The organism is Flavobacterium panacis, from assembly GCF_024649945.1.
Classification (GTDB): domain Bacteria; phylum Bacteroidota; class Bacteroidia; order Flavobacteriales; family Flavobacteriaceae; genus Flavobacterium; species Flavobacterium panacis.
Map to the genome: position 1 here is coordinate 173,015 of NZ_JANKMS010000002.1, position 57,671 is coordinate 230,685.

54 protein-coding genes (2 of these 54 running past the window's edge) are annotated in these 57,671 nt (G+C 33.2%); 25 read left to right on the forward strand and 29 right to left on the reverse strand.

Features of this window, described 5'->3' with window-relative positions:
- The 3 genes in view from NQQ59_RS05680 to NQQ59_RS05690 are tightly spaced (at most 15 nt apart) and all read right to left on the reverse strand, a layout consistent with a single transcriptional unit that may run on beyond the window.
- Nucleotides 1-295, reverse strand: partial view of an aminoacyl-histidine dipeptidase gene (locus NQQ59_RS05680; RefSeq protein WP_144214686.1) — the 5' end (the start) only. 1,166 nt of this gene lie to the left of the window's left edge; only the first 295 of its 1,461 coding nucleotides appear in the window; it begins with the start codon at nt 293-295; its stop codon lies beyond the left edge, outside the window.
- A gap of 15 nt (nt 296-310) precedes the next feature.
- Nucleotides 311-604: a type II toxin-antitoxin system RelE/ParE family toxin gene (locus NQQ59_RS05685; protein WP_144214687.1), complete on the reverse strand. Its 294-nt coding sequence runs from the start codon at nt 602-604 to the stop codon at nt 311-313.
- Nucleotides 601-828, reverse strand: a complete 228-nt coding sequence (locus tag NQQ59_RS05690) for a hypothetical protein (RefSeq protein WP_144214688.1) — start codon at nt 826-828, stop codon at nt 601-603. The genes NQQ59_RS05685 and NQQ59_RS05690 overlap by 4 nt, the downstream gene beginning before the upstream one ends.
- A gap of 70 nt (nt 829-898) precedes the next feature.
- Here NQQ59_RS05690 and NQQ59_RS05695 point away from each other — a divergent pair, with 70 nt between their 5' ends.
- The 3 genes from NQQ59_RS05695 to NQQ59_RS05705 are packed head-to-tail and all read left to right on the forward strand — an operon-like array spanning nt 899 to nt 3,138.
- Nucleotides 899-1,960: a DUF3810 domain-containing protein gene (locus NQQ59_RS05695; protein WP_144214689.1), complete on the forward strand. Its 1,062-nt coding sequence runs from the start codon at nt 899-901 to the stop codon at nt 1,958-1,960.
- A 42-nt stretch (nt 1,961-2,002) separates the two neighbouring features.
- Nucleotides 2,003-2,497 (forward strand): RNA polymerase sigma factor, encoded by a 495-nt coding sequence (locus tag NQQ59_RS05700; RefSeq protein WP_091491379.1) that lies wholly within the window; start codon nt 2,003-2,005, stop codon nt 2,495-2,497.
- Between the two features lie 8 nt (nt 2,498-2,505).
- Complete coding sequence (locus NQQ59_RS05705) at nt 2,506-3,138, forward strand: hypothetical protein (RefSeq protein WP_144214690.1); 633 nt, start codon at nt 2,506-2,508, stop codon at nt 3,136-3,138.
- A 37-nt stretch (nt 3,139-3,175) separates the two neighbouring features.
- On the opposite strand, the gene NQQ59_RS05710 is transcribed toward NQQ59_RS05705, so the two are convergent.
- On the reverse strand, nt 3,176-3,985 hold the full coding sequence (locus tag NQQ59_RS05710) for a lysophospholipid acyltransferase family protein (RefSeq protein WP_144214691.1): 810 nt from the start codon (nt 3,983-3,985) through the stop codon (nt 3,176-3,178).
- A 126-nt stretch (nt 3,986-4,111) separates the two neighbouring features.
- Nucleotides 4,112-4,762 carry an NUDIX hydrolase gene (locus NQQ59_RS05715; RefSeq protein ID WP_144214692.1) on the reverse strand — a complete coding sequence of 217 codons (651 nt, stop codon included), beginning with the start codon at nt 4,760-4,762 and terminating at the stop codon, nt 4,112-4,114.
- A 92-nt stretch (nt 4,763-4,854) separates the two neighbouring features.
- Between NQQ59_RS05715 and NQQ59_RS05720 the strand changes: the two genes are divergently transcribed.
- Nucleotides 4,855-5,295 (forward strand): DUF4268 domain-containing protein, encoded by a 441-nt coding sequence (locus tag NQQ59_RS05720; protein WP_144214693.1) that lies wholly within the window; start codon nt 4,855-4,857, stop codon nt 5,293-5,295.
- A 157-nt stretch (nt 5,296-5,452) separates the two neighbouring features.
- Here NQQ59_RS05720 and NQQ59_RS05725 read toward each other — a convergent pair whose 3' ends face one another.
- The 4 genes from NQQ59_RS05725 to mnmA are packed head-to-tail and all read right to left on the reverse strand — an operon-like array spanning nt 5,453 to nt 9,672.
- On the reverse strand, nt 5,453-5,863 hold the full coding sequence (locus tag NQQ59_RS05725; protein WP_144214694.1) for a hypothetical protein: 411 nt from the start codon (nt 5,861-5,863) through the stop codon (nt 5,453-5,455).
- A 19-nt stretch (nt 5,864-5,882) separates the two neighbouring features.
- Nucleotides 5,883-6,827: an NAD(P)H-dependent flavin oxidoreductase gene (locus NQQ59_RS05730; RefSeq protein ID WP_144214695.1), complete on the reverse strand. Its 945-nt coding sequence runs from the start codon at nt 6,825-6,827 to the stop codon at nt 5,883-5,885.
- 9 nt (nt 6,828-6,836) lie between these two features.
- The gene (locus tag NQQ59_RS05735) at nt 6,837-8,444 is read right to left on the reverse strand and encodes a S8 family serine peptidase (protein WP_144221493.1); all 1,608 of its coding nucleotides are present in this window, start codon (nt 8,442-8,444) and stop codon (nt 6,837-6,839) included.
- Between the two features lie 40 nt (nt 8,445-8,484).
- Nucleotides 8,485-9,672, reverse strand: coding sequence for a tRNA 2-thiouridine(34) synthase MnmA (mnmA, locus tag NQQ59_RS05740; RefSeq protein WP_144214696.1), 1,188 nt, complete (start codon nt 9,670-9,672; stop codon nt 8,485-8,487).
- Between the two features lie 142 nt (nt 9,673-9,814).
- On the opposite strand from mnmA, the gene NQQ59_RS05745 reads away from it, so the two are divergent.
- The gene (locus tag NQQ59_RS05745) at nt 9,815-11,692 is read left to right on the forward strand and encodes a PEP/pyruvate-binding domain-containing protein (RefSeq protein WP_144214697.1); all 1,878 of its coding nucleotides are present in this window, start codon (nt 9,815-9,817) and stop codon (nt 11,690-11,692) included.
- Here the strand turns inward: NQQ59_RS05745 and NQQ59_RS05750 are convergent.
- The 10 genes from NQQ59_RS05750 to NQQ59_RS05795 form a co-directional block, all read right to left on the reverse strand.
- On the reverse strand, nt 11,689-12,246 hold the full coding sequence (locus tag NQQ59_RS05750) for a DUF4956 domain-containing protein (RefSeq protein ID WP_144214698.1): 558 nt from the start codon (nt 12,244-12,246) through the stop codon (nt 11,689-11,691). The genes NQQ59_RS05745 and NQQ59_RS05750 overlap by 4 nt on opposite strands.
- A 36-nt stretch (nt 12,247-12,282) precedes the next feature.
- Nucleotides 12,283-13,332: a tetratricopeptide repeat protein gene (locus NQQ59_RS05755; protein ID WP_186296574.1), complete on the reverse strand. Its 1,050-nt coding sequence runs from the start codon at nt 13,330-13,332 to the stop codon at nt 12,283-12,285.
- A 139-nt stretch (nt 13,333-13,471) separates the two neighbouring features.
- On the reverse strand, nt 13,472-14,197 hold the full coding sequence (locus NQQ59_RS05760; protein WP_144214700.1) for a toxin-antitoxin system YwqK family antitoxin: 726 nt from the start codon (nt 14,195-14,197) through the stop codon (nt 13,472-13,474).
- A 95-nt stretch (nt 14,198-14,292) separates the two neighbouring features.
- Entirely contained in the window at nt 14,293-16,206 is a 1,914-nt protein-coding gene (gene yidC, locus NQQ59_RS05765) for a membrane protein insertase YidC (protein WP_144214701.1), read from the reverse strand.
- Between the two features lie 76 nt (nt 16,207-16,282).
- Nucleotides 16,283-17,896 carry a CTP synthase gene (locus tag NQQ59_RS05770; protein ID WP_144214702.1) on the reverse strand — a complete coding sequence of 538 codons (1,614 nt, stop codon included), beginning with the start codon at nt 17,894-17,896 and terminating at the stop codon, nt 16,283-16,285.
- A gap of 216 nt (nt 17,897-18,112) precedes the next feature.
- Nucleotides 18,113-18,343: a DUF3820 family protein gene (locus tag NQQ59_RS05775; protein ID WP_144214703.1), complete on the reverse strand. Its 231-nt coding sequence runs from the start codon at nt 18,341-18,343 to the stop codon at nt 18,113-18,115.
- A gap of 167 nt (nt 18,344-18,510) precedes the next feature.
- Entirely contained in the window at nt 18,511-20,439 is a 1,929-nt protein-coding gene (gene nagB, locus NQQ59_RS05780) for a glucosamine-6-phosphate deaminase (protein ID WP_144214704.1), read from the reverse strand.
- Between the two features lie 23 nt (nt 20,440-20,462).
- Entirely contained in the window at nt 20,463-21,842 is a 1,380-nt protein-coding gene (locus tag NQQ59_RS05785) for a sugar MFS transporter (RefSeq protein ID WP_144214705.1), read from the reverse strand.
- Between the two features lie 164 nt (nt 21,843-22,006).
- Nucleotides 22,007-22,888, reverse strand: a complete 882-nt coding sequence (locus NQQ59_RS05790; RefSeq protein WP_144214706.1) for a sugar phosphate nucleotidyltransferase — start codon at nt 22,886-22,888, stop codon at nt 22,007-22,009.
- Between the two features lie 12 nt (nt 22,889-22,900).
- A complete protein-coding gene (locus NQQ59_RS05795) occupies nt 22,901-23,986 on the reverse strand; it encodes a mevalonate kinase family protein (RefSeq protein ID WP_144214707.1) in 1,086 nt (361 codons plus the stop codon).
- 231 nt (nt 23,987-24,217) lie between these two features.
- Between NQQ59_RS05795 and NQQ59_RS05800 the strand changes: the two genes are divergently transcribed.
- Nucleotides 24,218-25,258, forward strand: a complete 1,041-nt coding sequence (locus NQQ59_RS05800; RefSeq protein WP_144214708.1) for a LacI family DNA-binding transcriptional regulator — start codon at nt 24,218-24,220, stop codon at nt 25,256-25,258.
- A 15-nt stretch (nt 25,259-25,273) separates the two neighbouring features.
- Here the strand turns inward: NQQ59_RS05800 and NQQ59_RS05805 are convergent, their stop codons facing one another.
- A complete protein-coding gene (locus NQQ59_RS05805; protein ID WP_144214709.1) occupies nt 25,274-25,924 on the reverse strand; it encodes a sugar-binding protein in 651 nt (216 codons plus the stop codon).
- A gap of 643 nt (nt 25,925-26,567) precedes the next feature.
- Between NQQ59_RS05805 and NQQ59_RS05810 the strand changes: the two genes are divergently transcribed.
- The 4 genes from NQQ59_RS05810 (at nt 26,568) to NQQ59_RS05825 (ending at nt 34,206) form a co-directional block, all read left to right on the forward strand.
- On the forward strand, nt 26,568-29,630 hold the full coding sequence (locus tag NQQ59_RS05810; RefSeq protein WP_144214710.1) for a SusC/RagA family TonB-linked outer membrane protein: 3,063 nt from the start codon (nt 26,568-26,570) through the stop codon (nt 29,628-29,630).
- 10 nt (nt 29,631-29,640) lie between these two features.
- Entirely contained in the window at nt 29,641-31,338 is a 1,698-nt protein-coding gene (locus NQQ59_RS05815; protein WP_144214711.1) for a RagB/SusD family nutrient uptake outer membrane protein, read from the forward strand.
- A gap of 88 nt (nt 31,339-31,426) precedes the next feature.
- Nucleotides 31,427-32,746, forward strand: coding sequence for a DUF3472 domain-containing protein (locus tag NQQ59_RS05820; protein WP_144214712.1), 1,320 nt, complete (start codon nt 31,427-31,429; stop codon nt 32,744-32,746).
- 122 nt (nt 32,747-32,868) lie between these two features.
- Entirely contained in the window at nt 32,869-34,206 is a 1,338-nt protein-coding gene (locus NQQ59_RS05825) for a Gfo/Idh/MocA family protein (RefSeq protein ID WP_257698170.1), read from the forward strand.
- A 339-nt stretch (nt 34,207-34,545) separates the two neighbouring features.
- Here the strand turns inward: NQQ59_RS05825 and NQQ59_RS05830 are convergent, their stop codons facing one another.
- The 4 genes from NQQ59_RS05830 to guaA all read right to left on the reverse strand — a co-directional run bounded on the left by NQQ59_RS05830 (nt 34,546) and on the right by guaA (nt 40,604).
- Entirely contained in the window at nt 34,546-34,947 is a 402-nt protein-coding gene (locus NQQ59_RS05830; RefSeq protein ID WP_144214714.1) for an OsmC family protein, read from the reverse strand.
- Nucleotides 34,947-37,007, reverse strand: coding sequence for a PBP1 and LysM peptidoglycan-binding domain-containing protein (locus NQQ59_RS05835; protein WP_144214715.1), 2,061 nt, complete (start codon nt 37,005-37,007; stop codon nt 34,947-34,949). Before NQQ59_RS05835 ends, NQQ59_RS05830 begins: the two co-directional genes overlap by 1 nt.
- A gap of 93 nt (nt 37,008-37,100) precedes the next feature.
- Nucleotides 37,101-39,011 (reverse strand): lytic transglycosylase, encoded by a 1,911-nt coding sequence (locus tag NQQ59_RS05840; protein WP_144214716.1) that lies wholly within the window; start codon nt 39,009-39,011, stop codon nt 37,101-37,103.
- A gap of 63 nt (nt 39,012-39,074) precedes the next feature.
- A complete protein-coding gene (gene guaA, locus NQQ59_RS05845) occupies nt 39,075-40,604 on the reverse strand; it encodes a glutamine-hydrolyzing GMP synthase (RefSeq protein ID WP_144214717.1) in 1,530 nt (509 codons plus the stop codon).
- A 230-nt stretch (nt 40,605-40,834) separates the two neighbouring features.
- Here guaA and NQQ59_RS05850 point away from each other — a divergent pair, with 230 nt between their 5' ends.
- Nucleotides 40,835-41,362 carry a hypothetical protein gene (locus NQQ59_RS05850; protein WP_144214718.1) on the forward strand — a complete coding sequence of 176 codons (528 nt, stop codon included), beginning with the start codon at nt 40,835-40,837 and terminating at the stop codon, nt 41,360-41,362.
- 102 nt (nt 41,363-41,464) lie between these two features.
- Here NQQ59_RS05850 and NQQ59_RS05855 read toward each other — a convergent pair whose 3' ends face one another.
- Nucleotides 41,465-42,178: a hypothetical protein gene (locus NQQ59_RS05855; RefSeq protein WP_144214719.1), complete on the reverse strand. Its 714-nt coding sequence runs from the start codon at nt 42,176-42,178 to the stop codon at nt 41,465-41,467.
- Nucleotides 42,179-42,496: 318 nt separating this feature from the next.
- Between NQQ59_RS05855 and NQQ59_RS05860 the strand changes: the two genes are divergently transcribed.
- From NQQ59_RS05860 to NQQ59_RS05925, 14 genes are all read left to right on the forward strand, one after another.
- Nucleotides 42,497-43,423, forward strand: coding sequence for a DnaJ C-terminal domain-containing protein (locus NQQ59_RS05860; protein ID WP_144214720.1), 927 nt, complete (start codon nt 42,497-42,499; stop codon nt 43,421-43,423).
- On the forward strand, nt 43,413-43,718 hold the full coding sequence (locus tag NQQ59_RS05865) for a chaperone modulator CbpM (RefSeq protein ID WP_144214721.1): 306 nt from the start codon (nt 43,413-43,415) through the stop codon (nt 43,716-43,718). The genes NQQ59_RS05860 and NQQ59_RS05865 overlap by 11 nt, the downstream gene beginning before the upstream one ends.
- A 148-nt stretch (nt 43,719-43,866) precedes the next feature.
- Nucleotides 43,867-44,250, forward strand: a complete 384-nt coding sequence (locus NQQ59_RS05870) for a RidA family protein (RefSeq protein ID WP_144214722.1) — start codon at nt 43,867-43,869, stop codon at nt 44,248-44,250.
- 132 nt (nt 44,251-44,382) lie between these two features.
- Complete coding sequence (locus tag NQQ59_RS05875) at nt 44,383-45,639, forward strand: voltage-gated chloride channel family protein (protein ID WP_144214723.1); 1,257 nt, start codon at nt 44,383-44,385, stop codon at nt 45,637-45,639.
- Between the two features lie 165 nt (nt 45,640-45,804).
- A complete protein-coding gene (locus tag NQQ59_RS05880; RefSeq protein WP_144214724.1) occupies nt 45,805-46,812 on the forward strand; it encodes a DHH family phosphoesterase in 1,008 nt (335 codons plus the stop codon).
- A gap of 7 nt (nt 46,813-46,819) precedes the next feature.
- Complete coding sequence (gene gldI / locus NQQ59_RS05885) at nt 46,820-47,476, forward strand: gliding motility-associated peptidyl-prolyl isomerase GldI (RefSeq protein WP_144214725.1); 657 nt, start codon at nt 46,820-46,822, stop codon at nt 47,474-47,476.
- Between the two features lie 15 nt (nt 47,477-47,491).
- On the forward strand, nt 47,492-48,568 hold the full coding sequence (locus NQQ59_RS05890; RefSeq protein ID WP_144214726.1) for a peptidylprolyl isomerase: 1,077 nt from the start codon (nt 47,492-47,494) through the stop codon (nt 48,566-48,568).
- Nucleotides 48,569-48,604: 36 nt separating this feature from the next.
- Nucleotides 48,605-49,753, forward strand: a complete 1,149-nt coding sequence (locus tag NQQ59_RS05895) for a peptidylprolyl isomerase (RefSeq protein WP_144214727.1) — start codon at nt 48,605-48,607, stop codon at nt 49,751-49,753.
- 224 nt (nt 49,754-49,977) lie between these two features.
- Nucleotides 49,978-50,877: an EamA family transporter gene (locus NQQ59_RS05900; protein ID WP_144214728.1), complete on the forward strand. Its 900-nt coding sequence runs from the start codon at nt 49,978-49,980 to the stop codon at nt 50,875-50,877.
- A gap of 87 nt (nt 50,878-50,964) precedes the next feature.
- Complete coding sequence (locus tag NQQ59_RS05905; RefSeq protein ID WP_144214729.1) at nt 50,965-51,321, forward strand: DoxX family protein; 357 nt, start codon at nt 50,965-50,967, stop codon at nt 51,319-51,321.
- 25 nt (nt 51,322-51,346) lie between these two features.
- Nucleotides 51,347-52,054 carry an aquaporin Z gene (aqpZ, locus tag NQQ59_RS05910; RefSeq protein WP_144214730.1) on the forward strand — a complete coding sequence of 236 codons (708 nt, stop codon included), beginning with the start codon at nt 51,347-51,349 and terminating at the stop codon, nt 52,052-52,054.
- Nucleotides 52,055-52,222: 168 nt separating this feature from the next.
- Nucleotides 52,223-53,050, forward strand: a complete 828-nt coding sequence (locus tag NQQ59_RS05915; RefSeq protein ID WP_144214731.1) for a sterol desaturase family protein — start codon at nt 52,223-52,225, stop codon at nt 53,048-53,050.
- 121 nt (nt 53,051-53,171) lie between these two features.
- Complete coding sequence (locus NQQ59_RS05920; protein WP_144214732.1) at nt 53,172-53,450, forward strand: DUF2805 domain-containing protein; 279 nt, start codon at nt 53,172-53,174, stop codon at nt 53,448-53,450.
- Nucleotides 53,451-53,561: 111 nt separating this feature from the next.
- Nucleotides 53,562-55,415, forward strand: a complete 1,854-nt coding sequence (locus tag NQQ59_RS05925) for a M61 family metallopeptidase (RefSeq protein ID WP_144214733.1) — start codon at nt 53,562-53,564, stop codon at nt 55,413-55,415.
- Between the two features lie 64 nt (nt 55,416-55,479).
- Here the strand turns inward: NQQ59_RS05925 and NQQ59_RS05930 are convergent, their stop codons facing one another.
- The 4 genes from NQQ59_RS05930 to NQQ59_RS05945 form a co-directional block, all read right to left on the reverse strand.
- The gene (locus NQQ59_RS05930) at nt 55,480-55,923 is read right to left on the reverse strand and encodes a hypothetical protein (protein WP_144214734.1); all 444 of its coding nucleotides are present in this window, start codon (nt 55,921-55,923) and stop codon (nt 55,480-55,482) included.
- A gap of 70 nt (nt 55,924-55,993) precedes the next feature.
- Nucleotides 55,994-56,530, reverse strand: coding sequence for a hypothetical protein (locus tag NQQ59_RS05935; RefSeq protein ID WP_144214735.1), 537 nt, complete (start codon nt 56,528-56,530; stop codon nt 55,994-55,996).
- A gap of 23 nt (nt 56,531-56,553) precedes the next feature.
- Nucleotides 56,554-56,910 carry a hypothetical protein gene (locus NQQ59_RS05940; protein WP_144214736.1) on the reverse strand — a complete coding sequence of 119 codons (357 nt, stop codon included), beginning with the start codon at nt 56,908-56,910 and terminating at the stop codon, nt 56,554-56,556.
- 100 nt (nt 56,911-57,010) lie between these two features.
- Nucleotides 57,011-57,671, reverse strand: the 3' portion of a protein-coding gene (locus NQQ59_RS05945) for an AIR synthase related protein (protein WP_144214737.1). Its footprint extends 518 nt past the window's final position; 661 of the gene's 1,179 nt are visible here — the last part of the coding sequence; its start codon lies beyond the right edge, outside the window — the gene reads right to left on this strand; it ends in the stop codon at nt 57,011-57,013.

The following is a 57,671-nucleotide window of genomic DNA, read 5'->3' on the forward strand; positions in this document are numbered from 1 at the left end:
TATCGATTCCCTGCGTATCAAAATCAAAAACAGTATCTGCATTTTTTTGGTGCACCATATCCAAGTGACCTTGCATTACAATTGGTTTGCGATTTTCCATTCCTGGAGCGGCAGGTTTTCTGATGATTACATTTCTGATTTCATCTTCAAAAGTTTCTAAACCTAAGCTATTTCCAAAGTTTTTCATAAACTCAATTACACGCTCTTCTTTCTTAGATGGACGTGGCACTTCGTTTAAATCTGCGAATTTATTCCAAAGTGCTTTTGGCTCGAGATTTCTTATTTCTTGACTCATTATATTTTGTTTGAATTATTTCGGATATTTTGAAGGATTTAATGATGTATTGAAAACAGATAATATGTAAATTGTTTTCAAGTTTTCATCAATAAAATAAAAAATGATAAAAGGAAATTTTTTTATAGGTAAGCCGTGATAATCCTTATATCTAATTTGGAAGAAAGGATTTTTAGTTAATCTTTCTATATTTTCATCGATTGTCTGATAAAAATATTCACCTAATCCTGTTTGCTTAGATTCATAATAATCAATAGCATCCTGAATATCATGAATTGCTCTCGGCTCAATAACAAGATCAAAAATCATTTTTCAGCTTTAAAAGAAAACTGTTTTTTTGCCTCATTCCAAGGAACAAAATTTTCTACTTTTGAAGTCAATCTTCTTTCGTCTAATAAATTTTTCATTTCATCAGACACAGAAAAATCATTAATTACCGTTTCGTAATTAAATTTCTCTATAAGCTTCATAAAGAATGTTAATTCTTCATCTGGAATATTTAAAGTAATTTGTGTCATTTTCTCCCTATTCATGAACAACAAATTTACAAAAAATAACACAAAATAGTATTTAATTATTATTTTTATAAAAAACAGATCATCAGTGAAAAAAAAATATATTTTACCTTTATTTCTTATAGTTCAGATTATCTTTTACAAAACCCTACCCTACTTTCCAGATTTTGTAGAAGGTTTTTACAGCAAAAATTTGTTCGTTCGGATTTCTAATTTTTCAAGAACGGTTTTGGGTAAAATTCCGTTTTCTATTGGGGACATTATTTATGCACTTTTACTGATTTCTATAATCAGCTGGTTTTGGAAAATCAGAAAAACATGGAAAACAGAATGGAAAGATCATGTCTTGACCATCTTAGGAAAAATCTCTGTTTTCTACTTTTTCTTCCATCTGCTTTGGGCTTTCAATTATTACCGAAAACCTCTTTTTGAGAAAATGGAAATCAAAAGAGAATATACAGATGCCGATCTTCTGGCTTTCACTAAAAGGTTAATCACAAAAACAAATCAAGTTCAGTTTCAAATTACAAAAAATGATAGTGCTAAAGTTGTTTTTCCTTATTCACAAAAAGAATCGTTTCAAATGATTTTAAATGGTTATGATAATTTAGCCAAAGAACATCCTTATTTCAAATACAAAACGTTAAGCGTAAAAAATTCACTATTCAGCCTCCCTCTTACTTATATGGGCTTTGGAGGTTATTTGAATCCATTTACAAATGAAGCTCAACTTAACGATTTATTACCAATGTATAATTTCCCTCTGACTACATCGCATGAAATGGCACATCAGATTGGCTTTGCAAGTGAAAGTGAATGCAATTTTATTGGCGTATTGGCTTCTGTTAAAAACGAAAACCTTTATTATCAATATTCCGGATATAGTTTTACTTTACGCTATTGTTTAGGAATCTGGAAATTTAAAAACGAAAAGATATTTGACCAGTTAAATAAAACTGTTCATGTTGGTATTCTGAAAAACTATCAGGAAAGTGAGGATTTCCGGAAAAAATATGACACTTTTATAGATGAAGGGTTTCATTTTCTTTGGGACAATTTTTTAAAAACAAACAATCAAAAAGACGGAATGGAAAGTTACAGTAAGTTCATCGATTTGACGATTAATTATTATAAAACGAGAAAATTTTGATCCAACTGTAACAAAAATGATTTCATAACTACTAACACTTATATGAGCGAAAATCTAGAACAGTCATTTGTTGCGCAATTGCAAGCAAATCAGAATATAATCCACAAAATTTGTAGATTATATACTGATAACGAAGACGCTCATAAAGATTTATTCCAAGAAATCACTATTCAGCTTTGGAAAGCTTATCCAAAATTTAGAGGTGACAGCAAATTTTCTACCTGGACGTATCGTGTCGCTTTAAACACTGCGATTACGTTGTACCGTAAAACCAAAAGAACAATATCTACCGTAGATTATGAAAGCCACCAACATTTTGTTAGAGATGTTGATTACAACTACGAAGAAGAAGAACAGATAAAATTGATGTATAAAGCGGTTTACCAGCTTAACGACATCGAAAAAGCATTAGTTTTTATGTATTTAGAAGACAAAGATTATCAAGAAATAGCTGAAACCCTAGGAATCAGCGAAGTGAATGCGCGCGTGAAAATGAACAGAATTAAGGGGAAACTTAAAAAAATACTAAATCCTTAAAAATTATTATGAAAGAACTGGATTTACTAAAAAAAGACTGGCAAAAGAACTCAGGTTCTTTTCAACAAATTTCTGAAACTGAAATCTATAAGATGATTCACAGAAAATCATCTTCTATTGTAAAATGGATTTTAATTATCAGTATTTTGGAGATTTCTTTTTGGACTTTTTCGAACTTATTTATCAATACAGATGAAGTATTACGAAAAATGAATCATCCTGAAATCGTAATGGCTTTAGAGTTTTTGACTTACTTTAATTATATTGTAGTTTTAATATTTGTCTTCATTTTTTATAAAAATTACAAAACAATTTCGACTACAATTGCCACGAAATCATTGATGAGTTCTATTTTAAAGACTCGCAAAACTGTTCAGTACTATGTTTGGTATAATCTAGGAATGATTGTAATTACATCCATTTTAAGCTTCTTTGTCGCTTTCGTCTACAATCCAGATATGGAATTTCTTAGAGAAAAATTAGCCATGAACGGAAGAACTATGTTTGTTACAATAGGTATTTTATTTCTTGTAATTTTAGGTTTCTTCGGCTTATTCTGGTGTTTCTATAGAATAATTTACGGAACTCTTTTAAGAAGATTGTATGCAAATTATAAAGAGTTGAAAAAGATTGATTTTTAATCAAAGAGGCAAAGGTTTTCAACTTGAAACAAAAAGCTTAATACTCCCACTGTCTCAATCTGTTCAATTCTTCTTGCGCTTTAATTTCTTCGGCTGGAATGACTTTTAGAAATGATGGGTGCTGTTCAATAGCGTATTCTACTTTTTCTACAATTTCGTCAATTGTATCATTTTCATAATCGATATCAAGTGGTTCTTTGATAATAAAGGACTGAAGAATTCCTTTCTTTTTCATTCGAAGTCCTTTCTTATCGAATGATCTTCTAAAACCGTCAATTACAATCGGAATTACAATTGGTTTATGCTGCTTAATGATATGAGCGGTTCCTTTACGAACAGGTTTAAAAGATTTTGTAGTTCCTTGCGGAAAAGTAATTACCCAGCCGTCTGCAAGAGCAATTTTGATATTTTCAGTATCGTTTGGGTTTACTTCGCGTTTTTCGGTAACGTCTACTCCTTTAGCACGCCACGTTCTTTCAACAGTAATTGCTCCCACATAAGCTAAAATTCTTGGCAGTAATCCGGCCTGCATGGTTTCTTTTGCAGCAACATAATAAATATTCATTTTAGGTTGCCACAAATATCCGATGTTCTTAATAGTATCCTGACGTCCGCTTAAACTTGCGTTAAACACATGAAACATTGCCACAACATCTGCAAAATAAGTTTGGTGATTCGAAATAAACAAAACATTAGTATCAGGAAGTGTTTTTATAATTTCAGATCCTTCAATCTGCAATTCGTTAAAACCTCTATATCTTCTGTGCGTCATAGCACCCAAGATTCGGATTAACCATTTCTTGATGAATAATATATGCCCAAAAGGATTTCGCTTAAACAATCCCATAACTAATTTATCTTACTTTTTTGTTAGGTCGCAAACATACAAAAATTATTCTTTCAGCAATAGTTTTAAACATTTTCCAGAAATTAAACTTATCCAAATGAATATCAAATTGTTAAATAAAAATCTTTATATATCTTTTTCAAATGTACTTTTCAATACATCTCTCAATTCGCTCAAAATCATAGCTGTTGCTCCCCAAACTACATGATTTTGTATATTAAATGCAGGAACTAAAATATTAGCTCCATAAGAAGTTGATAATCTGGCTTCGATAATAATTTCATCATTTAAAAAAACCGATAACGGAAGCTCTATAATTCCTGCAACTTCTCTAATGTCAGGATAAAACGAAAGTTCTTCTCTTGCAATCCCTAAAAAAGGATGCACTAGAAAATTACTTGGCGGAATGTACATGGGAGAAAATTTTTTAACGATTTCTATTTCCTCTTGTTCAATTCCTACTTCTTCGTGAGTTTCTCTAAGAGCCGTATTTTCAAAATTAAAATCATCCTTCTCAAACTTACCTCCCGGAAAAGCAATTTGGGCTGAGTGAACTCCTTCGTAGGTATTTCGAACAATCAAAACCAAATGTGTTTTTTCTTGTTTAGGATAAAACAACATCATAACTCCCGCCATTCTAGGATTTAATGCATCTATATCAAGATTTTTTAAACCTTCAATACGTTCTTTTGGAGCCATTTTCAAATGTGATTCTACCGCTGGCAGTTTAACTGGAATTATATTGGGAACATATTTCAAAAAATCTTGAAAATTCATAATCAAACCTTATTTTTGTACTTTCAAATAAAACATAAATATACTCCAGAAAACGCAGTACCACAAGTTTTCCGGAATTAAAGCCTTAAAAAATGTACAGTAGAGAAGAATCACAAAGAATTAAAAGAGAATTTTGGGTAGCTTTTGCCGAAAAGTATCCAAGAAAATGGGTTCTTTATGATACTAAAATCAAAGACTTCTCTTTTAAATTTTTTGTTGATAATAAAAAAGCACAAGTTTTAATTGATATTGAGCAGAGAAGCGACGAAAAACGCATTGCTTATTTTGAAAAACTAGAAGCCTTAAAAAATATTCTGGAAGAAGAATTTATCAAAGATTTGGTTTTTGAAAAAAACTATACTCTTGAAAGCGGCAAAACCATAAGCAGAATCTGGGTTGAAAAGCTTGGAGTTGGTTTTAGCAACCGAAACAACTGGGATACAATTTTCGATTTCTTCAATGAAAAAATGCATGCACTGGAAATGTTCTATTTAGAATATGATGAGTTCATTAAGGATATAGATGTTTTGTAGAAGATACTGAGCATTCTAAGGTTCTGAGGCAGTAAGTTCCTAAGCTTTTTATATAGCAAACCCGACAGATTTTAAAAACCTGTCGGGTTTATTATTTTATTTAAATCTAGCCTATAGCTCTCAGCATCTTAGCACCTGAGAACCTTAGCCCCTTAATTTACACTGTAAAAATATTGTAAACTATAATATGATCGTCGTAATTGATATAAAGTTGTTTACGGAAATCCTGTTTTTTACGTGTTATAATAGAAAGTTTACATTCTCGACCGTCATTATCTTTACACATGAAAGAATAAACAATATCAGTATCATTTTCTTCGCGTTCGATATAGTTTAAAATATTAAAAAGCTGAATTTCCTGAGAATACACCACAATCCTATGTTTATTGGTATCTAAAACAACGGAAAGATTTACCAAATCTAAATTGGACCATTCGCCCCATTTCCCTCTCTGATTTTTTTCTAAAACACTAAATCCAGATGTTTTAAAGTGATAAGTCTGACTCTGAACTTGTTGCAATCCAAAAGTTAAAAACAATAGTAGTATGTAGGTGCGTAGGGAATTCATAAATTTTTCTTGCAGATAATTAAAACTCAAATGTAGCCTTTTCTTTGATTGCGGCTTCAAATTCGGAGATCATTTGTTCGACAATTTTTTCGACTGGTAAAATTTCATGAATCAATCCAGCAATTTGCCCGATTTCCAATTCACCTTCTTCTAAATCTCCTTCAAACATTCCTTTTTTGGCTCTTGCTCGTCCTAAAAGCTGTATTAAATCTTCTTTAGAAGGACATTTTTCATATAAAGCCTGAACGTCATTAAAAAATTTGTTTTTCACTAATCGAACTGGAGCTAACTCTTTTAGAGTCAACTGAGTTCCTCCTTCTTTAGTATTAACTATCGTTTCTTTAAAATTATTGTGTGCAGAAGATTCTAGAGAAGCTGCAAAACGACTTCCAACCTGAACTCCATCAGCTCCAAGAATCATTGCAGCCAGCATTCCTCTTCCGGTTGCAATTCCACCAGCGGCGATTAACGGAATCTGAATTTTTTCTTTGACCATTGGAATTAAAGTCAGCGTAGTGGTTTCTTCGCGTCCGTTATGTCCACCAGCCTCAAAACCTTCGGCTACAACAGCGTCAACGCCTGCTTCCTGTGCTTTTAAAGCAAAAACAGAACTGCTTACAACATGTACAACCGTAATTCCTTTTTCTTTTAAAAATGAAGTCCATGTTTTAGGATTTCCTGCAGAAGTAAAAACGATTTTTACTCCTTCTTCGACAACAATATTCATAATCTCCTCAATATTCGGATACAACATCGGAATATTAACCCCAAATGGTTTATCCGTCGCTTTTTTACATTTTTGAATGTGCTCTCTTAAAACTTCAGGATACATAGATCCAGCTCCAATAAGTCCTAACCCTCCAGCATTACTAACTGCCGAAGCCAATTTATAACCGCTATTCCAAATCATTCCACCTTGAACAATCGGATATTTTATATTAAAAAGTTGAGTGATTTTATTCATTAAAGAAGATTATTGCTTGATTATCTTTCCCGTTTTGTGCAAATTATCAGCATCAAAACTATAAAAATACAATCCGCTTTGAAGTGATTGTAAAGAAAGAACGGGATTTGAATTATTAATTTTTTCTTCGATTACCTTTTGCCCTAATACTGAAAAAATCGTTACTGAAGCAGTATTACTTTGATTTAGAAAAGAAAAAGTAATGGTATTTTTTACCGGATTTGGATAAACTGAAAAAGCGGTTTCTGCTATAAAATCATCAACGCTCAATGTCTTTCCGAAATTCGGAATTCCGTAGCCATAATTATTATCTGGATTTGAATATCGATCTGCAGAAGCGATAATCATTTGTCTGATTTCTTTATTTGTTTTCGTTGGAAAAGCCTGCCATAAAGAAGCTGCCATTCCTGCCATAATCGGACACGAAAAAGAAGTGCCGCTTGCAGTTACAATATTTCCATTCGGATCAGAAACTATCGCCGCAGCTCCTTGCGCCATAACTTCTGGTTTTATTCTGCCATCATAAGTCGGCCCAATTGAACTGGAGCTCGCTTTGACTTTAGATGCGGTAACCGATCCAACTGACAAAACTGAAACAGCATCGGCAGGAGAACCAATATGTTTTTCTACTTGAGTCCCTTCATTTCCTGCTGAAGCTAAAACCAAAATCCCTTTATTAAAAGCAGTTTCAGCTCCACGCGAAATAAAAGTAGTAATTCCGTTCATATCGCTGTAAGTATGATTATACCTCACTTCATCGCGATAAAGGAAATATCCAAGCGAAGTCGTGATAATATCCACTCCCAAAGCATCAGCTTTCTCCGCGGCTTCTACCCAAAGCGATTCTTCAAGCGGATTTTCTTCTGCATCAATTTCAGTAATAAAAAGATAATAGGAAGCATTTGGAGCCGTTCCTATCAAAGCATTTTCTTTGTAACCGCCCATTGTAGAAAGCACTTCCGTTCCATGGTTGTCTCCAGTATAGAAATTAGCATTTCGAGTAGTGTAATCGTAACCACCTAAAATTTTATTATTATTTCTTAGATTTTCAAAAGGCTGAGCTGTATTTACACCAGGAAATCCGGCATCTAAAACAGCAATAATTTTACCTTCTCCAGTATAATTCTGCTGATGCAAAACCTGCCCATTCAACATTTGAATTTGATTGGCAGAGCTACCGTAAGCATAATCAATAGCAGTTTGTGATTGCTTTTTCGTCGGACTGACTGCAGTTTCAGAAACCTTTTTTCCAGTAGCATTTAAAGTTCTATCTGCAAATTCTACTTTTTGAACAAAAGCTAAGGTTTTTAAGGCATTAATATTGGCTTGAGTTCCACGAATATGAAGCGCATTAAGCCATTTAGACTGCGCCATAACTGAAATTCCCGTACTCGATTTGATTTGATTCACAAATGAAGTTTCCAAAGGAGCATCTGTAATATCCAAAGCGATCTTTTGATTGGTTCTTCGATCCAAAGCTCTTTGAGAAAGCTCTACTAGTGGATTATCAAAAAAAGTTTGTGCATTAGGTTTAGCATTAAAATAAACCCAAGCCTCTTGTTGCCCAAAAACCGTAAACGAAAGAAGTAATAAAAGAAAAGTAAAGTTATATCTCATAGTATACTTTTATGGAATTTCTTCCAAATAAAGTATAAAGCTAAGAAATTACTCCCGAACCAACTAATTCATTTCCTAAATACCAAGCAACAAATTGTCCTTCTGTAATAGCAGACTGTGGTTCTTCAAACTCTACATACATTCCGCCTTCAAATTGATGCAACGTAGCTTTTTGTAAGGGCTGGCGGTAACGAATTCTCGCCATCACTTCCATTGTTTCTCCAGCTTGTAACGTTAGATCTTCTCTAATCCAATGTACTTCAGATTCTCCAACAAAAAGTGCTTTTTTGAATAATCCTGGGTGCTGGCTTGATAATCCAGTATAAATGGTATTCGTTTCAACATCTGTAGCAATTACAAACAAAGGATCTGTTGTTCCTCCTACATTCAATCCTTTTCTTTGTCCAACTGTAAAATAATGAGCACCTTGATGTTTTCCAACCACTTTCCCCATTGTTGGAATATATTCTAATTTTTGAGATTCTAATTTTAATGCTGCTTCTACAGAAATTCCAGCAGATTTTTCGGCAACATAAATCGGATCGTTTTTGTCAACCTGAACAATTTTCCCTTCTTTTGGCTGTAATTTTTGTTGTAAAAATTCTGGAAGACGAACTTTTCCAATAAAACACAAACCTTGAGAATCTTTCTTTTCTGCAGTTACCAGTTCCATTTCAGCAGCGATTTCGCGTACTTCTGGTTTGGTCAAAGCTCCAATAGGAAACAAAGCTTTTGACAATTGCTCTTGAGACAATTGACATAAAAAGTAAGATTGATCTTTGTTAACATCATTTCCAGCAATCAATTGATAAACTGTTTTTCCGTCAACTTCAATTTCGCTTTTTTGACAATAATGCCCTGTTGCTACGTAATCTGCACCAAGACTTAAAGCGATTTTCATAAAAACATCAAATTTGATTTCGCGATTACAAAGTACGTCAGGATTTGGAGTTCTTCCTTTTTCGTATTCGTTAAACATATAGTCCACGATTTTTTCTTTGTATTCTTCGCTTAAATCTACGGTTTGAAACGGGATTCCAAGTTTTTCAGCAACAAGCAAAGCGTCGTTACTGTCTTCCAGCCACGGACATTCGTTAGAAATAGTAACCGAATCATCGTGCCAATTCTTCATAAAAAGGCCAATTACTTCGTATCCTTGCTGCTGCAATAAATAAGCTGCAACACTAGAATCTACTCCACCTGAAAGTCCAACAACTACTCGTTTCATTTTAAAAAGATTAAATTTTTAAGGTTGCAAAGGTACATCAAATAATAGAAAATTTCACAATGGTTTTCATTAGTTTAAGTAATCCTGCAGTAGATAAAACTTATTGCTTTTTTAAGTACATTTAATCCTCTATTTTTTAAATATGAAAAAATACATTTACAGTTTACTTTTCCTTTTCGTCTTAACGAGTTTAAGCGCGCAGCGTTTTTCGGCTTCACTTGCAAATTATGAAGCTTACAAAGCTTTTAAAGGAAAACCTTTGTCTGATAAATTTTCGAATATCGAATCGGTTAAAGTGATTTACGATTTGCGAAAACAAAAAATGTATTACTTCAACAGCAGTCTCATTTTATTACATTATGATTTTGCTACAAATTATTTAGGATATACTCCCGATTTAGAATTTTTCAATCTAAGAAACTACAGCAACACCGAAAAAGACAGAGATTTTCTACTTGGAAATTTAAATCACATTAAAGGAACAGACAAATGGATTTTTGAACTTGCTGCGTCAGACCATATGCCGATTGTATTAATTGAACGTTTTTTCAATCTAGTCAGAAATTCAACATTTATTGGACAAAAACTAAAATTTTATTTGAACAATCCAGAAATGATGGACTGGTATCAACAACAGAAATTCAAAATTCCTTGTGTGAAATCAGATTATATTTTTGGTGAAATTAAATATCAGGAAGTCGTTCGTGGCAGCAACATTGGAATTTTAAAAAAATACAAAATCAAGGATTTAGAAACAATAAAACCTGGTTCTGATGAAATTATTATTTTAGACGGAACGCCTGATATTCTGCCCAATGTGAGAGGAATTATCGTGAATGAACTCCAAACACCTTTAAGTCATTTGGTTCTTTTAGGAAAAAACAGAAAGATTCCGATTATGGCTTACACAGAAATCGAAAAAGATAACAATGTCAAAAAGCTCCTTTCTAAAAAAGTGGAACTTAAAATACAAGTTGATACTTTTTTCATCAAAGAAACCACTAAAAAAATCCCACCAAAAACAATTGGCAAAAAGAAAAAACTAACGATCGACAACAGTGTAACCGAATTAGTCAACCTATCTCAAATTCCTAAAAAAGGAGTTAACTATATTGGTTCAAAAGCACAAAACATGGCGTATTTAATTGCAATTTCAAAAGAAATCCCTTTTAAAACCCCAGAAAATGCGCATGCGATTCCGTTTTATTTTTACACCATTCACATTCAAAAGGAATCTATTTCTCCGTTAATTACAGAACTTTTAGCTTTTCCAAAGAAAGATTCAACAGTTTGGATTAATAAGCAGTTGAAAAAAATCAGAGACGCTATTAAAAAAGAACCAATTGATCCGGAATTAATTTCAAAATTAAATCTGGCTTTTAAAGATACTAAATTCAAGAATTTCAGATTTAGATCTTCTACCAATGCTGAAGATTTAGATGATTTTAACGGCGCTGGATTGTACGATTCCAAAACAGGAATTTTAGGAGATTCTATCAAAACTTTTGAAAAAGCGATCAAACAAGTTTGGGCAAGCGTTTGGAACGAAGCTTCGTATAACGAAAGAGAACTCTTCGGAATCGATCAGCAAAATATTGCAATGGGCGTTTTAGTGCATCGTTCTTTTCCTGATGAATTAGCAAATGGGGTCATTATTACCAAAAATCTTTTTAGATTTAATTTTCCTGGTATAACAGTGAATGTTCAAAAAGGAGAAAACTCAGTTGTAAAACCAGAAAAAGGAGAAATCTGCGAGCAATTTGTCGCCTATCATTTTAACGACAGAAAAGACGAAACCGATTTTGACATTGATTATACTTCCAATTCTAATCTGAATAATAACGAACCTTTATTGAGCAGAAAAGAAATGAGTAACATATTTAATGTCAGCAGAAAAATTGAAGAAAAAATGTATCGTTATTGGCGTAAAAACCAATTTCATCCTGTTGATATTGAGTTTAAAATCGTTGGCAAAAAAAGAGATTTATACATCAAACAAGTTCGACCGTTTAACGATTAATAAAAAACCAACAAATCGATTTCGTTTGCAGCAGTATTGATTAAAACAATCCTGAAATCAAATTCTTCAATTTTAATTTTCTCTTTAATTGAGCTTCTAATCACTTCTTGATTCAAAGAAAAATTATCGTCAAGCGGAATTTTAACCTCTACAGAATTCAGATATTTCGAAGCTTTTTTGTTGACGATGATTGAAGCTGCAATGTAAAATCCGATAATAATGATTTGAAAAAATAGTAATAATTCAATCTTTTCAAACGGATACATAATATCTAAAATAGACAATGTAATGGTCGCAAAAAGAAAGATGATAGCATTTACCGTAAAAGATTGTGTTCTAAATCGAAGTATGGAAAAAATAGCAAATAATCCAAAACCAATTCCAACTCCTATTTCTATTTTGGTAAAAAGATAACAGAGCGAAAAAGTACAAAGCCCAACAATAACCATTAATGGATTTATAGTAGCGTTATCTTTTCTATTAGAGAAAAAATACAGCACCAAAATCGAGAAAAACAAAAGTAGAAATCTTCCAAAAAGCTCGTTTAAATCCATTTCATGAAAAATATTAGCAAATAGTTCTTGATTTAACTATTTAAAATTCCATTTATAATTTTTAGACCATTCATAAAAATCATCTAGCTTATTTTGATTCTTTTTATGCCATTTCACAACATCATCTGTACCTGCATCAACATACGCGATATAGGCAAATGGTTCTATTAATTTCTTATTCTTCATTTCAATGAAATAAGGTGCTAAATAACTCCAATAAAAACCACTATTATCTGATTTTACTTCTTCTAATGAAGAACAAATAACCTCAAATTTTCTAATAAAATTCTCTGCCTCTGTTTTTTTGACATTCTTCTTATCGTAATCCAAACCTGAACTCATAGAAAGTATCAAATCGGTCACAGAAAAATCATTTTCTTTTTTTACTCCCGTCGAATCTGGAAGCATTCCTGCATCAATATTAATCGTTACGTTTTTATCATCTTTTTGTGTAACTCCTTTCATCAATAAATTTTGCAAATTCTCAAAGTTTTTCTTCGATCTACTTGTTTGCGGCTCTACAATTAAAAATCTTGAGAAAGCCAAAATAGCAGGAATTCTATTAGAATTTGATTCTAATATTCCTATAGCATTTAATGAACCTGGATGTTTTGGATTTATAGCTAAAGATCTTTGAAAACACAAAACAGCTTCAGCGCTATTATTGAAATTAGCATAACAAATCCCTTTATTAAAATATAACTGATAATAATCTGGAAATCTCTGAATACCTTGTTCATAAATTTTTAATGCTTCTTCAGTTTTCTTTAAATGATCCAATGCATTACCATAAGTAACATAAATATTTTCAAGTCCTTTATTTGGGTGAGTTGCAATGGCATGTTTTGAGATAGCTACAACTTCTTCAAATTTATTTAAAGAACTTAATGTTAACGATTTCTCAATTAATGCAAACAAATTATCTTTATCCAGACTTAATGCGTTATCATAATTCTTGATTGCACCTTCAAAATCTCCTTTATCATGAAGAACAATACCAGCTTCAACCATCTTATCTGCATCGGCTTGATTTTGTGCATAAACACCTGTAAACAACAATAGGAATAGTAAAGTTTTCAATTTCATAAACATTAAAATTTAAGTTATAAACTTACTATATTTTACTTAGAAAAAAATAAATTTTACAAGAAAACAATTGCAAAAAAAATGGATTTAAAAATTCATTTAAATCCATTTATCAATTTATTCCTTTTGCTTTCTAACATTATTTCTTTTGTGTCCCTCCTTTTTCAGAAGCTTTATTCGTGTTTTTAGGATCACTCATATTGACTTCTTTTACCAATTTTCCTTTTTGATAAAACTGCCAGATTCCTGCTTTTTTACCATTTACAAATTTGCCTTTAGATGCAATAGATTTATCTGACTCATAAAAAACAGCATCTCCGTTGTATTCGTTATTTTTAAAAGTAGATTCTTCCAAAAGCGTTCCGTCTTGTCCTATCTTTTTATAAGCTCCTTCTTTCAAACCATTTTTATACATCATCTCTTCTGCAACTTTTGCATTTGGATAATAAATAGTTCGCAATCCTTCTAATTTTCCTGCTTTGTAATTTTCAACCGTCATTAAAACCTTAGAAGCTTTATGGTAATATTTCCATTCTCCTTCACGAGATTTCCCAATTTCTTTTCCTTCGCTCACAATGTTTTTATTCTGATCATAAAAAATAGTGTACGAACTGCCATCATTCGCACTAAAATCTCTAGTTGCGATTATATCTCCTTTTTTAGTATCATCAAAAAACTTAAATAAACCCGTTTCTTTTCCATGATTAAAAGTTCCTTCATAACGAGGTCTTTTAGATTCGGTGTAAACACCTTTCCAAAGTCCGTCTTTTTTTCCCGATGCATCGACTTTATTACTATCGGTTTGCGCGTTAGAAATTAATGACGACAAGAACAATATTGCAAATATGATTTTTTTAGAGATCATAGAAATGGTTTTGTTTTTAAGCTTAACGAAAATCTAAATTATAAATTATATTGGTATAAAAAAATCCCGATTTAATCGGGATTCTTTATTGAGAATTATTTCTTTTTATTTTGAGCTTTTGCAGCTTCTTGTTGTTCCATAACTTCCTGAAGACGTTGCTGGAATTTGCTTGGCTTTTTAGGTTCTCTTTGTTTGTTTTCCTGAATCTGAGCGTGAATTTTATCACTATCTACAATATAATTCTTAATTACAAACATAATTCCAATTGTAATTAAGTTTGAAATAAAGTTATACAAACTCAATCCTGCACCATAACTATTGAAGAAAATCAACATCATTAATGGCGAAACATAAATCATGATTTTCATCATTTTTGCCATATCTGGCATACCTTCTTGTTGAGGCGCTGCCATTTGCTGATCTCCTGAAGTCATTTTCATGTAGAAGAAAATCGCGATTGCTGCCAAAATTGGGAACAAACTGATATGATCTCCATACATCGGAATATTGAATGGTAATTTTACAACCGAGTCAAAAGATGACAAATCGTCTGCCCAAAGGAAACTTTTTTGTCTTAATTCAAACGCTGCAGGGAAAAACTGGAACGATGCGTACATGAAAGGCAACTGAATCAATGCTGGAATACATCCCGCCATTGGGTTTACACCTGCTTTGTTGTACAACTTCATTGTTTCCTGCTGTTTCTTCATTGGGTCTTTTTTGAATTTCTCTCCCAACTCTGCAATATCAGGTCTTAAAACTTTCATTTTAGCCTGAGACAAGAATGACTTATACGTAATTGGCGACATAGCCAATTTGATGATAATCGTAAAAATGATAATCGCAATTCCCAATGACAATCCAATTGTTGAACTTAAGAATCCGAATAATGGAATGAAGATTAATTTGTTAATCCACCCGAAAATTCCCCATCCTAAAGGAATGATTTTATCGAAATTTTTATCGTAAGCTTTTAATGTTTTGTAATCAACAGGACCCATATACAAACTCATTTTGTAATCGATCTCTCCGTTTGAAAACGCTAAAGGCAAATTAGCTCTAAATTGTTTTGTAAAAACAGTATCAATTTTTTCATCTTTAACTAAATCATCAGACTGTAGTTTTGAAGTTTCAAAAGGCTTTTCTGTAGATAAAATTGTAGCAAAGAAGTGTTGTTTGAAAGCCACATAGCTCACTTTCTTAGGTGTTTCTTCTTTTCCTTGTCCGTGAGAACTTACATTATTATATTTTGACTCTTCGTATTTAAAATCAACTTGAGCAAAACGATTTTCATAAGAAACACTTTTCTCGTTTCTGTATGTTTTTAAATCCCATTCTAAATTTAATGGTTTAGCAGAATTTAAAACTTTGTTTAACCCTTGAGAACGAATATCAAAACCAACTAAATAATCATTTGGTTTAAGGATGTATTTATACTCTAAAAATTCATTTGCACCTGCTTTTAAACGCATAGATAAAACTTGGTCTGCACCAATTTTTTCTAATGTTGGTTCGAAATACAAATCTTTAGAATTTAACGTTCTATTGTCTGTAGTAAGAAGCTGTAAATTTAAATTTGAGTTGTTGTTTTTGATTAACTCAACTAATTGCCCAGAACCTTTTTTAAATTTTTCGAATTCTTTTAAAGTAGCTTCAACAATGTAACCACCTTTGTTCGCGATTTTAAGCTTAAGCTTTTCGTTTTCAATTGTAGTAAAAGTTTCTTTTGCAGAAGGAAGCGTTGCAGAATATGCAAATCCTCCTAAAGTTTTTTGCAATTGAGCCAATTGTAATGTATCTCCAGGAGTTGCAGTAACAGCTGGTAATGATGCAGTTTTAGCTTTATCGGCTTTTGCTTGTGCTTCTTGTTTAGCAACTAATTCTTTCTTGGCTTTTTGAGCTGCAATTTCTTTCTCAGAAGGTTGATTTTGATAAAAAATCCAAATCAAGATTCCGAATATCAATACAAAACCAATGATCGAATTGAGGTCTAATTTTTTTTCTTCCATTATTTTAAAAAAGTTATTCGTTTGAGGATATTAGTTATTCGTTTAATTTAAATGTTACACCTCTTAGAATGAATTATTATTTTTTATGTGCATTTACTGCAGCAGCCACAAAGTTTACAAAAATCGGGTGCGGATTTGCAACTGTACTTTTGTATTCTGGGTGGTATTGTACACCAATGAAGAATGGGTGATTTTCAAGCTCTACAATCTCCACTAAACCTGTATCAGGGTTAACTCCAGAAGCTTTTAAACCAGCTTTTTGCAATTCATCAGCATATTTATTGTTGTACTCATAACGGTGGCGGTGACGCTCCGAAATAGTTTTTTCTCCGTAAATTCTATACGCTAAAGTGTTTGGTTTAATATCACATTTCCAAGCACCTAAACGCATTGTTCCTCCTTTATCGGTTACATTTTTCTGCTCTTCCATTAAATTCACAACCGGATGAGGCGTTTTCTCATTCATCTCAGTAGAATTCGCTTCAGCGTAACCTAAAATATTTCTAGAATATTCGATAACAGACATTTGCATTCCTAAACAAATTCCGAAGAAAGGAATATTGTTTTCACGAACAAAACGAACTGCTTCGATTTTTCCTTCAATACCTCTTTCACCAAAACCTGGTGCAACTAAAACTCCGTCTAAAGAACCTAATTTCTCTTCTACATTTTCAGCATTGATATGCTCTGAGTGAATAGAAATTACATTTACTTTCGTTTCGTTTGCAGCACCTGCATGAATGAACGCCTCTAAAATAGATTTGTAACAATCCTGCATTTCTACATATTTTCCAACCAAACCAATGTTTACCGTTTGTTTTGGACTTTTTAATCTTTTTAAGAAAGTATTCCAAGTTTTAAGATCTGGAGATGCTTTTTTAGGCAAATCCAATTTCTTTAAAGCCACAACATCTAATCCTTCTTCAAGCATTAAATTTGGAACTTCATATATAGTAGAAGCATCAATAGATTGAATAACTGCTTCTTTTTTCACATTACAGAACAAAGCTAACTTTTGACGTAATTCCTGAGACAATTCGTGCTCGGTTCTACAAACCAAAATATCTGCTTTAATACCACTCTCCATTAAAGTTTTAACAGAGTGCTGTGTTGGTTTTGTTTTTAATTCACCTGCAGCAGCCAAAAATGGAACTAATGTCAAATGAATTACGATTCCGTTGTTTTCGCCTAACTCCCAAACCAATTGACGAACAGATTCGATATAAGGTAAAGATTCGATATCACCAACAGTTCCACCAATTTCAGTAATTACAATATCATAATCGCCAGATTTTCCTAGCAATTGCATTCTGTCTTTGATTTCGTTTGTGATATGAGGAACAACTTGAACTGTTTTTCCTAAAAATTCTCCTCTTCTTTCTTTTTCAATAACCGAAAGATAAACTCTTCCTGTAGTAACGTTATTAGCCTGAGAAGTTGGAACGTTCAAGAAACGCTCGTAGTGTCCTAAGTCTAAGTCAGTTTCAGCTCCATCATCTGTTACGTAACATTCTCCGTGCTCATACGGGTTTAGTGTCCCCGGATCAACGTTAATATACGGATCAAATTTCTGAATAGTCGTACGGTACCCTCTTCCTTGTAACAATTTTGCCAAAGATGCCGCGATAATCCCTTTTCCTAATGAAGAGGTCACACCTCCTGTAACAAAAATATATTTTGTTTGATTCATTCTGTTGTTTGTTTGTAAGTAGTTGTGTAAAAAACTTGGCAAAAGTACAAATTTAATTAGACAATTTGCTAATTAGAAAATTAGAAAATGTATCAATTAGAAAATTTAAGAAATAGATAAGTGATAATTAAAAAACTATGAATTAAATTCACTTTAAAACAACATTTTAATACTATCCCTCTAAACATTTTCTAATTTTCTAATTATCTAATTATTTTAAGGTTTTGGATATTGCTTCTTAATATTTCGAATCAGTTCTTCCAAGCCATTAAGTTTCAATTCATAAATAAGCTGTAACTGCTGTCCCAATTCTCCTTTAGGGAATCCTTTATTATGATACCAAACGACATAGTACTCCGGAAGGTCAATTAAATATTTTCCTTCATATTTTCCGAAAGGCATTTTGGTATGCGCTAATTTTATGAGTTGTTTTTTTTCTTGGTCCATTTTTTTTAGAATAAAAAAGAAGCAAGAAGAAAGACTAAGCTCTCTTCTTGCTTCTATTATATGCAAAGCTATTACTATTTTGCCACAGATTAAAATGATTCACACAGATTATTAACCAAAGATTAAAAAAACTCAGAACCTTAGAATCTCAGCAGCTTAGAACCTTCTTAGTAATGCCATCTCACGAAAGCCTCCATTGCTGCATAAGTTGCCAAACCTAATTGGTGGTACAACTCAGCTGTTTCACGGTTTCTGTCTTCTGCTCTCTGCCAGAACTCCCTTGCATCTGTTCCTTGAAAAACAACTCCATCTTTTTGAGATTGGTGTTTAAAGATTCCGTGACGTTTTGCCAAAACCTGATCTGGGCTCATAGGAACCGCCATTTCAACTTCATCAATTCCCCATTCTTGCCAAGCGCCGCGGTACAACCATAACCAGCAATCGTTCATGAATTCTTTTGGTTTTAAAACTTTTACAGCTTCAAAAATAGCATCCAAACAAACTTTATGTGTTCCGTGTGGATCTGCTAAATCTCCTGCTGCGTAAATTTGGTGTGGTTTAATTTTCTCAATTAAATCAACTGTCAACTGAATATCTTCGGGTCCAATTGGTTTTTTCTCGATTGTTCCTGTTTCATAGAAAGGCAATTCCATAAAGTGAATTTGAGAATCTGGAAGACCAACAAAATAACTCGTCGCTCTCGCCTCTCCTTTTCTAATTAAACCTTTAATGTAACGAACTTCTGGAATATCAATTTCACTGTTCTTTTTATTCTGCAAGAATGCCTCAGCTTTCCTGTAAATATTATCCGCTTCTTCGCTTTTGATTCCGAATTTCTCGTTGTAATCTATTACGAATCTTGCAAAACGCAATGCTTCATCATCTGCAACCGCAATGTTTCCAGAAGTCTGGTAAGCAACGTGCACTTCATGTCCTTGCTCTTGCAAACGCATGAAAGTCCCTCCCATACTGATAATATCGTCATCAGGGTGTGGAGAAAAAATCAATACACGTTTTTTAGCTGGCTCTGCTCTTTCTGGACGGTTTGAATCGTCTGAATTTGGTTTTCCACCTGGCCAACCTGTAATTGTATTTTGTAATTTATTGAAAATCTTAATATTGATATCGTAAGCTGGACCTGAATCTGCTAACAAATCACTCATACCGTTTTCAATATAATCAGCATCTGTAAGCATCAAAATTGGTTTTTTAAGATCTAATGCCAATCCTAAAACCGCTTTACGAGTTAATTTATCTGTCCAAACAATTTTCTCAACCAACCAAGGTTTATTAACTCTAGTAAGTTTTGAAGAAGCTTCTTTATCTAAAATGAAAACCGCATTGTTGTGCTCTTGCAAAAATGAAGCAGGAACTCTATTTGTAACCTCATCTTCAACAGATTTCTTTACAATATTTGCTTTTCCTTCACCCCAAGCCAATAAGATTACTCTTTTTGCTTCCATGATTTTTTTAACTCCAAGCGTAATTGCCGTTCTTGGCGTATTGTTCAAACCATAAAAATCTTTGCTTGCAGCAACTCTCGTAATGTGATCCAAAGCTACTAAACGGGTTTTAGAGTTTTGAAGTGAACCTGATTCGTTAAATCCAATGTGTCCGTTACCTCCAATTCCAAGAATTTGCAAATCGATTCCACCTAAAGCTTCGATTTTAGCTTCGTATTCGTGGCAATAATCTGCAATTTGCTCTTTTGTCAAAAGTCCGTCTGGAACGTGAGCATTTTCAGGTAAAATATCGACATGATCAAACAAAAGCTCTTTCATGAAACGAACATAACTATTAATTGAATTCGGTTCCATTGGATAGTATTCATCCAAGTTAAAACTGATTACGTTTTTAAAACTCAAACCTTCTTCTTTGTGTAAGCGAACTAATTCAGCATATAATCCTTTTGGAGAAGAACCTGTTGCCAAACCTAAAATACAAGGCTTACCTTCTTTTTGTTTTTCTTTGATTAAAGCTGCAATTTCTTGCGCTACTTCTTTTGAAGCTTCTGTTGAGTTTTCAAAAACAACTGTATTGATGTTTTCGAATCGTTTTTCGAAACCTGTTGCTTTGTCGATTTTACTTTTTAACATGATATATTATTTTTATTTTTTGTTCAACTTTTCCATTTCCTATATTTATGCCCTTTTACAGCATAAAACAAAATCATTATATAAGACGGTACTAGTATTAAATAAGCCAACTGATTACCGCTTCTCGAAACATCTTGCAGATTTTTTGCAACATTTGCAGAATTGATACTTTCTGTAATCATTCCGTAAAAAAGTGGAAAAACTGCCCCACCAATAATTCCCATAATTAGAATCGCGCTTCCAATCTTCGTATATCCGCCCAAATCCTGCAAAGCCATTGGCCAAATTGCCGGCCAGCATAGTGCATTTGCCAAACCTAAAAGCGCTACTAAAAGAATTACAACGGGCATATTTTGAATTCCAGCGAATGCAATTGTTACTTTTGGCGAAATCAAAACAACAGCCAAAACCAATATTAAACCCAATAATCCTGAGACTTTTAAAGCGGTAACCTGAGAAACATATTTTGGAATTAAAACGATTCCCAAGATATACCCAACAACCATTGCAGACATGGTAAACGAAGTCAATTTTAAATAAAAATTTCCCTCTTCTCCATAAACTCCCAGCTGCTTTCCAAAACCTCCAATTGAATCTCCCGCCAAAACTTCGGCAGACAAATACAACATTAAAGTAATCACTCCCAAAACCAACTGCGGATGTCTAAATGCATTTTTGATTTGTTTGAAAATATTCAAATGTGATACATTTCCTTCTTCATCTAAATCAATTTCTGGCAAAGGAGAAAATTTAACCAACAAAGCTAAAACTGTAATTATCAACCCCATATAAAGATACGGTCTTTGCAATTGCAATGCAAGAGAATTTAGCGCATTTGTTTTAGCTGCTTCATCCATCAAAGCAATTTTATCTGCTGTAAAGTCTTGCATATTAGACAAAACCAAAACCGTCAATACAATTGGAGCTACGAATCCAGCCAGTTTATTGGCAATTCCTAAAACACTAATTCTTGCTGCGGCACTTTCCCTTGGCCCGATTACTACAACATACGGATTTGAAGCCGTTTGCAAAACCGCCAAACCAGTTCCCATTATAAACAATGCCACTAAAAAGAAAAGAAATGTTCTGCTTGAAGCTGCAGGATAAAACATAAACGCTCCAGCGGCGATAATTAGCAAACCTAAAGAAATCCCGTTCTTATATCCCACTTTTTCAATTATATAAGAAGAAGGAACTGCCATTACAAAATAGGCAATGTAAAATGCAAAAGTCACAAAATACGCTTGAGAAGAAGTTAACTCGCAAGCCAATTCAAAAAACGGAATTAACGGTCCGTTCAACCAAGTCACAAATCCTAGAATAAAAAACAATAAAGTTAAAATCACCATCGGAACAACGGTGTTCTTTTTTTCTAACTGTAATGTACTTTGAATGTTTGCCATAATTTTTGGGTTGATTAGTTATAGATTTATTTCAATCAAAATCTAAATTAGAACCAACGCTTTAATTACTAATGCGTAATTTATGCAAATATCTGCATTTTTTTTGCAAAACAAAAGTAGTACATTAAATTTCTTTAATTTCTAATTTAGATATGAAAATTTTGTTAATTTTTGCTATTCCAGTTTAAATCAGGATAATATTTTGCCAAATATGTTTTTACATCGGCAATATCTTCTTTAGCAGTTAAGTCTGGAACATGTTCGGAAAATGGAATTCCAAGCGTAGTTTGCGGATTTTCCTTAACGGAATTCAAAAGTACCGTTGGCAGTTCCTTTTCGTCACGTTCTGAATGAACAGGGCAATTCTTTAAATGAGTATATAATGTTTCTCCATTAAACTTAAAAGCATTCATACTTACTCGTATTTTACCTTCTGCATCTTTATACTGTTCCAAAACATCTTCTGACGGTTTTTCTAAAATATCCAAAAGCTGATTATTCTGATCCAATTTAGCAATTGCAAATCGTGAAATACGTTCCAAAGGAAAATCCATCGCATCACGATCATAACTTATAAATGCGTTGGGACTTTCAGTTTCTCGCAACGCTCGCAAAGCTTCAGCCGAATACAGATTATCGCTATTACAAACGGAATAAAATTGCGAATTCAATTCTGGATATTGTTCTACTGCCTGAAACAAAGCATCAGCAGTTCCAAATGGCTTTACCCTTCCTTCTGGAATATATTGAACAGCAAATGAAATATTCAATCCATGAAAATCATTATTTTTCATTTCCCTTCCGTAAAATTCTTTAAACAACTCGCCTTGTTCTCCTATTATAATGTAGACGTTTTTATACCCCGCTTTTTTGGCATTCCACAAAAGATAATCTAAAAGAGGTCTTCCGCTTGCGCCAACACCAATTAGACCTTTACTTCTTTCGTTTGCCTGTGCTATTTCTTCTGGAGATAAATTATCTAAAACCGCTTCTTTTTTCATACGAGAAGAAGCTCCACCGGCTAGAATTACTAAATTGTCGTGCATTGTATTTTAAATTTAAATAGTATCAATAATTCGTACTCCTGGATCTACTTTTACGGCATACGCTTCTTCGGCTCCAGCTTTTAAAATTGCTTCAATTACGGCATCTTCATTTTTAGGATCGGCTATAACTACAATACTTCCGCCACCACCAGAACCAACAATTTTTGCTCCGTAAGCACCAGCTTTTAATGCTGCATTGATCATGGCATCAATTCTTGGAACAGTTATTTTGAGCAGATCTCGTAAAACTTCATGATGCCCATTCATTAAATCTCCAATCTTTTTTAGATCTAAAACTGGTTTCTCAAATTCTTTTAAAGCTTCTTTCGTATAATGGTAATTTGTAATTGCCGCTTCAAAAAACGGAATCAAACGGTCTGGAAGACAATTTCTATAATGATCCAAATCTTCTAACTGAGAAGTATGCAAATCAAAATCCGGATAATTTTGTTTTACGATATCAATAGCCATTAAAGCATTTCCTTTTAATTCTCCCAATAAACCAATTGTTTCTTTTGGAACTCCCGAAACTCCTGTAATCAAACCTTTTAATTCTGTTCCAATTACATCAAAAGAAAAAGGTTTTTTGGTATTGATGTACACAATATTTCCAACGCCAATGCTAAAATGATCCATCATACCGCCTGGCTCTCCGTGCTCCAGAACTTCTGATTCATAACCTAACTTGGAAAGAAAATCGGGTGTAACTTCATGATCAATTCCGAAAGCTTCTATTAAAAACCGAATCCATGCCATTAATAAAGCAGAAGAACTTGATGTTCCAGAATTTATCGGAATATCTCCTGTAATGGTAATCGTGTAGCCTTTTGTTGGTATACAACCGTATCTGCGTAATACACGCAACGATGAAGCGAAGTAATCTCGAGGTTCTAATTTTTCAAATGAAGCATGTATATCGACAATTCTAATCTCATCAATATCAATCATATTGAGAACGAAAGTATCGGTTTGATTTTCTTTTGCAATAAGTTTAATATTTCGATCTATAGCGCAGGCTATAACAGGCAGCCCTAAATAATCTTGATGATCTCCAAAAAGGCAGGTTCTCCCTGGCGCTGAAGCTGTAATTTTTCTCATTAAAAACAAGATATTAAAATACTAAAAAACAGTGTTTTAAAGTATATTTTGATTAGTAAATTTACTCTGATTTTGGGTTTTGATTGTACGAAACTATAGATTATATTTTGATAAAACAAATAAATTCAGAAAAAATGTGCTCGAACACACTTGAAAATGTTCTCGAGCACATTTTTTAAATTCGCTAAACTATATTCAGAAAAATTAAATGTAATTTATATATTTGCTTATATGGATAAAAAATATACTATTAAAGACATTGCGCAAATGGCCGGCGTTTCTAAAGGGACTGTCGACAGAGTTTTGCATAATAGAGGAAAAGTTTCTCCTGCGGCACTTGAAAAGATCAATGAGGTCTTGAATGTTATTGATTATGAGCCGAATCTAATTGCTAGAAATTTAAAAAACACTAAAATTTATAAAATCTGTGTTTTGCTTCCAGATCCAGAAATAGACTCTTACTGGCTTCCGTGTGTCAACGGTATTCAGGATGCGGTGAAGGAATTTAAACCTTACAGTGTCAATATTAGTATTCATTATTTTAACCCAGAAAGTAAAAAGTCTTTTATAAGTACGAATGAAGCGGTTTTAGGTCTTGAACCTGATGCTGTTTTAATAGCTCCTGTTTTTCATAAAGAAACTATTGAAGCCGTTAAAACTTATGCTGAATTGGATATTATTGTCAACACTTTCAACAATCAGGTAGAATCGAATTCTGTAAAATGTTTTGTGGGTCAAGATCTTTACAAAAGCGGTCGTGTTGCAGCAAGTTTAATGAATCTTGTTTTATCTAAAGGACAAATCGCTATTGTTCATATTGACGAAAGCCTAAAAAATGCTGTGCACATGCAAGAAAAAGAAAAAGGCTTTAGAAGTTATTTTGAAGAAAAAAATCTAGACTCTTTTACGCTGACAACTCTAAAACTGAAACATCCGAATGTTGAAAGTAAGTTTTTAAATTTCTTAGAAGAAAATCCTGATTTGACTGGTATTTTTATCACCACTTCTAAAGCATACCAAATCGCTAATACCCTTTCAACAGTAAAAGACAAAAAGATAGCACTGATTGGTTATGATTTAATTGAAAAGAATGTTAGTTATTTGAATCAAGGACTGCTTCATTTTTTAATTCATCAAAATCAAAAAAGACAGGCTTATCTGGGCGTGAGCACATTAGCAGAACATTTCTTGTATAGCAAGGAAATTCCTGAAACAATTTTACTGCCAATTGACATTATTAATGTTGAAAATGCTGATTTCTATATTTACTAAATTCTTTAAAAAAAATTACTCTTCGAGAATAAACTTTCCAAATGAAGAAGGAATATGAAAGTTTGGTGTTTCCGTGTTAGGATTCACCCAGGAAATCCATGTTGGTTCGTATTCCATATTTTCGTTTTGTGAAAATTTTGCGCGATAAACACCTGTTTCAATTACATTATCTTGGATCAAATCTAATTCTTTCAGCGAATTCATGCTTATTCTTCCTTGAACGGTAAATGAATTTGGATTTTTAAACGAGTAGATTTCCAATTGTCCTTTTGGCCATTTCCAATCGTAATCAAAATTCCAATTAGGATAGGCTTCAAAATCTAAAACTCGAGTATCAACATCCATTTCTAAACAATAATACGGACTCAGTTTTTCATCTTTTCTGAAAAAGAGCTCTACTCTATCTGAATTGCAAATACTGTCTGTAGAATCGTCTTTTCTATCAATGTAAACTTCAGAATCGAAAACTTGAAAATTAAAATACAGATAATCAAAATCCCATCTTGCTCTGAATTCGATTTTAGAAAATAATTCCGTTTTCCAAGGCGAACAAAAATCGGTCAGACAATCTGCTTGCTGCCAAAAAGCAGCATCTAAATTTTCGATATTTACTTTTTCATTTTGTTTAACGAAACTGACTTTGTAGGCTTTTAAATCTGAACTCATTTTTCTGTTTTTTAATTTAGTTTTTCAAAGTATGAAATCGTGTTTTTAGCTTGCATTTTCGATTTCAAAAAACACCTTCTTTTACTTTCTTTTAAAAATGCTAATATAAGGCAAACTTTTTCAGAAAAACCAATCTCCTTTTTTTAAACTTTCCAAACAAAAAAATAAGAGAAAGAAAAAACTCACATCTCAAACACTGAAAAATGTTTGATTAATTATTAGATTTTAAAATCATAAATTGCGGAATTATCAGTAAAAAACCAAAGCACTTTATATTCTGTAAAAAAGAAAACTCCCCACTAAGAATCCGATCAAATCAGACAACTGTTGATTTTACATTTTATTTTAAAAAATCATCAACTTTTTCAACCAAAAAAAATGATTGATGCAATTTTATGTGCTCGAGAACATAAATTTTGTGTGTTCGAGCACATTTTTTGTGTTTTTTCTTGTTTTATAATTTTTTAATCTATAGTTTCGTCGAACAATTAGAATTTAGACGATCCTTTTTGCATTCATTTTCGATCATTTTTAGCTAAAAAAAGAGAATTCAAAAATGTCAACAAAACCAAAATTTTAATCTGTAAAAAGAAAAAAAACGACTAAACAAGAACTCAATTATTAACCAAAACCTAACCAGAGTATGAAAAAAGTATTCGCTAAAAAGTCTAGTACTTTTAGAATGCATTCAGTACTTGAAAAAAGCTTAAAAACTGCTTTGTTTTCATTGTTGTCTTTAAGTATTCAAGCAGCGTCTGCGGCACCGATTAGTGAAATTGTTTCAAACAAAACCAGTTTATTAGCATTTCAAAAAATTGTTAAAGGAAAAGTAGTAGATGAAAAAGGGACTCCAATTCCCGGAGTTAATGTTGTGATTAAAGGAAGTAAAACGGGCGTTCAAACCGATATGGATGGTAGCTTTGCCATTGAAGTACCAAGCGCCTCAACGATATTAGTATTTTCATTTCTTGGAATGCAGGAACAAGAAGTTGTTGCAGGAAATTCTTCTTTAAAAATCACAATGAAAGAATTGGGCCAGCAAATGGATGAAGTGGTTGTAGTGGGATACAGCAAAGTAAAAAAAGAGAGCTTAACTGGATCGCTTCAAACATTAGACAACAAAAAAATCGTTGACGTGACAACTCCATCAGTAGAAAATATGCTTGCAGGAAAAGCGACTGGAGTTTTTGTAAACACAGGCGGAGGCCAGCCGGGATCTGTTGGAAAGATTATTATCCGTGGTAGAACTACTGTAAACGGAAGCACAGATCCGCTATGGGTTATTGATGGTGTAATTGTTGGAAACAGCTCTGGAAACATGAATCCAGCCGATATTGAAACGCTTACTGTTCTTAAAGATGCTGCTTCTACAGCAGTTTACGGTTCTCAGGGTGCAAATGGGGTTATCGTAGTGACTACAAAAAGCGGTAAAAAAGGAAAACCTTCTATCAGTTTCTCTGCTAAAACAGCGATGACTACAATCAATAACGGAAATTTTGATATTATGAATGGTTCAGAATTATATGACTTATATGATTCTTTTGCTAACAAAGAAGATTTTCAAAATGTTTGGTGGTGGAATCCAGAATTAAGAAACAAAAACTACGATTGGTGGAATAATGGTACTAAAACAGGAATAGCAAACGACTACAATTTGTCAATCAGCGGAGGCGGAGACAATTTTAAAAGCTATGTTTCTTTAGGATATTATGATGAAACTGGCGCCGTAAAAGGTTACGATTATAAGAGATACAACGGTTTAATGAAATTTGAGTACAAACCAAATACTTGGTTTACCTTGCGTCCTCAAATCAACTTAACAAAACAAACTACTTTTGACCAACAGCATTCTGTAGGTGCTTTGTACGGAAATATGCCTTGGGATAGTCCGTATTTAGAAGATGGCACTCTGGTAGGAAATGCTCCAAATCCGACTTGGGTAAATACCACTGGATCAAATTATCTGTATGATTTACAATGGAATTACGGAGAATCTGAAAATTACACGGTTCGTGCCAATTTAGATTTTGACATCAAACTTACAAGCTGGCTGACTTTTGCTTCTGTAAACAATTATATTTTTGGCAACTATAATTCAACGTACTATTCAGATCCAAGATCTTCATCTGGAGAAGCGGTTAAAGGAAGAATTGAAGATTATTTCAGTACTTATGATAGAATATACACCAATCAGCTTTTAAGATTTAATAAAACTTTTGACAAGCACAGCTTTAATGCCGTTGCAGGTTATGAATGGAACGAATACAATTCTAAATTCAGCAACGGAATAGCAACGGGAATTCCGCCGGGAATCGTGGTTGCAGATGCGGCAGCAGTTCCAGAAAAAGTAGCGGGAGGAAGATCGCAATGGGCTGTACAATCTTTGTTATCCAATGTAAATTATTCTTATGATGACCGTTATCTGGCACAAGTTTCTTTCCGTCGCGATGGAGCTTCAAACTTTGGTAAAAATGCACAATACGGAAATTTCTTTTCTGTAAGCGGTGGATGGAACATTCATAAAGAAAGCTTTTTCCACGCTGATTTTATTCATAACTTAAAATTGAAAGCGAGTTATGGTTCAGTAGGAAACAGACCAAATAGCTTGTACCCTCACCTTCCATTATATTCTTTTTCACAGAGTTATAATGAAAATCCAGGTGCTTTAATTTCGCAATTGGCTAATCCAGATTTAAGCTGGGAAAAAACATATACAGGTGATGTTGGTTTAGATATAGGACTATTCAACCGAGTGAATATTACTTTAGATTATTACAACAAAAACACTTCTGATCTTTTGTACAGAGTGCCGCTTCCGGGGGTAATTGGTGTAACCAGTATTTGGAGAAACGTTGGAGCAGTAAACAACAGAGGCTTTGAAGCGTCTATCAATGTTGATATTATTAAAAATGACAATTTTAAATGGTCTGTTGATGCTAATATTGGTACAAACAAGAATAAAGTGACAAGTCTTTATGGCGGTAAAACACAAATTATCGTTGGAGATGGAAGCGGTATTGCAGGTTCTGCCAATAAATTACTATCTCCAGGAAAAGATGTTGACAGCTGGTACTTAACGGAATGGGCTGGCGTTGATCCTGAAAACGGAAAACCTCAATGGATGACAACCGATGCGAATGGAGCTCGTGTTAAAACATACAATTATGGAGATGCTTCTAAAAATCAAAAAGTAATTGGAGCTTATACTCCCGATTTCTTTGGAGGTTTTTCTACCAATTTAAATTATAAAAACTTTGATTTTGCTGCCATTTTCAGTTATTCTGTTGGTGGGGAAATCTACAACTACGCGAGAGCCGAGTTTGATTCAGATGGAGCTTACACAGATCGTAATCAAATGAATTTGCATAGCGGCTGGAGTCGTTGGGAAAAACCTGGAGATATTGCTACACATCCGCAGGCGATTTACAACAATCCGAGTAACTCCAACAAAGCTTCTTCTCGTTTCTTAGAAACTGGAACTTATCTTAAAATGAGAAGCGTGACTTTAGGCTACAACATGCCAATTGAAAGTCTTTATATCTCGAATTTAAGATTGTATATAGCTGGAGAAAATTTATTTACAATTACACATTATTCTGGTGTTGATCCTGAAATTCCACCAATCAATGGAGCTATTTCTGGTGTTGCAACGCAGGTTTATCCTTCAACAAGAAAAGTGGTATTAGGACTTAATTTAACTCTTTAAAAACAAAATCATGAAAAAGCTATTTATATTATTTACAGCAATTAGTTTCCTGTCTTCATGTGAGTTAGACAGAGAACCATTTGATTCCTACACACAAGACAAAATTCAGGAAGATAAAGAAGCTTCAATTGAAGTTTTACTAAACGGATGTTACGCACAGCTTAAAGGCTGGTCTGATGTTATGCACCGAGTTGGTGAATATCCTGGTGACAATATTATGATTAGAGGAACTTCTACTGATTCTTTTTATTCTTTTATTTCCTATCAGCATGTTACCAATAACGATCGTTTGTCTGTTTTTTGGAATAACAGTTATAAAATCATTTCTCAATCAAGTGATTTAATTAAGATTATTAAAGAAGGAGAAAGTGATGCTGTTGATCAACAACTGGGAGAAGCTTACTATTTAAGAGGTATGATTTACTTTTATTTATGTAAAACTTACGGAAGACCTTATGCACAATCTCCTGAAACCAATTTGGGAGTTCCAATTGTAAATGGACTTCCAGCAGATTTAAACAATTTGACTTTACCAGATCGTTCGACTGTAAAAGATACTTACGCTCAAGCAATCAATGATTTGAAAAAAGCGGAATCTTTAATGAATGCAGATAAAACGGCTGCTTATGCTACAAAAGAAGCTGCTCAGGCGATGCTTTCTAGAATCTATTTGTACATGAGTGGAACTTATGAAACACCAAATCAAGAGTTTGCAACGCAGTCAATTGAATATTCAAACAAAGTAATTACGAGCCGTCGATACAGTTTATTGAGCCGTGCAAGTTTTATGAAATATAACACTTATGCTCCAGATGCTCCAGAACAAACTGAAACTATTTTTGCAGTGAAACAAGTAGCCTCTGAATTTTCTGGATACGATCATTATTATGGAATTGGCGGTATGTATGCCAACATTCAAGGTCAAGGCTGGGGAGAAATGTATGCTAGTGCAAAGTATTTAGATTTGCTGAGAAAAGCGGGAGGAAAAAATGATGCACGCTGGGCCTTTATTGATCCGCAATATGCTACTGATGCTGCCGGAAACAAAACAGAGGCTTTCCGTTTTATTTACGATGTATTTAATGCTGGAGGAACTCAGACTGGATATAATTACATGCAGCAACCTTTAAAACGTAATCCTGATGGTTCATTTTACATTACAATTGGAACTACAAATTACAATTTGACAACTGTAAACGTAGCAGAAAATCAGTATTCGATTGTTTATGAAGGAAAAACGTATACAGGCGAAAAAGATTATATGATGCTTTTAAATCGTGTGTATCCAATGTATTACATCACAAAATGCTCACTTCAAGATAACGATTCTCATTTGCACTCTCCTATTATTTCAAGATTGGCTGAAATGTATTTGAATCTGGCCGAAGCGTATGCAAAAAAAGGAGATTATACCAATGCATTGACCAATTTGAATGTGGTTCGAGAAAGAGCAATTGTTGGCGGTAGCTACACTTCTTTAAACAGCACAAATGCGGTACAGAGAATTGATGAAGAGCGCCAATTGGAACTTGCTTTTGAAGCACATCGTGGCTATGATGTTTACAGAAACGGACAAACTATGACACGACGTTACCCAGGTCCACATTTACCAATGAATGATGTTCCGGCAACAAGTCTGCGTGTAGTTCAGTACATTCCACAATCAGAAATTAATGCATATCCGGGAACATTGACCCAAAACCCATAATCGTTTTAGATTTGTTTATTGTTTTTAACAGCCTCTCTAGTTGCAAAATTAGAGAGGTTAAAAAAAGTTAATCATTCAACACTTACTAATGAAAAATTTATTCAACCTGATTTTAGCTTTTTCACTTCTGTCTTTTTCTTGTGCAGGCCACAACGAAACAGAAGAAACGGATCTTCTATTAGAAAATCCGAAAACAGAAATTTCACTTCCATTAGCAGGAAACGCATACAGTTCTAAACATTTAGAAAGCGACGTCATCACAGATAATGGAATTGAAAATTGGAAAAATGCCGACGAAACCTTTACAATTTATTTCCGAATTTTTAAACCTGGAACTTTTCAAATTACGGTTGAGGAATCGGTTGAAGTTTATGGGAAATCAGAACTCGAATTTTCAATTAACAATGAAGCCAAAAAAGTGACTTTCAATTCTTCAAAAAAAGCTGTTTTAATTGGAAATTGGAAAATCAATCAAGAAGGTTATGTGGCATTGAAAATTAAAGGAATAAGTAAAAGTGGTGATCGTTTTCCGTCCATCAATAGATTAAAAATTTCCAGCGCTGCTTATGACGGAAAAATTTCTTTTGTTCCAAATAACGAAGGTAATTTTTATCATTGGGGACGACGCGGACCATCTGTTCACTTAAATTATCCTGTTCCTGAAAATAGCAATGCCGAATGGTTTTATAACGAAATTACCGTTTCTGAAAACGAAGACAAAATTGGTTCTTATTTTATGGCAAACGGTTTTGGCGAAGGCTATTTCGGAATTCAAGTAAACTCGGCAACAGAACGAAGAGTTTTATTCTCCGTTTGGAGTCCGTTTACAACCGATGATCCGAATAGTATTCCTGAATCGCACAAAATTAAAATGCTCAAAAAAGGAGAAAATGTTCATACAGGAGAATTCGGAAATGAAGGATCTGGCGGACAGAGTTATTTAAAATACAATTGGAAAGCGGGTACAACGTATAAATTCTTATTGAGAGGATTTCCAAACGGAAATAACAGCACGACCTACACAGCCTATTTTTATGCACCAGAACAAAATAAATGGTTGTTGATTGCGAGTTTTAATCGTCCAGAAACGAATACTTATCTAAAAAGATTTCATTCGTTTTTAGAAAATTTTATTCCAGAACAAGGCGATTTATCTCGTAAAGTTCTTTTCAACAATCAATGGATTTGCGATGAAAAAGGAAATTGGACAGAAATAAACACAGCAAGATTTACCAATGACAATACAGGTGCAAAAGAATACAGAATGGATTTTTCGGGCGGAACAGAAAACGATTCTTTCTATCTAAAAAACGGAGGCTTTTTTAACAATTATACCACACCAAAAACTAATTTTACAAGAGCATTTACGAACAAAAAACCTGAAATAAATTTTACTAATTTACCGTAGACAATTTCTAAAAAATAAAAAATCTCACTATTTCCGATGATCAGAATATTGATTATCAAAACTTTTAAAACAAATTAATTATGAAAACCAGTAATTTAAAATTCATTTTAGTCGTATGCATTATGTTATGGGGGACATTTGCATCGGCTCAAATGATAAAAACAAAAACTCCAGCTCGTGCTAAAGGTCAAACCGATGTTTTACGTTTGGCTACTCCGGCAATTCCAACTGTTCGCGTTGCCTTTATTGGACTTGGGATGCGCGGTCCTGGTGCTGTAGAACGTATGACACATATTCCAGGTGTTGAAATTGTAGCGCTGTGCGATATGACACAAGAAAATACTTCTAAGTCAAATGAAATTTTAACTAAAGCTGGTTTTCCAAAAGCGCAAGAATTTTATGGTGACGAAAATGCTTGGAGAAAAGTTACGGCGTTACCAAATGTAGATTTAGTTTACGTAGCAACAGATTGGTTACATCATGCTTCTATTGGTGTTCAAGCGATGAAAGACGGAAAACATGTAGCGATTGAAGTTCCGGGCGCTTTAACAATGAAAGAAATTTGGGAATTGATTGATACTTCCGAGAAAACTCGTAAGCACTGTATGCAATTGGAAAATTGTGTTTATGATTTCTTCGAATTGACTACTTTAAACATGGCACAACAAGGTGTTTTTGGAGAAATTCTTCATGCTGAGGGTTCTTACATTCACGGTTTACAGCCTTTTTGGGGAGAATATTGGAACAACTGGAGAATGGATTACAACATTAAACACCGTGGAGATGTTTACGCAACACACGGTATGGGGCCAGCTTGTCAGGCATTAAACATTCACCGTGGAGACAAAATGAATTTCTTGGTTTCTATGGATACAAAAGCAGTTGGAAATCCTGCTTATATCAAAGAAAAATCTGGAAAAGAAATTAAAGATTTTAGAAATGGAGATCATACGATGACAATGATTCGTACTGAAAACGGAAAAACAATTCAAATTCAGCATGATGTAACATCTCCTCGTCCGTACAGCAGAATGTATCAGTTAAGCGGCACAAAAGGTTTTGCTAATAAATATCCTTTAGAAGGTTACGCTTTAGACGGAAAAGAATTAAGCGACGATGTAAAACCAAATCATGAAAAATTAAGCGCTCACTCTTTTGTTCCAGAAGAAGTTAAAAAAGCTTTAATGGAAAAATACAAACATCCAATTGCAAAAGGCATCGAAGAACAAGCTAAAAAAGTTGGAGGTCATGGTGGAATGGATTTCATTATGGATTATAGACTAATTTATTGCCTGCAAAAAGGACTTCCTTTAGATATGGATGTTTACGATTTAGCAGAATGGTCTTGCCTTGGTCCATTAACAGAAATTTCATTAGACAATAATTCTGCTCCTGTTGAAATACCAGATTTCACACGAGGTGGCTGGAATAAATTGAAAAAATTAGAATTCTCAGAATAAATATTGGTTAGTTAAAGAAGACAAGAGGGCGAAGTTAACATTGCTCTCTTGTCTGTTTTAAACCATTCGTAAAACAAAAAAACAATTACTTCAAAGATATATTCATATTAAAAAAGCGCATTATAAAGCCCCATAGGGGCTAAATATTTATAGAATTCAATAATATAATAAAAAAAGCTCCAGAGGAGCGACATATTATAGATTTAAAAAAACATATCACTCCTCTGGAGCTCCATAGGATAATCGAATATTCTTAACTATAAATATTTAGCCCCGATGGGGCTAAAAAAAATAAGCTGTCATAAATGACAGCCTATTTTAAATTTATATTTCTAAAAATTACTTCCAGTTAAAAGTAATTTTCTTTTCGATTTCACTGCTTAAACTTAAGAATACTGGACAAGTCATTGCAGCACGTTCTAAAATTGTTCTGCTTTTTTCATCTGCGTTGCTTTTCATTTGAAAAACAATTTCGATTGCTCCAATTCTTCTTGGTTCTGCATTCATGATTTTTGTTACTTCTGCAGTAGAACCTACAAAATCAACTTCCATATCACGAGCTTTAATTCCCATAATGGTCATCATACAGCTTGCTAAAGCGTTTGCCACAGTATCTGTTGGTGAGAAAGCCTCTCCTTTTCCGTTATTATCTAATGGTGCGTCAGAAATGATTTCACTTCCTGATTGCACGTGAATTGATTTTGTTCTTAAATCGCCTAAATAGGTTACTTTTGATGTCATTAATTTGCTACTTTTAAAGTTAAGTCACTATCGTAATATAAGATGTACACTCCTTTGTTAGCGTGTCCACCATCTTCTTTTCTGTAATATTGAAATTTATTATCTACTTGCTGTGTTGTCATCATATCAGCAGTTTCTTGGAATGTTTTTCCCTGTACCAAACGCATCATCGTATCAAAAGTTACGTCAAATCCTCTTGTTGCATAAGTTGTCGGATTCGCCTTGTTTTTCAAACGGTACTGTTTTTCATAAATTAAAACCGATTGATCATCACTTTCACGTGTCACAGAAGGATACATCAATTTCAATTTTACCAAATTATCAAAATTGATTTCGTCTGTATCTAATGTGCTGTTCGGTTCTAAAATCACCAATTGTACCTGGCAGGTTTTCTGCGAATCAATCATTGCTTTTATTGTCGCTTTAACCATTGCTGTGTTTCCTGTTTCCATTACCACATAATTCATTCTATTTGGAATTAATAAGCTTTTTAAACTAGCCACATCCAAACCACCTGTTTCTGTCAAAGATGCAAATGCAACTCCTCTCTGATTTTGTTTGATATAGTTGATAATAGATTCTTTTTTCTTATCCACAACCGCTACTATATTTCCGTTTTTAGAACGCATATAATCAAAAACAGAATTTCTGATAACATCACTTGCTGGAATAGACTGGTATAAATTCTCAATTGGATTCGCACTATCTTTTGATAATGGAGAAATAACAGGCACATTATACAAACGAAGTGTATTTGCCGTTGCTTCAGCGTTATTTTGGTAAAATGGTCCAATTACAGCATCAGCATCCTGAAGTTTAGAAATCAAACTTGAAACATTAGAAGTCGTTTTGGTTTCCTGCGAATCGTAAATAGCAACATCAATTGGAAGTTTTAAAGTTTTAGCAGAATCAATCGCCATCATAGCACCCGAATAAAAATCTAATGTCATATTCAAGAACTTGTCATTTTTAATTCTGTTTGCTGTTCCAGCTGTATCACTTTGTACTTTAGCTAAATTAAAAGGAAGTAATAAAACCACTTTTTTACGCTCATTTGTTTTCTTTTTAGTCAGCGCCACAACCTCAGAGTCATTTTCTTCTGATTTCACTTTATCAATAATCTTAATTCCTCCACCTGTGTTTTCAACTGGCTTACTAGAATCGGTTGTTTTATCAGGTACTTGTGCTGCAATAATTGGAGCTGGGGCAATATATCCTGCAGGAACTTTTAAAACCATTCCTTCTTTAACTCCTTCAGAAAGTGATGGATTTAGTGCTAATAATTCTTCTTGCGATAAATGAAAAACTCTTCCTAAACTATAAAAAGTTTCTTTTGGTTTTACCTGATAATCCATGTAAGAAACGGCTTTTTTAGCTGTTTCTGCTGGTTTCTTAGTTTCAACTGCCTTTGCTGTTTCCGCCGGCACATGATCTGTTTTTGGAGCTGTTCCTTTAATAGTCAATCTATAACCAACTGGCAGATTGGCAACAATATCCGGATTACGCTTTTCTAATTCTGCAACCGTCATATTGTACTGTTTTGCAATACCAAATTTGGTCTCTTTTGGCTGTACATCGTGATATACGTATTTCTCAGCACCTTTTTCTTTTACAGTTTTTGCAGCAGTTTTAGGAGCTGATCCTTTTGCAGGAATTACCAATTTCTGTCCGATTTGAACACCAGTTTTTTCCAAAAAAGGATTTGCCGCTTTTAAAGCTTCATCCGAAATTCCGTATTTTTTCTCGATGCTGTAAAATGTTTCTTTTGGCTGTACTTCATGAATCACTTCTTTTCCAGAAGATGTAGTCGTTTTAGTTTCAGCAACTTCTTTTTTAGCTTCTCCCGTTTTCGTAGGAATTAGCAACACAGAATTAGCTGTCAATCCATTTCTCGCATCTGGATTCAGCTGGTAAATATCGTAAGGCGTAACCTTAAATTTCTGTGCAATCTGATTAATAGTTTCTCCACTGGACACTTTATACTTAACCACTTTTTCCTGAGAAAAAGCGCTTGAAGAGATAAAGAATACAAAAGATAATAGTGTTAAATAATATTTCATAATATGGCTTAAAATCATTTTAATTTCTATTCAAAAGCAATTTACAAATTTTCCTAAAAGCAAAATTCGCGCCGTTTGTTTATTCACTCAAAATTACCTCAAATCGATTTCAACTTTGGCAATAATGATTTCTTTATATAACTCATCTTCTTCTTTTTTCTTGCATTGATAAAGCACTTCTTCCATGTTTTCGAATTTATCGCTGTAAACATAGTACGAAAGGCTGTTAATATTGAAAAAGAAACTAGCGTTAAAATCACCAGAATCAATGAGTTTCATAATAAACTTATCTCGCTCAACTGCGTCTGTAAATATACCCAAAACTAAGTAATACCCATTGGAAACTTCTCTAAGATTATCATAAACTTCCACTTTTACTGTTTTGTCAGCTCTTAACGGATTGTCTTTCAATTCTTGTTTCATTTCTTCCAAGGAAATTATTTTTGAATTTTCTTCTGTATTATTTTTTTTCTGTTTTTTAACCGCTTCGTCCTGATATTTTTTTAGTTTAACCAAAGCCAGTTTATCATCAAATTTTCGAGCTTCCATGCTGTAATAAGAAGCTTTGCTGATGTGTCTTTTTACTTCGATTTGTTTCTGATTGTCTAAGGAATCAATCTTTGCAATCAACAACTGATTCTGCGCATCTCCTTGCTCCTGCTCTATTTTATAACGTTTAATTTCTTCTAAAGAAAGTCTTTGCTGAATTGAAGTTACAGTATTGTTTTTTTCGCTTTCGCGGATTTTTTTCTTATACTCCTGATTCTCCTCAACTGCGATTTTTTCGACCTTGTTCATTAAACCAGCATATACTTTTCTGTTTTCTGCCAATTCCTTTTTTAATTGAGAAGACAATTCGTTTGTTTTACTGATTCCTTCAGAAGATTTTTTTTCTAATCTTTTAGATTCTTCTACATTCAAAATATCCATTCGTTTTAATTCCTTCAAATCGTTGTTCATCGAATTGACAAGCGAATCTAATTTTGCCATTAAAATATCCTGAACATTTTTATTGGCTTCTAAAACCAAACGCAGTTTTTCAACTGAGTTTTCTTTAGAACCATTCATATCATTCAAATTCACTTTCAAATCATTGATTTTTATAATTTTCTGATTCATTTCTTTCTGAACAATCAAACGGTCTTTTAAATCGTCAATTTCAACTGTTTTGGCTTTTGTTTTTTCAACCACAACTTGTTTTTCTGCCAAAGCCAGCATCAATTCTTCGCTTTCATTTGCTGGTTTTATTGCTTTGGTATTGATCGCTAATTTATTTCCAACAATCAATCCGTTTACAATTTCGGGATTTTGAGATTCTAATTGGTCAATCGTAATTCCATATTTCTTAGCGATTGAAAACTTCGTTTCTTTTGATTCTACAACATGAAAAAACGTTTCTTGATTAATCACTCGAACTCTTCCATCTAAAGTTTTTCTTTTGTTTGGAATTGAAATTGTCTGACCAATCTGCAATCCATTAATTAAAATCTCTTTATTTAAATTTTCTAAATCCTGAACCGAAACATTGTATTCTCTAGCAATACTAAACAAAGACTCTTTAGCCACAACCTGATGTGTCGTTTTTGAAGAAACAGCAACTTCTGATTTAGATACATCTGAATTTTGAGGAATTATTAATTCCTGACCTATTTGAAGTCCGTTAGCTAGAATTTCCTGATTGGCATTTTGAATGTCTACAACCGAAACATGATATTGTTTAGACAATCCAAACAATGTTTCTTTGGGTGCAACAATATGAGTCTGTTGCTTTGAATTTGTATTTTCTAAAGAATGAACTGGAATCTTTATAATTTGATTGTCTTTGATTCCATTTTGAGATTCGGGGTTGAGTTTGTAAATCTCGTCTAAAGAAACCTTGTATTTTTGGGCTATAAAATAAGCAGTTTCTCCTTTTTGAATTTGATGTTCAATTATTGCATCTTGTGCAGTTATTTTGTTAAAAGACAAAACAAAGACAAGAGAAATCATTAAAAGTTCTCTCATAAATAGTAGGTTATAAAAAATTAAGGCCTTACAAATGTAAGACCTTAATTTTAAAATATGCTACTATTCCCACTCAATTGTCGCTGGTGGTTTTGAACTAATATCGTAAACAACACGATTCACACCTTTTACTTTATTGATGATATCGTTTGACACTTTCATCAAGAAATCGTAAGGTAAATGAACCCAGTCAGCAGTCATACCATCTGTTGATTCTACAGCTCTAAGCGCTACTACTTTTTCGTAAGTACGCTCATCGCCCATAACACCAACAGAGTTTACAGGAAGCAAAATTGCTCCAGCCTGCCAAACTTTATCGTATAATCCCCAAGATTTTAATCCTTCGATGAAAACAGAATCTACATCTTGTAAAATTCTAACTTTCTCTGGAGTAATATCTCCTAAAATTCTAATTGATAATCCAGGTCCTGGGAAAGGGTGTCTTCCTAATAATTCTGGATCTATTCCTAATGAAGCTCCAACTCGTCTTACTTCGTCTTTAAAAAGCATTCTAAGTGGTTCAACAATTTTTAATTTCATGTAATCTGGCAATCCACCAACATTATGGTGCGATTTAATTGTAGCAGATGGTCCTTTTACCGAAACAGATTCGATTACGTCTGGATAAATCGTTCCTTGCGCCAACCATTTTACGTCTTCTAATAAGTGCGATTCATCATCAAAAACTTCGATAAATACACGACCAATTGTTTTACGTTTTGTTTCAGGATCACTGATTCCAGCTAATTCGCCAAGGAAACGATCTCCAGCATCAACACCTTTTACATTTAATCCCATTCCTTTGTATTGATCTAATACATTTTGGAATTCGTTTTTACGTAAAAGTCCGTTGTTAACGAAGATACAATATAAGTTTTGTCCGATTGCTTTGTTTAATAAAACTGCTGCTACAGTAGAATCTACTCCTCCAGATAAACCAAGAACTACTTTGTCGTTTCCTAGTTTTTCTTTCAATTCTGCTACCATTTCTTCTACGAAAGCATTTGGTGTAAAGTTTTGAGGAACTTCAGCGATTTTCACTAAAAAGTTCTCTAACATTTTTGCTCCTTCAGTAGAGTGGTAAACTTCTGGATGGTATTGAATTGCATAAGTAGTTTCGCCTTCAATTTTGTAAGCTGCGTATTCTACATCATGCGTACTTGCAAGTTTTACAGCATTTGTTGGAAGCGCTTTGATACTATCGCTATGGCTCATCCAAACTTGGCTATTTGGTGAAACTCCGTCAAAGAAAGTTTCATTTTCTTTAATATAAGACAAGTTAGCTCTACCGTATTCTCTTGTATTTGAAGCTGCTACTTCTCCACCGCTAAAGTGTGCTAAATATTGAGCTCCGTAACAAACAGCAAGCAAAGGCATTTTACCTCTAATTTGCGATAAATCAGGATGTGGTGCATCTTCTCCTCTAACAGAGAAAGGGCTTCCTCCTAAAATTACGGCTTTATAACTTGATAAATCACTTGGAATGTGATTGTAAGGAAAAATTTCGCAGAATATATTTAATTCGCGAACTCTACGCGCAATAAGTTGAGTATATTGCGACCCGAAATCTAAAATAAGTACGTTGTGTTGCATGCGCAAAAGTACTTTTTATATTTGAAATTGAAAAATAGGAACAATGAAAAAAAAAAAAATTTTTCATTGTTCCTATTTTAGGTTCAAAGAAACAAAGTGACAAAGGTTCAGAGGTTGATTTAAGGGACGCCAATCTTTGTAACTTTGAACCTTTGTAACTTTGTTACTCTAAAGAAAAACCATTTCCCGAAAAAACTCGTATCTAGACTAAAACCTATTTAAATTTAACTATGAAATCAAAACTTATTGCCCTGACCATTTGTCTATCCCTCTTTCTAACATCTTGTAACACTGTAGACGATTTACTATCATTTAATATTTCAAATAGTGCTTCTATTAAAATTAAAAGTTCTTCGCCAATTAATCTGCCTTCGGAAATAATCACTCCAGAGGTCACAACGAATTCTTCAGCTGAATTTGAAAACAATAAAACAAAAGCAAGTTTGGTGAAAGATGTAAAAATCAGATCTCTTAAATTATCTATTTCTGATCCATCTGATAAAACTTTTACATTTCTAAAGTCTGTTCACCTATACATTTCAACAACTAACTCCGACGAAATAGAATTGGCTTATGCAGATAATATCAACGTATCAAGCAACACAATCGATTTGGTTTGCACAGATAAAAGATTAGATCAATATATAAAAGCAGATAGTTACAAAATTAGAACACAGGTAACCTTAAAAGAAACTTTAACAAAAGATGTTACCGTAAAAGCAGATATGAAGTTTAGAGTTACTGCTGATCCATTTTAGTCAAAGGAGCAAAGGCTCAAAGCGACAAAGGTTCAAAGAAACGAAGTTTAAAACTTTGTCGCTTTGAACCTTTGTCGCTTTGTAACTAGCACTGAAAGCGCCCTACTCTTTCGTAACAACAATAGATGCTTTAAATCCTGCAGCCAGATTATCCCAATAATCACTTGTTACCATTTTTCCTTTATCATCAAACACTTGTATTTCTGCAGTATTTCCACCAAGTGTACCTATATTTAGAGCTTCGAAGTCTAATTTATTGAAACCTTGTACCAGATTAATTTTAACCTGTTGAAAACTAGCATCCAATAAAAGTCGGTCTCGAATTACCTGATCATTTGAAGATACTTTTACCAAATCACCATCGATTGCACCAAAATCACGGAATTTAACAATAAAATATTGTGATTGGGTTTTGAAATCACCCAGCGAAATATTTTTCTTCACCAAAACACCACGACCTTCCCTAAGTCCAGCATCTTTTAGTGCTTTATTTAAATCTTTTTCCATTTTGTCTACGTAACGATCCCCAGGATTGGCAAAATCAGTTTCAGTAGACATGGTAAATTTACTTTTTTCTTCTCCAATCTGAAATTTCGATTTTGGAGTTATTGTAGTATTTTCAAAAACATTTGGAGTTTTAATAGCAGGAATATCACTCACATCTGCCTGTGGATCTTTTACCTCAGGAATTGGAGTTTTTTTTGGTTTTGCGCTAAACTTGGGTGCCGGAATAGCCTTGAATTTAGAATTAAATTCGGCTTGGGCTGATACTGACAATGCAGTAAAAAATAATATGAAAAATAATATGTGCTTCATTGAATAGGTATTATCGAATCGGCTTTTATAATTAGTATAAAATCAATAGTCCAGCATCACAAAAATAATACAATTTAGTTAGGCTCGGCAACTTTAGGACTTTTATAACATTAAATTAAGCTATTTTTTGGAAACAAAAAACTTGCCAAAATTGAGTTGTCTTTCAAAAAATAAATTTCAAATTCTAAAACCGTAAATTTCAAAACCGACCTTAAAAATTACCATTTTTTAACTTCAAAACAGTTTTAGAATTTTGATTATTAACAACTTATTATTAACTTCAATACTTTATTTTACCATTTATAAAATCTCAATAAAATGGATTATATCGATTATTACAAAGCATTAGATGTTACTAAATCTGCTACCGAAGCGGAAATCAAAAAAGCATATCGAAAACTGGCTCGAAAATACCATCCTGATTTGAATCCGAATGATAAGGAAGCTGAAAAGAAGTTCAAAGAAATAAACGAAGCCAACGAAGTTTTAAGCAATCCGGAAAACCGAAAAAAATATGATAAATATGGTAAAGACTGGAAACATGCTGATGAATTTGAAAAAGCAGGTTACGATCCGAATCAGCAACAGAGCAGACAACAAAGTGGCTCTCAATATTCTGGAGGTGACTTTTCTGGTTTTGGCGGAGGTGATTTTTCTGGAAGTGATTTCTCCGATTTCTTCAATTCAATGTATGGCGGAGGAAGAAGCAGATCACAATCTAAATATAGAGGACAGGATTTTAATGCCGAACTAGAACTAGATCTTGCTGCGGCTTATACCACACACAAACAAAGTTTAACTGTTAATGGCAAAAATATTAGAATTACAATTCCAGCTGGTGTCGAAAATGGGCAGATCATAAAAATTCCAAATCATGGCGGGCCTGGCGTAAACGGCGGACCAAATGGCGATTTGTTTATTACTTTTTTGATTGCAAACAATTCCGATTTTAAGCGTGAAGGCAATAATTTATACGCCGACGCTCCTCTAGATTTGTATACAGCCATTTTAGGCGGAGAAACTCACATTAATACTTTTGATGGAAAAGTAAAAATTAAAGTTCCTGCCGAAACACAGCCAGGAACAAAAGTAAAATTGAAAGGAAAAGGATTCCCTATTTACAAAAAAGAGAATCAATTTGGCGATTTGTACATCACTTACACTATAAAAGTTCCAACAAAATTATCAGATAAAGAAAAAGAATTATTTGAGGAACTAGCAAAACTTAGAAATCATGAAAAATAACAACTTAATCCAGATCAACCAGTTTTGTTTGTATCACGAAATTGAAAACACTTTTATTACAGAACTTCATAATTACGGACTAATTCATATTATTATGCAAGAAAACGACCAATATCTAGAACCGGAACAACTTCCAACGATTGAAAAAATGATTCGAATGCATTACGATCTTAAAATCAATTTGGAAGGAATTGATGTAATCGCCAATCTTTTAAATAAAATTGAATCTTTACAAAGAAACATAAATACAATACAAAATAAGCTTCGTCTTTACGAAGAAAAAGAAACCGAATAACGTTTTAATATCACAAAAAAGCTTGATTTTCGATTTGATTTCAAGCTTTTTTTAGCTTTCGTAAAATCCATAATTCTTAAATTGCGGCATATTAATTAACCTGAATTTGCTTTTAAAACCGAACAATCAAATTCGCAAAATATAAAAAATGAAAAGAGAAAACATCTTAACCGGATCTCCATGGGAAGATAAAATGGGATACTGCCGTGCCGTAAGAATTGGCAATATTGTTGAAGTTTCTGGAACCGTTGCTATTGTCGACGGTGATAAAGTAAAAGCTGATGACGCTTATGCACAGACTTATAACATTTTAGAGCGAGTTGAAAAAGTTTTAGAAGACCTAAATGTAAGTATGAAAGATGTAATTAGAACCAGAATTTTCACTACAGACGTTTCTACTTTTGAAGAAGTGGCGAGAGCTCACGCTGCATTTTTTAAAGATGTAAAACCAACAACAGGTTTTTATGGCATCAATCAATTGGTTGCTCCAGAATATTTGGTTGAAATTGAATTTACTGCTGTAGTTCAATAATATTTTTAGCCACGAATTTCACTAATTACACTAATCTTTTACTACCCTTTACAGGATTAAAAATGATTTTTTTATTTAAAGAAGACATTAATTGGTGAAAATTGGCGAAATTCGTGGCTATATTTTTTTTTAATGAATTCTCAAAATCCAAAACAATTACTTCTCGATATTCCTAAATGGATTCTTATTTGTGTTTTAATTGGAATACTATCTGGCTCCGCTTCTGCATTTTTTTTAGTTTCTTTAGAATGGGTTACGCAATTTAGAATTGCCAATGAATGGATTATTTGGCTTTTGCCTTTTGGGGGATTTTTGGTTGGATTGAGTTATTATTATTGGGGAGAATCTGTCGTTAAAGGAAACAATTTGCTGCTTGAAGAATATGAAAGTCCCAAAAAAGTTATTCCATTTAAAATGGCTCCTTTGGTACTTTTAGGAACTTTACTTACACATTTATTTGGTGGATCTGCTGGTCGCGAGGGAACTGCAGTGCAAATGGGCGGTGCAATTGCGGACCAGTTTACAAAGATTTTCAAACTCGATAATTCTGAACGTAAAATTTTAATAATTCTCGGAATCAGCGCTGGTTTTGCTTCTGTATTTGGAACTCCTTTAGCAGGAGCAATTTTCGCTTTAGAGGTTTTGTATTTTAGCAAAATTAACATTAAAAGTATTGTTCTTTCTTTTGTAGTTGCTTATGCCGCTTATTTCACTGTAGAATTTTGGGAAATAAAACATACACATTATAGTATCCCTTTAATTCCAGAATTAAGTTTAAACAACATTATTTTCACCATTATTGTTGGAGTTTTATCTGGACTTGCTGCTTCTTTATTTGCAAGAAGTACACACTTCTGGAGTTCACTTTTTTCAAAAAACATTAAATATCCACCGCTTCGCCCGGTAATTGGCGGAATTGTTTTAGCCATTGCAATAGCTGGTTTTGGGTTTACTAAATTCTCAGGATTGGGAGTTCCCGTAATTGTTGATTCTTTTTCGAATCCCAATCAATGGTATGATTTTCTTCTCAAAATCTTGTTTACAGGTTTCACTTTAGGAGCTGGTTTTAAGGGTGGAGAAGTTACTCCGCTATTCTTTGTTGGAGCTACGTTAGGAAGTGCTTTATCACTTGTAATTCCGATGCCAATTGCTCTTCTAGCTGGAATTGGGTTTGTTGCTGTTTTCTCTGGCGCAACTCACACTCCTATTGCCTGCACCATTATGGGAATGGAATTATTTGGAATTGCTCCTGGAATATTTATCGCAATCGGATGTACAATTGCCTATTTTTCTTCAGGTTCTGTTGGCATCTATAAATCGCAAATCGTTAAAGGTGCAAAATATAAATTGTATCAAAAGTTTCACAAAAAAGAACTACAAAACTTGTAAAGTAAAATTCCAAACTGAAGTGAAATTTCAAATTCCAAAACTGAAGTAAAAATAAAATAATAAAACTCAACACTGAATACTGAGATTGTGACTGAACACTGATACTGTGACTGAATACTAAAATTATTTTCAGCATTACATTAAAAAAATGTAAATTCGCACACTATGAAAATACAAGACATTCAAGCGATTCAGTTATTACTCGCAACCCCAAAGAAAATCGTCATCATTCCGCACAGAGGACCAGATGGTGATGCAATGGGTTCTACTTTAGGATTATACCATTTTTTAATAAAAAACAATCATCAGGCAACTGTTATTGCTCCAAATGATTTTCCAGATTTTTTAGCTTGGCTTCCAGGCTCAGAAACCGTTAAGATTTTTGAAAAAGACACTCAAAACTGTACCGCTATTTTAGAAGAAGCAGAATTAATTTTCACACTTGATTTTAATGCTTTTCATCGTACAGGAGATTTGATGGAACAAACACTAAAAAAGCTAACAGTTCCGTTTATAATGATTGATCATCATCAAAAACCAGATGATTATGCAACTTATATGTATTCTGATACTTCTTTTGGATCGACTTGCGAAATGGTTTACAACTTTATCAACTACTTAAATAAAAAAGAAGATATTGATAAAACCATTGCTACTTGCATCTATACGGGGATTTTAACCGATTCAGGTTCGTTTCGTTTCCCAGGAACTACAGGAAATACGCATAGAATTATAGCCGAATTAATTGATTTGGGAGTAGAAAACACTCAGATTCCAGTTTTGTTATTCGACAATAGTTCTTTTAGCAGATTGCAGCTATTAGGTCGTGCTTTACAAAACATGAAAATTTTTGCAGAGCACAAAACTTCTTACATGACGCTTACACAAGAAGAACTTGATTCTTTTAATTATGTTAAAGGTGACACAGAAGGAATTGTTAATTATGGCTTAAGTATAAAAGATATTGTTTTTACTGCTATTTTTATCGAAAATAAAGACGAAGGTATTATCAAGATTTCTTTCCGCTCACAAGGTGGTTTTGATGTAAATCAGTTTGCAAGAGACCATTTTAACGGCGGAGGTCACAGCAATGCGGCAGGCGGAAGATCTGAAACTTCGATGGAAGAAACGGTAAAGAAATTTGAAGATTTAGTAACGAAACTAAAATTATAGCCCTATCATGAACTACCAAAAACTTACTATTTACAGCTTATTATTTGCTGTTTTGCTTATGAGCTGTAAGCATCCTGAGGAAGCCAGAAGACCTATTTCAAGGGCATCGGGAACATTCATGAAAAAATCTGCAGATCGTAATAAAAAATTGGTTGCCAATGAAGAAGATGTTATCAAAAAAATCATCAAAAGCAATCCAAAAGTAAAATATTATGCTACTCCAAAAGGATATTGGTTTTATTACGAAGAAAGAAACGAAACCGAAACTGCAACTCCAAGAAAAGGTGATATTGCTTACTTTAATATGGAAATTAAAGATATAAAGGGGACCATTATTTATTCTGATTCTGATCTTGGACCACAGACCTATTATGTAGACAAACAAGATATCATGATGGGATTACGTGACGGAATCAAAAGAATGCATAAAAATGAGACTATTACTTTCTTATTTCCTTCGCACAGTGCGTATGGTTATCACGGAGACAACAAAAAAATTGGTCCCAACGAGTCTTTAATTGTAACGGTTACACTTAGAAATTTTGTTCCAGATCCAGCGGCACAAAAAACATTGCCAGCAACACAAACTCCAAAAAACGCAACGCCAAAACCTGCTGCAACAAAACCGGCAGCAACAGCAAAAAAAGATACATTAACTCAATAAAAACAATATCTTAAAATGAAAAAGATTATTTTATTATTACTAATAGCCGTTAGCTCATTTTATTCTTGTAAAGACGATCATAGCAATCTTCCTGATGGTTTATATGCCGATATCGAAACAAACAAAGGTCATATCATTGTAGAATTAGATTACAAAAAAGCCCCAATCACTGTTGCTAACTTTGTTACTTTAGCTGAAGGAAAAAATGAATTTGTAACACACGAAAACCTAAAAAAGAAACCTTTCTTTGATGGTTTAAAATTCCACAGAGTTATTGAAAACTTTATGATTCAGACCGGCGATCCATTAGGAACTGGTTCTGGAGATACAGGTTATAAATTTAAAGATGAATTTTCAGATTTAAAATTCGACAAAGCTGGTGTTTTGGCTATGGCAAACAATGGTCCTGGAACAAACAGCAGTCAATTTTTTATTACACATGTTGAAACTCCATGGTTAGACAATAAACATACTATTTTTGGTCATGTTGTTGACGAAAAAGGACAAGAAGTAGTAAATAAAGTAGTTCAAGGAGACAACATTGTTGCTGTAACAATCATTAGAAATGGTGAAGCGGCTAAGAAATTCGATGCTGTAAAAGTATTCCATGATTACTTTGCTACTATTTCAAAAGAACAAATCAAAGCAGCTGAAGTACAAAAAGAAAAAGTAGCTTATTATGCTGCTGAAAAAGCAAAAGCAACTAAAACAACAAGCGGTTTACAATATGTAATTACCGAAAAAGCTAATGGTAAAAAACCTGTTGCTGGAACTCAGGTTTATGTTGCCTACGCTGGTTTTCTTGAAGACGGAACTTTATTTGACACAAGTAGTGAAGATGTAGCAAAACAATTTGGAAAATTTGATCCAGCTAGAGCTGAAGCAAAAGCATACCAAGCAATACCATTTACTGCAGGAAGTAAAAGCGGTTTGATTCCTGGTTTTATTGAAGGACTTGAGCAACTATCTTTTGGAGACAAGGCCATTCTTTTTATTCCAAGTCACTTAGCTTATGGAGAAACAGGCGCAGGAGGTGTAATTCCGCCTAATGCAAACATTATTTTTGAAGTTCAATTATTGGAAAAACAATAAAGAAACTTAATAATCATAGACTTAAATCTAAAAGTAATGAAGTTTAAATTATTATTTTTATTCTGCTTAGCAGTATTAAACATTCAGGCACAAACTAAAAAACCTGCTGCAAAACCAGCTACAAAAGCAAAAACGAGTACAGCGGCAAAAACTGTTGCTAAACCAAATGCTACAAATCCGAATGAAGGGATTTTTGCAACAATTTCTACTTCAAAAGGTGACATTGTAGTATCTTTAGAATACACAAAAGCTCCTGTAACAGTGGCTAACTTTATCACTTTAGTTGAAGGAAAAAATCCTTATGTAAAAGTAGAGCGTCTAAAAGGAAAACCATTTTATGATGGTCTAAAATTCCATAGAGTAATCAACGATTTTATGATTCAGGGTGGAGATCCACAAGGAACTGGTGCAGGAGATCCTGGATACTCTTTTAAAGATGAATTTGTACAAGAGTTAAAGTTTGAAAAAGGTGGTGTTTTAGCAATGGCTAATTCTGGTCCAGCAACAAACGGAAGTCAATTCTTCATTACCCACAAAGACACTCCATGGTTGAATGGAAAACATACTATTTTTGGGCATGTAGTTTCAGGAATGGACAATGTAAACAAAATTGTTCAGGATGATATTATGACTAAAATTACCATTACACGTAAAGGCGTTGCAGCGAAAAAATTTGACGCTGTAAAAGTTTTTATTAATGAAATGAAACAAGGTGAATTAAAAAAAGAAGAAGCTAAAAAAGTGGTTACTGCTAAAGCGGCTTATTTTGCTGCAACAAAAGCCAAAGCAACTGCAACTCCATCTGGTTTAAAATATTTTGTTACTAAAAAAGGAACTGGTGTAAAAGGTGCTGAAGGATCTAATATCTATTTTCACTATGCAGGATATTTTGAAGATGGAAATTTATTTGATAGCAGTATATCTGAAGTAGCAAAAGCTTACGGAAAATACGATGCCAATAGAGATGCACAAGGCGGTTATAAAGCATTTCCGTTTGCAGTTGGTAAAAAAGACGGAATGATTCCTGGTTTTATTGAAGCTCTGGATATGATGACAGATGGTGAAAAAGCTATTTTCTTCTTGCCTTCAAATTTAGCTTATGGAGAAAAAGGTGCAGGCGGTGTAATTCCACCAAACTCAACTTTAATTTTCGAAATCGAAACTTATCAAAATCAGCCTAAATAAGTAGAAGACAAAAATTCTATTTTTTATAAAATTTCAAACCATCAAAATTCATTTTTTGATGGTTTTTTCTTTTTAAAACATCCTATCTTTTTTAGATAATTCTTAATTCAGGACTTAAAAATTCAATTTTATTATGATTAAATCAATATTCTCAACATAGTACGATAAAATCACAAACAAAATAACTTACCTTTGCCGGCTTGAATTTTTAAAACAAATAAATTATGACGTCACAAAATAATGTATTAAAAGGTGTTTTTCTGGTTGCTTTAGGAGCAACAACATACGGAATGCTGGCTACTTTTGTAAAAATGGCTTACTCTGAAGGATATACAACTGCAGAAGTTACGACATCACAATTTATTTATGGTATTACTGGTATTCTGTTAATCAACCTTTTTCAGAGGATAAAAAACAAGAATCAAACTCAAAAAGCAACATCTAAAAATATTTTCAGCTTAATGCTTGCTGGAACTTCTTTAGGAATGACCAGCTTATTTTACTATCTGGCTGTAAAATATATTCCTGTTTCTATTGGTATCGTTTTACTAATGCAGACGGTTTGGATGGGCGTTTTACTTGAAATGATTTTAGAGAAAAAGCTACCCTCAAAACAAAAAGTTATTGCTGTCTTCATAGTTCTTTTTGGAACCGTTTTAGCAACAAACCTTATCAATAATGACATCACACTGGATTGGAGAGGTCTACTTTGGGGAATTTTAGCTGCTGCTTCTTTTACAACAACGATGTTTACTGCAAATCGTGTTGCAACCGAAATCTCGTCGGCACAAAGAAGTCTTTATATGCTTTTAGGTGGCTCAATTATTGTTTTTTCTTTTGCTTTTGCGACTCAGGAAACAGCCTTTAATCTTGAGATTTTCTTGAAATGGGGAATTGTATTATCCTTGTTCGGAACTATAATTCCACCTCTTTTAATGACAGCCGGATTTCCACTAACAGGTATTGGACTAGGAAGTATCGTTTCTGCACTTGAATTACCAGTATCGGTTATGATGGCTTTTGTGTTATTAAACGAAAAAGTAATCTTATCTCAATGGATTGGAATTGTGTTAATTATACTTGCCGTAGTTATTATGAATGTCAATTTAAAGACAAAAAAATAGCCTAAAATAACGACTTTCAAAAAAAGAAGATCTGTAATGCAATAATTGTTAATTTTTTTATAAATTCGTGATAAACAATTATATATCATGATTTTACCTTGGCATTTATATTTAATGGCTTTGCTTTATATTCTTGCTGGAATTAATCATTTTAGAAAACCAGGAATGTATATTAAAATCATTCCGCCTGTATTTAAAAACCCCAAATTAATAAATATTTTAAGTGGTGCTGCCGAAATTATTTTAGGCGTCCTTCTAACCCTGCCTTTTACCAAAAGTTTTGCTGCCTGGGGAATTATCGCTTTATTAATTGCCATATTTCCTGCAAACTTGTATATGTTTCAAAATAAAAAAGCGGGTTTTGGTTTACCAAGATGGATTTTATTTGTACGTTTGCCCTTACAATTTGTTTTGATTTATTGGGCTTACCAATATATATTCTAACATTAACCAATTAAATTATTTTATTATGAAAAAATTATTTGCAGAGTTTTTTGGAACTTACTGGCTTGTTTTTGGAGGTTGCGGAAGTGCTATATTTGCTGCCGGATATCCTGAATTAGGTATCGGATTTGCAGGAGTTGCATTGGCCTTTGGTTTAACCGTTTTAACAATGGCTTATGCTGTTGGTCATATTTCTGGCGGACATTTTAATCCAGCTGTATCAATTGGTTTATGGGCCGGAGGAAGATTCTCTGCTAAAGATCTTATTCCGTATATTATTGCACAATGTATTGGTGCTATTGCTGCAGCAGGAACTTTATACACTATCGCTTCTGGAAAAGCAGGTTTTGTAATTGATAGTACTAAAGCGGGAGCCTTTGCTTCAAATGGTTTTGGGTCATTTTCTCCTGATGGTTATTCTTTACAAGCATGTTTTATTGCTGAAGTTGTTCTTACTTTATTTTTCCTTTTAATAATTCTAGGCGCTACAGATAAATTTGCAAGTACACCTTTCTGTGGAGTAGCTATTGGTTTAGGATTAACACTAATTCACTTAATCAGTATTCCGATTACAAATACGTCTGTAAATCCTGCCAGATCACTATCACAAGCCATTTTTGTTGGTGGAGGGCCTTTATCGCAAGTCTGGTTGTTTTGGGTAGCTCCTATTCTGGGTGCTTTAGCTGCTGGTTTCCTTTATAAAACCTTATTGCAAAATCATGCAGAGGCATAATTAAATTCACATCAAAAAATATAGAAAAGGTCTTAGAATTCTAATTTTCTAAGACCTTTTTTATATTAAATCATTTTCATCTAAAACAATATTCAACTAAAAAACCAACAACTAAAACGATATAGTTTTATCAAATTACTTATTTTTGAATAAAATGATTATCGTATTATGAATGAGATTATTTCCTATTTCAGTACAATTCCATCTTCTCACAGAAGTTTAATTCTTGTTGGCGGAATTACCATTTTCTGGTTGATTGAAAACACATTTCCTCTATTCCGAATGCAATACAAAAAATGGCCGCATGCTGGAATAAATTTCTTTTTTACATTCACCACGATTGTAGTCAATTTTATTCTGGCTTTCATTTTAATAAAAACTGCAAGCTGGACAACAGAAAATCATTTTGGTATCTTACAATGGCTTCCTGCAATGCCCATTTGGCTTTATATGATAATCGGTTTATTGCTTTTAGATTTAATTGGTGCTTATCTCGCTCATTTTGTACAACATAAATTTAAATTTCTCTGGCAATTTCACTTAGTGCATCATACCGATACTTGGATTGATACTACGACAGCCAACAGACATCATCCAGGTGAAAGTATTATTCGATTTATTTTTACCACTTTAGGAGTCTTAATTGTCGGTTCTCCAATGTGGATGGTTTTTCTATATCAATCCTTATCAGTTGTAGCTTCACAGTTTAATCATGCTAATATTTCGCTTCCCAAAAAACTAGATACTTTCTTGAGTTATTTTATTGTTTCTCCTAATATGCATAAAGTCCATCACCACTATGTATTGCCTTATACAGACAGTAACTATGGAAATATTTTTTCGGTTTGGGACAGACTTTTTGGCACTTTTACTTATTTACCTAAAGAACAACTTGTTTATGGTGTAGATAGCCATATGGAGCCTAAAGAAAACAACGAATTGAAGAATCTGCTAAAAATACCATTTCAAAAATCACGATCTTTCAAAAACAGTTAAAATCAGTAAAAAAAGTAGACTTTACTGAACCAACGTATTATTTTTTTTTTTAATATTGATACAGAAATTGAAAATCAATCTATTAATAATTAACACCCTATTTTGAATTAATTTTCACGAGATGAAAAAGAGTAGCCGCAAAGAATTGACTTGGGAGCAAACCGAAAAACTTGTTTCGTTAGCTTTAGAAGAAAAAAATCCATTTGAAATTATAAAAAAAGAATATGGATTAGCAGAAAAAGAAGTTCTGGAAATCATGAAAAAGAAAATGCCTCTTGAGAAATTTGAGATGTGGAAAAAGAAGGCAATTGCTAACAAACCGAAACCAAAACCAGTAAAAATAGATGATTTTGATGAAGATTTGGATGGAAAGTATTATATAAAAAATAAATTCGACTAAGATTTAAAGCTCTTGTTTTCAAGAGCTTTTTTTTATTTTTTAATTTAATGTAATTTTTTAGTAACTTTTCGATACTTTTTGTTACAAATACAATTAACTAAACATAAACAAATGAAGAAAATACTTTACACCTTAGCTCTGGCGGTAACCTTTTGGAGCTGTAAAACAGGGAGCACAGGAGCCGCAAAAAGCAATACGGTAGAAGTGAACATCAATCTAACAGACGTTAAAGACGATAAGGTTTTGGTGACTGTTACTCCACCAGCCATTAAAACAGACGAAATAGTTTACAGTATTCCTAAAACTGTTCCTGGTACGTATTCTACAGATAACTACGGAAAATATTCAGATGATTTCAAAGCGTTTGACGCTAAAGGAAATCCTCTTACGGTAAAAAGAATCGATGATAATTCCTGGTCTATTTCGAATGCCAAAACATTAAAAAAAATCACTTATTTAGTAAACGATACTTTCGACACTGAAAAAGGAACTGGATTCGGAAATGACGATATATTCTCACCTGCAGGAACAAACATCAATGCGGGCAAAAACTTCATGGTAAACACACATGGTTTTGTAGGTTATTTTCAAGACAAATTAGATATTCCTTATAAAGTTACCATCACGCATCCTGAAACACTTTGGGGAGCTACTTCTATGACTGACGAAGATTCAAGTAATACTTCAGATGTTTTTAAAACTTCTCGTTATGCTGTTTTAGTAGAAAATCCGATTATGTATGCTAAACCGGATTACACTACATTTAATGTAAACGGAATGGATATTTTGATTGCTGTTTACTCTCCAACTGGAAAATATACCGCAGAAAGCATTACTCCAGAAATGAAAACGATGATGACGGCACAGAAAAACTTTTTAGGAAAAGTAAATTCAACTAAAAAATACAGTGTTTTAGTGTACCTATCAAGTATGGAAAAAGATGATGCTCATGGTTTTGGTGCCTTAGAACATCCAACAGCAACAACAGTGGTTTTACCTGAAACTATGCCTAAAGAAAAATTAGTAGAAACAATGAAAGATGTTGTTTCTCACGAGTTTTTCCACATCGTTACACCATTGACTATTCACTCAAAAGAAATTCAGTTTTTTGATTATAACGCACCGAAAATGTCTGAGCATTTATGGATGTACGAAGGTGTTACCGAATATTTTGCCAATCTTTTCCAAATCAACCAAGGTTTGATTGATGAAGCAGAATTCTACACTCGTATTGCTGATAAAATTGAGCAGTCTAAACAATTGAATGATACGATGTCATTTACTGTAATGAGTAAAAATGTATTAGAGCAGCCATATAAAGACCAATACTTAAACGTATATCAAAAAGGAGCGCTAATCGGAATGTGTATTGACATCATCATTAGAGAAAAAAGCAATGGAGAAAGAGGTATTTTAGATTTAATGCATAAATTATCTGATGAATACGGTGTTGAAAAACCATTTAACGATGATGAACTTTTTGCAAAAATTACTTCTTTAACTTATCCAGAAGTGGGTGAATTCCTAAACAAATATGTAGCAGGAACAACTCCAATTCCTTACGATTTCTATCTGGCAAAAGTTGGTGTAGCGAAAGCAACTACAAAAAAACCAGGAAATCCGTTTATTAAAGGACAAATGCCATATATCACTATTGATAAAGCAACAAAAGAAATTGCCGTTCGTCCTGAAGTTGAAACAGAATTTTTCAAAAATTTAAACCTAAAAGCTGGTGATAAGATTTTAACTGTAAACAACAAATCATATAATTTAGATAATATTTATGATTTGATTACAGAAAGTGAAAACTGGAAAGAAAATGACCCGATTACTTTAAAAATTAAACGTGGTACTAAAGAAGAAACGATTAAAGGAACTGTAAAATTACCATATGAAGAAGCTGAAACTTTTACCGTAACAGATCCTTCAAAAGAGAAACTTAAAAATGCATGGTTAAAAGGATAATTTCTTTTAATTCAATAAAAAAACCGACAAGTGATTGTCGGTTTTTTTTATGTTTTGTGCTTAGTTATTTCTTAACTGGAAACTTCCAATCAAATTCATCTTTATCATTGATGATTGCTCCTATTTCGAATTTTACAACCTCATCAAACTCCGTTTGCAAAATAAACCAATTGTCTTCGTTGAAATAGTTCTCAAATGTATCAAAAGTTTCCTGATTGTATTTTGTGATTCCTTTAGTAGCCAGATCTTTCTTGACATCAGCAATTTTTCTTCCGATTAATTTGAATCCGAAAACTTCTAGATCATTGCTTGATGCTACAAGATATCCCAATTTTAAATCTTCTTCTTGATAAAAAGTCAGTCTGATTTTATGAGCATTGTACACAAAAATCACATTGTCGTCTTCGTCTTTATAATTTTTATCAGGTTTTCCTAAAGCAGCTGTTACATCATTCTGCTTCATTCCGAAAAGCAGTTTATCAATTCCTGATTTTAGATTTATTTTCATATTTTGTTTTTATTTGAAGTTCAAATTTCGTGAAGTTTTTGGTTTTTCGCCACGAATTGCACGAATTTCTCTAATTTTCTTTTTTAAATTTCATTTTTAACAGTGTCTTTATTTGCCATGCAACTCCAAGAACAACTCCAATTGCTCCTCCGGCATAACTAAAACTATGCATTTCTGAAGCTGCAATTAAATTTTTTACATTGTTAATTTTAAGAGGAAAGCAACAATGCTCTTCTAAGTTTGAAAAACCAAAAAAACCATAGCACAACCCTAATAAACCTGTAAATATAGTTACAGCTAACATTATTAGAATTGCACGACTAATACTTTTGATCATCGCTTTTGCATCTGATGAAAATAAACCAACAAAAGCAAAAAGTAGTCCAGCATATAAACCAATCCACCAAACTGTCCATACTCCTATTATTGAAGCTGTCAATCTTGGTGTATCTCTGCCATATTCTACAAAGCCGAATCTTTCAAAAAATACTTCTTTAAAAAGTTCATCTGAAATTGTATATGTGAATTGATTATGTAAAATACCAAAAAATGAAGCAATTACAATACTTAAGAAGATACTACAAACAAAAACAAGTGCCTTTTTCATCTCATATTTATGATAAATGAAACTTACTCATTCATTTCATCATAACGTTCGGGAACTTGCGGATCATAAAGCGGACATTTGAATTCTTCCATGATATCAACTAGTTTGTTCATGGTTTTTCCTTCTGTTCCGTAGCAGTCAATTTTTATACTTTGAGGTGTAGTAATAACCTGGAAAGCGCCTTTCCCTTTTGGATTTTTCCAGCTGTTTTCATCCACTCTTTCCCAATCTGAAAAGACTGAATTAATTCTGTTTACGATTACTTCAACCTGAAGAACAGCCAGACCTTCTACTTCTTCTTTTTCAAGCAGCGCTTCATAAACTTCTTGATTATTAAGGTAGATTTCGTCCAGATATTTCCAAAAAAGTAATTCGTACATAGTAAATTATTTTTAAACTATATAAGTGATATAAGTTCATATTAAAAGTACTAAAAAAAATACTAAACTGAACTTATATCACTTATATGGTTAATTTATTTTAGTAATTGAATATGCCGTATTCGCTGGTAATAGTAAGTTTCTTTTCTTCTGAAGCTTCTACTCTACCTACAATCTGAGCATCAACATTGAATGATTTTGAAATTTCAATAATATCCTGAGCAATATTTTCAGGAACATAAAGCTCCATTCTGTGACCACAGTTGAAAACCTGATACATTTCTTTCCAATCTGTTTTGGATTGTTCTTGAATTAATTTGAACAATGGCGGTACTGGAAATAAATTGTCTTTTATAACGTGTAAATCTTTTACGAAATGCAAAATTTTAGTTTGTGCACCACCACTGCAGTGTACCATTCCGTGAATATTTTCTGGAGTGTATTTATCTAAAATTTTCTTGATAATCGGCGCGTAAGTTCTGGTTGGAGAAAGCACTAATTGTCCAGCGTTTATTGGACTATTCTCTACTTCATCAGTTAAATTAACTTGTCCAGAATAAATTAATTCTTCTGGAACTGCAGCATCGTAACTTTCTGGGTATTTTTTAGCCAAGTATTTTCCGAAAACATCATGACGAGCCGATGTTAATCCGTTACTTCCCATTCCACCGTTATAACTTTTCTCGTAAGTTGCTTGTCCGAAAGAAGCCAAACCAACAATTACGTCACCTGCTTTAATATTTGCATTGTCTACCACATCA

Coding starts and splice junctions, on each gene's coding strand:
- NQQ59_RS05760 (WP_144214700.1), bottom strand. CDS start 14,197: ATGATCTCTAAAAAAATCATATTTGCAATATTGTTCTTGTCGTCATTA.
- guaA (WP_144214717.1), bottom strand. CDS start 40,604: ATGCAACACAACGTACTTATTTTAGATTTCGGGTCGCAATATACTCAA.
- NQQ59_RS05915 (WP_144214731.1), top strand. CDS start 52,223: ATGAATGAGATTATTTCCTATTTCAGTACAATTCCATCTTCTCACAGA.
- NQQ59_RS05860 (WP_144214720.1), top strand. CDS start 42,497: ATGGATTATATCGATTATTACAAAGCATTAGATGTTACTAAATCTGCT.
- NQQ59_RS05725 (WP_144214694.1), bottom strand. CDS start 5,863: ATGAATTCCCTACGCACCTACATACTACTATTGTTTTTAACTTTTGGA.
- NQQ59_RS05735 (WP_144221493.1), bottom strand. CDS start 8,444: ATGAGATATAACTTTACTTTTCTTTTATTACTTCTTTCGTTTACGGTT.
- NQQ59_RS05875 (WP_144214723.1), top strand. CDS start 44,383: ATGAATTCTCAAAATCCAAAACAATTACTTCTCGATATTCCTAAATGG.
- NQQ59_RS05715 (WP_144214692.1), bottom strand. CDS start 4,762: ATGAATTTTCAAGATTTTTTGAAATATGTTCCCAATATAATTCCAGTT.
- NQQ59_RS05825 (WP_257698170.1), top strand. CDS start 32,869: ATGTTATGGGGGACATTTGCATCGGCTCAAATGATAAAAACAAAAACT.
- NQQ59_RS05770 (WP_144214702.1), bottom strand. CDS start 17,896: ATGAATCAAACAAAATATATTTTTGTTACAGGAGGTGTGACCTCTTCA.
- NQQ59_RS05710 (WP_144214691.1), bottom strand. CDS start 3,985: ATGGGATTGTTTAAGCGAAATCCTTTTGGGCATATATTATTCATCAAG.
- NQQ59_RS05870 (WP_144214722.1), top strand. CDS start 43,867: ATGAAAAGAGAAAACATCTTAACCGGATCTCCATGGGAAGATAAAATG.
- NQQ59_RS05830 (WP_144214714.1), bottom strand. CDS start 34,947: ATGACATCAAAAGTAACCTATTTAGGCGATTTAAGAACAAAATCAATT.
- mnmA (WP_144214696.1), bottom strand. CDS start 9,672: ATGAAACGAGTAGTTGTTGGACTTTCAGGTGGAGTAGATTCTAGTGTT.
- NQQ59_RS05880 (WP_144214724.1), top strand. CDS start 45,805: ATGAAAATACAAGACATTCAAGCGATTCAGTTATTACTCGCAACCCCA.
- nagB (WP_144214704.1), bottom strand. CDS start 20,439: ATGTTAAAAAGTAAAATCGACAAAGCAACAGGTTTCGAAAAACGATTC.
- NQQ59_RS05705 (WP_144214690.1), top strand. CDS start 2,506: ATGAAAGAACTGGATTTACTAAAAAAAGACTGGCAAAAGAACTCAGGT.
- NQQ59_RS05925 (WP_144214733.1), top strand. CDS start 53,562: ATGAAGAAAATACTTTACACCTTAGCTCTGGCGGTAACCTTTTGGAGC.
- NQQ59_RS05865 (WP_144214721.1), top strand. CDS start 43,413: ATGAAAAATAACAACTTAATCCAGATCAACCAGTTTTGTTTGTATCAC.
- NQQ59_RS05920 (WP_144214732.1), top strand. CDS start 53,172: ATGAAAAAGAGTAGCCGCAAAGAATTGACTTGGGAGCAAACCGAAAAA.
- NQQ59_RS05795 (WP_144214707.1), bottom strand. CDS start 23,986: ATGAGAAAAATTACAGCTTCAGCGCCAGGGAGAACCTGCCTTTTTGGA.
- NQQ59_RS05700 (WP_091491379.1), top strand. CDS start 2,003: ATGAGCGAAAATCTAGAACAGTCATTTGTTGCGCAATTGCAAGCAAAT.
- NQQ59_RS05800 (WP_144214708.1), top strand. CDS start 24,218: ATGGATAAAAAATATACTATTAAAGACATTGCGCAAATGGCCGGCGTT.
- NQQ59_RS05785 (WP_144214705.1), bottom strand. CDS start 21,842: ATGGCAAACATTCAAAGTACATTACAGTTAGAAAAAAAGAACACCGTT.
- NQQ59_RS05790 (WP_144214706.1), bottom strand. CDS start 22,888: ATGCACGACAATTTAGTAATTCTAGCCGGTGGAGCTTCTTCTCGTATG.
- NQQ59_RS05895 (WP_144214727.1), top strand. CDS start 48,605: ATGAAGTTTAAATTATTATTTTTATTCTGCTTAGCAGTATTAAACATT.
- NQQ59_RS05745 (WP_144214697.1), top strand. CDS start 9,815: ATGAAAAAATACATTTACAGTTTACTTTTCCTTTTCGTCTTAACGAGT.
- NQQ59_RS05905 (WP_144214729.1), top strand. CDS start 50,965: ATGATTTTACCTTGGCATTTATATTTAATGGCTTTGCTTTATATTCTT.
- NQQ59_RS05720 (WP_144214693.1), top strand. CDS start 4,855: ATGTACAGTAGAGAAGAATCACAAAGAATTAAAAGAGAATTTTGGGTA.
- NQQ59_RS05730 (WP_144214695.1), bottom strand. CDS start 6,827: ATGAATAAAATCACTCAACTTTTTAATATAAAATATCCGATTGTTCAA.
- NQQ59_RS05690 (WP_144214688.1), bottom strand. CDS start 828: ATGAATAGGGAGAAAATGACACAAATTACTTTAAATATTCCAGATGAA.
- NQQ59_RS05805 (WP_144214709.1), bottom strand. CDS start 25,924: ATGAGTTCAGATTTAAAAGCCTACAAAGTCAGTTTCGTTAAACAAAAT.
- NQQ59_RS05940 (WP_144214736.1), bottom strand. CDS start 56,910: ATGTACGAATTACTTTTTTGGAAATATCTGGACGAAATCTACCTTAAT.
- yidC (WP_144214701.1), bottom strand. CDS start 16,206: ATGGAAGAAAAAAAATTAGACCTCAATTCGATCATTGGTTTTGTATTG.
- NQQ59_RS05750 (WP_144214698.1), bottom strand. CDS start 12,246: ATGGATTTAAACGAGCTTTTTGGAAGATTTCTACTTTTGTTTTTCTCG.
- NQQ59_RS05850 (WP_144214718.1), top strand. CDS start 40,835: ATGAAATCAAAACTTATTGCCCTGACCATTTGTCTATCCCTCTTTCTA.
- NQQ59_RS05815 (WP_144214711.1), top strand. CDS start 29,641: ATGAAAAAGCTATTTATATTATTTACAGCAATTAGTTTCCTGTCTTCA.
- NQQ59_RS05935 (WP_144214735.1), bottom strand. CDS start 56,530: ATGAAAAAGGCACTTGTTTTTGTTTGTAGTATCTTCTTAAGTATTGTA.
- NQQ59_RS05810 (WP_144214710.1), top strand. CDS start 26,568: ATGAAAAAAGTATTCGCTAAAAAGTCTAGTACTTTTAGAATGCATTCA.
- NQQ59_RS05820 (WP_144214712.1), top strand. CDS start 31,427: ATGAAAAATTTATTCAACCTGATTTTAGCTTTTTCACTTCTGTCTTTT.
- NQQ59_RS05855 (WP_144214719.1), bottom strand. CDS start 42,178: ATGAAGCACATATTATTTTTCATATTATTTTTTACTGCATTGTCAGTA.
- NQQ59_RS05755 (WP_186296574.1), bottom strand. CDS start 13,332: ATGAAATTGAAAACTTTACTATTCCTATTGTTGTTTACAGGTGTTTAT.
- gldI (WP_144214725.1), top strand. CDS start 46,820: ATGAACTACCAAAAACTTACTATTTACAGCTTATTATTTGCTGTTTTG.
- NQQ59_RS05685 (WP_144214687.1), bottom strand. CDS start 604: ATGATTTTTGATCTTGTTATTGAGCCGAGAGCAATTCATGATATTCAG.
- NQQ59_RS05835 (WP_144214715.1), bottom strand. CDS start 37,007: ATGAAATATTATTTAACACTATTATCTTTTGTATTCTTTATCTCTTCA.
- NQQ59_RS05930 (WP_144214734.1), bottom strand. CDS start 55,923: ATGAAAATAAATCTAAAATCAGGAATTGATAAACTGCTTTTCGGAATG.
- NQQ59_RS05840 (WP_144214716.1), bottom strand. CDS start 39,011: ATGAGAGAACTTTTAATGATTTCTCTTGTCTTTGTTTTGTCTTTTAAC.
- NQQ59_RS05775 (WP_144214703.1), bottom strand. CDS start 18,343: ATGGACCAAGAAAAAAAACAACTCATAAAATTAGCGCATACCAAAATG.
- NQQ59_RS05900 (WP_144214728.1), top strand. CDS start 49,978: ATGACGTCACAAAATAATGTATTAAAAGGTGTTTTTCTGGTTGCTTTA.
- aqpZ (WP_144214730.1), top strand. CDS start 51,347: ATGAAAAAATTATTTGCAGAGTTTTTTGGAACTTACTGGCTTGTTTTT.
- NQQ59_RS05890 (WP_144214726.1), top strand. CDS start 47,492: ATGAAAAAGATTATTTTATTATTACTAATAGCCGTTAGCTCATTTTAT.